Genomic DNA, 56,348 nt, shown 5'->3' on the forward strand with positions numbered 1-56,348 from the left:
CATCCCGCAGGGCGGCGAGCGAAATGCCGCCGTGCCGCTTGGCGAGCCGCTTGCCGTCGGAGCCGAACAGCAGCGGAACGTGGGCGAAGCGGGGCGGCCTCAGGCCGAGCGCCTCGTAGAGCCGCAACTGGCGCGGCGCGGAGTCGAGCAGGTCGGCGCCGCGCAGCACGTCGGTGATGCCCATCGCGGCGTCGTCGACGACGACCGCCAGCTGGTAGCTGATCATGCCGTCGGCCCGCTTGACGATGAAGTCGCCGCCCGCGCCCGGCGGGAACGCCTGCGGGCCCGCGACGGCGTCGTCGAAGCGGACGGGCGCCGCGCCGACGGCGAACCGGAGCGACGGCTCCTTGCGCAGCCGCCGCTCCGCGCGCTCCGCCGGCGTCAGCGCGCGGCAGGTGCCCGGGTAGGCCGCGCCTTCGCTGCCGAGCCCGTGCGGCGCGCTCGCGACGGCGGCCAGATCGGCCCGGCTGCAGAAGCAGCTGTACAGCCGGCCGGCGCGCTCCAGCGCGGCGAGCGCTTCCTCGTAGCGGTCCAACCGTTCGCTCTGCGTGTAGGGACCGTACGGGCCGCCGACGTCCGGCCCTTCGTCCCAGTCCAAGCCGAGCCAGCGCAGGTCCGCCAGCGCCTGCTCGGCCAGCTCCGCGCGGGAGCGGGCCGTGTCGACGTCCTCCGTGCGCATGAGGAACGTCCCGCCGGCGCTGCGCGTCTGCAGCCAGGCGAGCAGCGCGGTGCGGGCGTTGCCGACGTGCATGAGCCCCGAGGGCGTCGGGGCGAATCGTCCTCTCATCATGAGCGCGGCCTCCTTCGGATGCAAAAAATGAGCAGGGAGGCAAGCTCCTGCTCAGGTCGTTCGAACTATGAAATGGCGGAGCCGACGGGATTCGAACCCGCGGTCTCCTGCGTGACAGGCAGGCATGTTAGGCCTCTACACCACGGCTCCGCGCCGCAAGACAAGCAGTATCATATCATGGCGGCCGCGGAGGCGCAATAAAGTTTTCCAACTATCCAAATATAATGATACATTCTGTTTACTTCCTGCGATACGGTGGTAATAACTTTGTAGGACACCAGGCGCATACTCCGCTATCGATGATGGAACGACAAAACGACAATGGCGTCAAGATTCGATGCCGCCCTCCGGAAAGGAGTTGTTTTTCGCGAAGTCCACGGAGATTCGACCGTTCGAGCTGCTCGACGTGATCGACGAAATCAACGGCACCCGGCAGGAGCTGAACCGCATGGAACGTTCGTTCGCCGCCGTGAACGAGGACCTGCTTCGGCTGTCGGAAAAGCTCGATAAATTGATCGTGCGCTATTACGAGATCAAACGGGTCTTATAGCGCGTACTCGGCGCAATCACAAGAAAGGCAAGGGTTCCCGCGAGCGCGGGGGTCCTTGCCTTTCTGCCGTTTTCCGGTTTGCGCGTTAGTGCATCGATTGGTAGCCGTGCATCTGCTGCTGGTAGGGGGTCATGCCGAAGCTCTGAACCGGCTGCTGCAGGCTTTGGGAGCCCGGCTGCGTCATGGCGAGCTGCTCGGCCTGGCGGCAGAGCTCCGCTACGTGCTGGAGCTGCTGGATGGCCGTTTGATGGCCCTGCAGCGCGGTTTGGACGATTTGCGCGGCGCGCTGCTCGCGCTGCGCCAGCTGTTCGAGCTGCTGCGCGTTTTGCTGCTCCTGCTGCAGCAGCAGTTGATAGTTTTGGCTGGCTTGCTGGGTCTGGTTCACCAGCTGCTGGATGATTTGCTCGCACTGGTGCAGGGATTGGCTCCAAGACGCGTTCGTGAATTGCATGGATGAATTTTCCTCCTTTGATTTAACAACGGCCTTATTATGCCTGCCGGCGTTTCGGTTATTCGTCCGATCGAAGGATAAATAAACGGAACAATCGTTCCGAAAAAACCTTGCTTTTCGTTTCGCGTTGGGTTACGATACGAACCAGGGGATGATCAACGATGGCAAGAAACAAAACGTTCAACATCGACGACGCGATCGAGAAGGCGATGCGCGTCTTTCGCGAGAAAGGCTACGAAGGCGCGTCGATGCAGGATCTCGTGGACGCGACCGGCCTAAGCCGGAGCAGCATTTACGAAACGTTCGGCAGCAAGAAGGATCTGTATCTCGTGGCGCTGGACCGTTACGGGGACCAAGCGCAGGACCTGACCGGGATCCTTTACGGGAAAGGGACGGCGAAGGAGCTGCTGCTTGCGTTCTTCGACAGGCTCATCGCGCATAACATGCCGCAGAGCTGCCTCATGGTCAGCGCTTCGCTCGAAATGTGCGGCCATCCCGAAGTGAAGAGCCGGGTTCAAGCCGAAGCGGCGGGCAGCGAGCGGGCCTTCTATCAGCTGCTTGCGCGGGCGGCTTCCAACGGGGAATTGAAGGGCAGTCCGGATTTGCGCGCTTTGGCGCAATTTCTCGTCAACGCGCGGCACGGCATTACGGTGTCGGCCGTAACCTCGGATCGTCAAGCGCTGGATAATATCGTGGCGGTGACGCTGCATTTTCTGCGTTGATTTTTTTTGCGCTTTTCCGGAACGATCATTCCCTAAAATCGTTTCGCCGCCTTGGCCTTTATTTTTTTGTTTATTTCCGGAACGTTCATTCCCGATTTTGCGTAATGCGGAACAAGCGACGACAGGCTTTTTAGCGTGTTGCATCCGTCCACCATTCAACCATTCCACCTACAAGGAGAGATCGATAATGACGATGAAAACAAACGGTAAGTTTACGGGCAAGGTCGCTTTCGTGACGGGTGGTTCCCGCGGCATCGGGGAGGCCATCGCAAGACGGCTTGCGGAAGAAGGCGCGGCCGTCGCGTTTACGTATGCCAGCGCGCAAGAAAAAGCGGATCGCCTCGCGAAGGACATCGAAGCCGGCGGCGGCCGGGCGCTGGCTCTTCGCGCCGACGGAGCCGACGGCGAGGCGGTCAAGCGCGCCGTCGCCGAGGCGGCGGCGAAGCTCGGCCGCATCAACATCCTCGTCAACAACGCCGGCCTGCTCGACGTCAAGCCTTACGATGCCTTCACGCTCGACGAGTTCGACCGGATGGTCGCCGTGAACGTCCGCGCCGTCTTCGCCGCCGTGCAGGCCGCCGCGCCGGAGATGGGCGAGGGCGACCGCATCATCACGATCGGCAGCGTGAACGCGGATGCCAGCGGCTTCGCCGGCATGAGCCTGTACAGCATGACGAAGGCCGCCGTGGCGGGGATGACCCGCGGCTTGGCGCGCGACCTGAGCCCAAGGGGCATTACCGTCAACAACGTTCAGCCGGGACCGGTCGATACCGACATGAATCCGGCGGAAGGGCCGTTCGCGGATTTTCTGAGGACGCTGATGGCGGGCGGCCGTTACGGCAAGCCGGCGGAGATCGCCGCGTTCGTCGCGTATCTCGCGTCGCCGGAAGCCGGCTATATCACGGGCGCGTCGCTCGACATCAACGGCGGCTTCATGATTTAAGCCCCGGCGGAAGGACGCGGGCGGGGACGCGGCGCGCGGCTGCGCCGTCTCCGCCGCAGCGCGAAAAAGGGAAGCGCGCAGGCTCGAGCCTGCGCGCTTCCCTTTTCGTATCGCCATTCTTCGCTTCCGTTCCTATGTTTCCCGGTTCCGCCGCGACCGAACTTACAGTTGCACGACCAGCCGTTTGACTCCCGGCGCCGGCAGGATCCGGACGCCTTCCGCGCCGGCGTCGGCTTGCCCGCCTTCGACGGAAGCGACCGCTTCGACGCCGCGGAGGAGCAGGCTCCAGCCTTCGGCGCCGCCGTCGACGTCGAGCGCGATTGCCCCGCCGCGCCGCGAAGCCGTCGCGGTCAGGGCCGTTTCGCCCGTCACGTCCGGCACGACGGCCGAAGCGGACGCCCCGTCTTGAAGCGCGAACAGCTGCAGCGTCACGCCGGACGCGTAGTCGTAGTCCGGACGGCCGTCCTCGGCGCCGACCGGAATGAGCGAGTTTTCGCGCACGTAGAGCGGCAGGTTGAAGTAATCGAACGTTTCCTTGCGCCACGCGCCGCCCTCGATCCGCTCGCCGGTCAAGTAATGCGTCCACGTGCCCGCCGGCACGTAATAGACCGCTTCGCCTTCGGGGTTGAAGATCGGCGCGACGAGGAACGAATCGCCGAGCATGTATTGACGGTCGAGATAATCGCAAGCCGGGTCGCCGCCGAATTCCAGCACCATCGCGCGCATGACCGGCACGCCGAGCTTGTTCGCCTGCACCGACTGGCCGAACAGGTACGGCATCAGGCGCAGCTTGAGCTTCGTGAAGCGGCGGAGAACGTCGACCGCTTCCTCGTCGAACAGCCAAGGCACCCGGTACGACGTGCTGCCGTGCAGGCGGCTGTGGCTGGACAGCAGGCCGAAGGCGACCCAGCGCTTGTACAGGTCCGGCGTCGCGCTCGCTTCGAAGCCGCCGATGTCGTGGCTCCAGAAGCCGAAGCCGGACAAGCCGAGCGACAGGCCGCCGCGGAGGCTTTCCGCCATCGAATCGAACGTCGCTTCGCAGTCGCCGCCCCAGTGGACCGGGAATTGCTGGCCGCCGGCGGTCGCGGAGCGGGCGAACAGCGCGGCTTCGCCTTTGCCGCGTTTCTCTTCCAGCAGCTCGAAGACGACTTTGTTGTACAGGTGCGTGTAGTAGTTGTGCATCTGGTGCGGATCGGAGCCGTCATGGTAGACGACGTCGGTCGGGATGCGCTCGCCGAAGTCCGTCTTGAAGCTGTCGACGCCCATGTCCATCAGCGCGGCCAGCTTGCTCTTGTACCAGTCGCACGCCGCCGGGTTCGTGAAGTCGACGAGCCCCATGCCGTACTGCCACATGTCCCACTGCCAGACGCTGCCGTCGGCGCGCTTCACCAGGTAGCCGAGCGCCGCCGCTTCGTCGAACAGCGGGGAGCGCTGGGCGATGTAGCTGTTGATCCAGACGCAGATGTGCAGGCCTTTCGCTTTCAGGCGCTCCAGCATGCCGCGCGGATCCGGGAAGACGCGCTCGTCCCATTCGAAGTTGCACCATTCGTATTCCTTCATCCAGAAGCAGTCGAAATGGAACACCGCGAGCGGGATGTCGCGCTCGGCCATGCCGTCGACGAAGCTCGTGACCGTCGCTTCGTCGTAGTTGGTCGTGAACGACGTCGTCAGCCAGAGGCCGAACGACCAGGCCGGCGGCAGGGCGGGCTTGCCCGTCAGCGCGGTGTAGTTGGCCAGGACGTCCTTGAGCGTATCGCCGCCGATGACGAAGTATTCCAGCGATTCGCCGGCGACGCTGAACTGCGCCTTGGACACCTTCTCCGACGCGATCTCGTAGGAGACGAGCTCGGGATGGTTGACGAATACGCCGTAGCCGCGGTTCGTGACGTAGAACGGGACGTTCTTGTAGGCTTGCTCCGAAGCCGTGCCGCCGTCCTGGTTCCAGACGTCGACGGTCTGGCCGTTCTTCACGAACGGCGTGAACCGCTCGCCGAGGCCGTACACGGTTTCGCCGATCGCCAGGTCGAGCTGCTCGCGGAAGTGATGGCGGCCGTCGGCCGCCTGGACGAAGCCGGTGGCGCGGGAGCCGCCGCGGGTCAGCTTGCGCCCTTTATACGTATAGACGATATTGATCGGATGGGCCTTCGTGATCGTGACGGCCGCGTCGCCGCTCTTCAGCGTGACGGCGTCCGCCGCGTTCTCGATCTCGACGGGCACACGGTCCGGCGTCAGGAGCGGGAACGAAGCGGGACCTTGCCGGCGCGTTCCTTTATGATGGTAGAATTTCGCGCGGATGATATCCTTCATCGGGGACGAGAACTCCATCGTGATCAGGGGCGCGTTCAAGGTGTGGCCGCGGGTTTCCAAATGGCGGTGCGTCGCGTACACGGTGATGCCGTCGGTGCCGACGACGACGTCATGCACCTCGTACGGCGAAATGACCTCGTAGCCTTCGCGGGTCATCCAGTAGCCGTCGCTGAATTTCATCGTGATTCCATCCTCTCGTCTTATCGGATTGCTTGCGCTTGCTAACAGTATACTGATTGAAATGCCGCTTCTCTTGCAGTATTATGCTCTATATTAATACGATTCTGATCATGGGGCGGCGATGACATGGATAAGCGGCATTTACGGGAGGACCGCCGGCACGGGAGTCCCGAGGTTCCGGTCGGCGTGTACCGGATGGCGCGGGCGGCCGGCGAGCCGATTCTGGACGCGCATTGGCACGAGGAGGCGGAGTTTCTGGCGGTGGAGAGCGGGGAGGCGGTGTTCCAAATCGGCCTGACCGCGTATCATGCCGCCGCGGGCGACGTGCTGTACATTCCGGGCGGCGAGCTGCACGGCGGCTACGCGCGCGGCGGCGCGGCCTGCTCGTACGGGGCGGTCGTGTTCCGCCCGGACTGGCTGACGAGCCCCGGGGACGGCGCCGCGCAGCGGCTGCTCGAGCCGATCCGGGCCGGGCGCGGGCTGCCGGTGCCCTTCGCGGGCGCCGTGCCCGGTCTCGCGCCGGCGCTCTTCCGCCATCTCGGCCCGCTGCTCGACCTGGAGCACGCGGACGATCCCGCGAAGCCGCTGCGGCTGAAGGGCGGGCTGTACCAGCTCTTCGCCGAGTACGTATCCCGCGCCGCTTTCGTGGAGGGGCCGTCGCGCTCGCCGCTCGACGCGCAGACGCAGGAGCGGCTGAAGGCGGTGCTGACCTACGTCGACGCCCATTACGCCCGGAAGCTGACCGTGCGCGAGTTGGCCGCGGAGGCGGGGATGAGCGAAGGCCACTTCTCGCGCGTGTTCAAATCGTTCATGCGCCAGACGCCCGTCGAGTACGTCAACGCGCTGCGCATCCGGATCGCGGCGTCGCTGCTGGAGGACCGGAATATGTCCGTCAGCGAGGCGGCGCTCGAGGTCGGCTTCGACAACTTCAGCTACTTCTGCAACCGGTTCCGCGCTGTGTTCCGGTGCACGCCGTCCGAATACCGGCATCGCGAGCGGGGACGGGCGTGAGCGGACGGGCTGGAGCGTCTTCGGCGCTCGGGCATTTCGGCTGTCGGCGGAGGGCCGTTTCGTTCGAAAAGTACCGTCTAGTCCCTTCGTAGAAACGCGTGATGGGCGGCGCCGCGGCTCGACCTGCGGCCATGGGCATAGGCGGAGCGGCGCGCCTGCTTGCGCCGCAAGTCCCGGGGCGGCCGCGCGAGACTTGCCGAGACCCCCTCCCGACCCGGGAGCGGGGTCTTATTTTTGCGTTTCGCGTTTTCGCCGGCCGCTCCGCGGGGTAAAAGGGTATATTTGCGCGTGCGGGCAAGGCGGCTCCTTGCATTCGGATCGCCGCCGGCCGCACCGCCTACCACCGCACGGGGAGGGAACCCGAAATCGCGACTACGCTCTGGCAAATCCGCACCGGCATCCGAGACGCGGGGGAGTCGGCCTTCCGCGCGCTGAAAGCGCTTATCGCGCGCTATCCGGCCCTTCGCGCGGCGTACGCCCTGTACGCCTGGCTCTCGCTGGCGGCGCTCGTGCTCAGCCTCGTCTTCCTGAAGGAATCGCGGACGATGCTGGTGCAGTACTTATGGTCGTTCTACGTGGTCCTGCAGTTCTGGGCGCTGTGCCGCGGCAAGACGCTCACCTGGCGGCAAACCGCGCTCTTCGTCATGGCCGGCGCGCTCTTGGTCGTCCCGTTCACGGCGTTCACGGTGAACGCGGTCCACGCGCTGGCCGGCGGGCGGGCGCGCGACACCTGGTCGCAGGCCGTGCTGACGCCGATCGTCGAGGAGGCATGGAAGCTGCTGCCGCTCGGCGCGCTGCTCTTGTTCTCGCGGCGCGCGTCCGCGCTCGGCTTGTGCGATTACGCGCTCGCCGGCGCCGCTTCCGGCGCGGGCTTCCAGCTGGCCGAGGAGCTGTCGCGGCGCTGGACGAATGCCGGCAAGCTCTCCGATCTGTACGGCTACAGCTACACGATGCTCGGCGGGGAGACGATCCATTGGGACTTCTTCGCGCTGTTCCCGGGCCGCTTCGAGGAGAGCGTTCTCCCGTCGCTCATGACGGTCAGCCATCCCGTGCATACGGCGATGGTCGCCCTCGGCGTCGGCGCGGCCGTCCGGTTCGGGGCCAAACGGAGCCGGTGGCTCTGGCTGCTGCCGGTTCTGCTGCTGCTCTGGGCGATTCTCGACCATGCCGCCTACAACGGGCAGGGCAGCCTGCCGGATTGGGTCATGACCGTCCATGCGTGGACGGGCAGCGGCTACAAGACCCGGGCGGCGTTCCTGCTCTTGCTGGCCGCCGCCGTCTGTTACGACTATTGGACGCTCAATCTGGTTCGGCGCAAGCTGCCCCTGCTGCCGGGCGAGCTGCCCGTCCTCAATCCGTTCTCCGAGCTGTGGGGCATGGTCGAGGCTCTGTTCCGGGACCGCGGCTCGTTCGCGTACCGGATGGGCTTCTATCGGCAGCGGCGGGAGCTGGCTTACCTGCTGCTGTACGGCAACGCCGAGGCGCTCGGCCGGGAGGACGCCGTGCGCGAACGGACGAAGCGGCTGTACCGGGCCGCGGCGGGGCTCGGCGCCGTGCTGCTGGCGGCCGGCGCAGCAGCCGGCTTCGCCGCTTGGGCGCAGCTGCACGCCGCCGTTCCTTCGGCCGATGCCTGCTTCGCCTGCCTGTTCGATTCGCTTCAGAATTGGTGGGACCGGCTGAGCGGGCTGGAGAAAGGCGCCATCATCGTCGGGGCGCTGGCGCTCGGGCTGCTCTTCCTGGAGTTCTGGCCGGCGCTCGGCCTCGCGCTGACGATCCCCGGCGTCGCGGGCAGCGGACACGAAATCGCCGCCGACATCCGCGATCCGAAGCGGCTGCTGACCCCGGAGAACGCGATCGCCGCCGTCGCCGCGATCGTGCTCAGCCGGCTGCCGTTCGGCAGGGCGGCGGAATGGCTGGGGAAGAAGGCGCGCGGCCCGCTCGAGCGGCTGCTGAAGAAGCTCGGGCGGCTCGGCCGGAAGGAAGAGCCCGACATGCCGGGAGGCAAGCCGCCCCGGGAGGACGGCGGAGCGCATCCGGACCGCGGCGACGGGCCGGACGCCGGCAAGGAGAAGGACGGCGACCGGGACGGAGACGAGGGCGGCGATCGCGACGACGATGCCGCGCCGGCGGCAGGGAACGGCTACCGCGAGGTCGAAATTGTCGACCAGCGGGGCAATCCGATCGGGGAGTTCGACGAGATCGACGCGGAGCGCGGCATCTTCTACGAGGACAAGACGGCCCGCGGCCTCGATATCGTCAATCCGCGGACCGGCCTGCCGACGCAGACGCCGCAGGAGTTCGCCGACAAGCAAATTCTCGCGAAGACCCGCACCCGGATTCACAACCTTGCGGCCAAGGCGGCCGGAACCCGGGCGACGGCGCACGGCACGCCGGACGTGCCGTCGCTGGAGCGGATCCGGTCCATCAAGCATTTCGTCTTCCGGCTGGACGGCGACACGCCGGCGCTGCGAAGCGCGGTCGAGAACAGCCTGAACGCGCTCCGGGCCGAATTTCCGGATCATACGTTCCAAGTCTTATTTAGGGGGAAACCGTAATGTCGATCAGTGCTTTCATACCCGAGCCGGGCAGCGACGCCGAGCGGCTGTTCCACGTGCCGGTCGCGACCGAGGCATTCTTCGAGGATTGCTGGGAGCCCGCGGCGGAGGAGCTCGGGCTGCGGTGGGTGCCGCTCTTCGCGACCGGCGTCGAGCTGACGAAGGCGGACGTGCCCGAGGTGCTCGGCGAGCTCGGCCGCCTGCGGGCGTGGGCGGAGCGCGCGCTGGACGGCGATCGCCTGGCGCTGCTGCTGGCGCGCCTCGGCCGGCTGACGGAGGAGCTGCCCGGCGCGTTCGAGCGGGACGGAGCGGTCGTATATATCGGATGACCGCGCGTCCGCCGGCGTCCGGTCCGACGGGAAACGGAGAAGCGCGCATCCGCGCGAAGCCGCCTTCGCGAAGCCGCCTTTTTGCATAGAACGCCTCATGATAGGAATGCGAACAGCCGTCCCGCTTCGGGCGGCTTTTTGCCGTTCGGGCAGGAAGCCTGCGCCTGCGCGGAGCAGCTGCGTTTCCCGTCGGCCGATCGCGCCGGTACTTGCGATTGCCGCCGCCGCTGACGTATGCTTTTGGAAGCGAATCCCCGACCTCCTGCCGGAACCCGCCGCCGCATCGGGATCCGTCCCAAGCGCCGCAAGCGGAGTTTTGACCGGCCGCGAACGGGGTATCCTGAAGACGGGGCGGGCCGTCTGGAAGAAGCTAGCACCCGCGAAATCCTATTGAACGCCGGAGTGAAAAACCCATGGAATTATTCGAAATCGTCCTCGTCCTGCTGCTGATGCTCGCCGTCTCCCAGGTGGCGCAGCGGTCGCTGCCGTTCATTCCGCTGCCGATCATTCAGATCGGCCTCGGGGCGCTGGTGGTCTATCTGCCTTGGCATATCCACGTCTCCTTGGAGCCGGAGCTGTTCTTCCTGCTCTTCATCGCGCCGCTGCTGTTCAACGACGGCCGGCGGACGCCGCGGGACGAGCTGTGGGCGCTGAGGCTGCCGATCGTGCTCTTGGCCGTCGGCCTCGTGCTCCTGACCGTCGTCGCGGGCGGGTACTTTATCCACGCCCTGATTCCGGCCATCCCGCTGTCGGCGGCGTTCGCGCTGGCCGCGATCCTGTCCCCGACGGACGCGGTCGCCGTCTCCGCCATCGCCTCGCGGGTCAAGCTGCCGGCGAACATTCACCGGGTGCTCGAGGGCGAGTCGCTCATGAACGACGCTTCCGGCCTCGTCGCGTTCAAGTTCGCCATCGGCGCCGCGGTCACGGGCGTGTTTTCGATTTGGCAGGCGTCCTGGAGCTTCGTCGTCATCGCCGTCGGCGGACTGCTTGTCGGCGCCGTGCTGGCGCTCGTGATCATTTGGGGGCGCATGGCGCTGCGCCGGTTCGGCATCGAGGACGCGTCCGTGCACGTGCTCATCCAGATCGTCACGCCGTTCATCCTGTATTACGCGGCGGAGCATGTGGGCGTGTCCGGCATCTTGGCGGCCGTCGCCGGCGGCATTCTGCACGCGATCGAGCAGGACCGTTCCGGCTTCACGACGATCGAACAGAAATTCGTGTCGGAGATCACGTGGAACATCATTCTCTTCATCATGAACGGACTCGTCTTCGTGCTGCTCGGCTTGCAAATTCCGGCGATCGCGACCAGCATCTTCAGCAACCGGGCATACGACAATTTCAAAGTCGTCGGGTACGTGCTCGCCATTTACCTGCTGCTCATCGCGCTGCGCTTCGTCTGGCTGACCCTGTCGGAGCGGCTGACCAAGCCCGGCGCGAGCAGAAACTACGACTGGCGCGGGATCGGGCTGACGTCGCTGTCCGGCATCCGCGGCGCGATCACGCTTGCGGGCGCGTTTACGATTCCGTTCATGGTCGGCAGCGGCGAACCCTTCCCGCAGCGCGATCTCATGATCTTCCTCGCCGCCGGCGTCATTTTGGTCTCGCTCCTCATCGCGAGCGTCATGCTGCCGCTTCTGGCGGAATCGTCGCCGAAGAACGAAGCGTCGAACGCCCGCGAAAAGGAGCTCCGGGCGCAAATCGCCGCGATCAAGGCGGCCAACCAGGCCGTGCGCCTCGCCATCGACGACGACAATACCCATTCGGCGGCGATCGTGATCGCGGACAACGACCAGCGGCTGTCGGACGTCAAGCGGACCACGTACGAGATGCTGTCCCGCAAGGCGCGCTCGGAGGAGCTGTTCCTGCGCCAGCTCGGCATCGCCGAAGAGCGCCGGTGCGTGCATCTGCTGCGGGAGAAGGGGGAGATCGAGCCGGAGGAAGCGGTCGTGCTGCAAAATATTTTCCGCCGGATCGAGCTCGTCGTCTCGAACCGGTTCCATATTTTCTACCTGCTGCTGTACGCGCTCGTGAACAAGGTGCTGACGGCGGTCCAGCCTGCCAAGCGGCGCATGTACGACAGCCTGAAGGCGGCCGATCGCAAGTCGTTCATCCGGCTGCGCATCGCGACCGCGGCGTACGCGCTGGATAAGCTGCAGGTCAACGAGACGTGCGAGGATTCCACCGTCAACCGCGTGTGCGGCCATTACCGCCAAATGATCAACATGCTGAACAACAAGCTCGCCGCGCCGGAGCCGGCGGAGATCCACGAGGAGCAGGTACAGACGCTGCGGATGCTCTCGCTGCAGGCGGAGCGCGAGGCGCTGCAGGAGGAATACCGGCAGGGCAACATCGGCCGGCAGCAGCTGAGCAAGCTGCAATTCCAGATCAGCATGCACGAGGCGGAAGTGCTGGATACGAATTGGGGCAACTTCCTGCAGGCGTGAGCGCGCGTGCGGGTTGGAAGCGGGAAGCCGCTGCCGGAGCAGTCCGGGGGCGGGGTCCCGTTTTTTTTTTGCGGAGAGTCGGTCGTCGGAGTGGGCCGGGCGGCGAACGGGGGCAAAGGTGAGCAGGTGACCTGCATAGTGGGGGAAGCGAGCGGAAATAGGGCAAGAGGATGACTAGATAACCTGCGTGGTGGAGTGAGCACGCGGTTTTAGTGCAAGAAGGTGAGTAGATAACCTACATAGTGGGCGAAGCGGGCGGAAATAAGGCAAGAGGGTGATGCGGTTACCTTCCGCCGCTGCAGCCGTTGCCACCTTGTCCGGAAACGCGCATAATGGGCAGTACAGGCGGGACCGCGCAGGTCGCGCACGCGAACGCGCGCGCTTGAGAGCGCTTGCGCGAAATCTTCCCGCCAAAAGGAAGGGGAACGCATGGATACGATACGGGAAATGCCCCGGCCGGAGGACCGCGGCGTCGTCAGCGTCTTGGAGACGATCGACGCGGAGACCGGCGAACGGACGACGCTCGCCGAGTTCGACGAGCTGATCGAGGCGCCGAACTGGACGCGCGACGGCGCGCGGCTCATCTATAACAGCGGCGGCCTGCTTCACGCGTTCGACCTGGCGACGCGCGAGTCCTCCGCCATCGATTCCGGCTTCGCGAACCGCTGCAACAACGACCACGTGCTCTCGCCGGACAACGCGCGCGTCGCGGTCAGCCATCACACGCGGGAGGACGGCCAGTCGCGCATCTACGTCCTTCCGCTAGCCGGCGGGCGGCCGACGCTGATTACGCCGATGGCGCCGAGCTATCTGCACGGCTGGTCGCCGGACGGCAGCACGCTCGCGTATTGCGCCGAGCGGAACGGGCAATACGACATTTACGCCATTCCGGCGGAAGGCGGCGTCGAGACGCGGCTGACCGATACGCCGGGGCTGGACGACGGTCCGGAGTACTCCCCGGACGGGCGGCACATCTGGTTCAACTCGACGCGCAGCGGGCTGATGCAGGTGTGGCGCATGAACGCGGACGGCGGCGACCCGACGCAGATGACCTTCGACGAAAGCAACGCCTGGTTTCCGCACGCGTCGCCGGACGGACGCGCCGTCGCCTATCTCGTCTACCGCAAAGGCGACGTCGCGCCGAACGACCATCCGGCGAACAAGCAGGTCGAGCTCCGGCTTATGCCGAGCGAAGGCGGCGCGTTTCGGACGCTGGCGGCGCTCTTCGGCGGACAGGGGACGATCAACGTCAATTCATGGTCGCCGGACAGCCGGAAGCTCGCGTTCGTCAGCTATCGGCTGAAGGGATAGCGCCCGCGGCCGGGGCGATGAACGGCGCGCGCGGCCCGGCGCCGAGCCGGGCGCCGAGGTGTCGCTCCGTCCGGCGCCAAGCGGGCCGGCTTCGCTTTCAGGCATCGCCGCCTAGCCGCGGGGGCGCCTTTGCGGATTGCCGGGCGCCGCGCGCGCGGCAACGCGCTTCCCGGCACCAAGCCTCGAGCCCCAAGCGCCGCCACGCTGCCCGGCGCTAAGTCTCGCGCCCAAGCGCCGGCGCATCGCCCGGCGCGCTCGCCCGGCGCCCGGCGCCGCGCCGATGCTCGCTTCGGGCAGCCGCTTGCCCCGGCGCCAATCCGCCCCAAAACGCGGCCGTTTACGAAAACGTAAACGGCCGCGTTTTTTGCCGTTCCGTCCGCCGCGCCCCCCGGAGGCGCGGCGTTTCCGGCCCGAACGGCCGGCCCCGTGGGCCGGCGCGGCTTTTCACGGGCATTACACGAACTTAACAAACCTTAACCCGCGCTACATATCGACAAGATAAGCTTGAACTAGAACGATAAGGAGGGAGAGAAACAAGCATGGCGTTAACGTATGTCCATCAGGAATCGCGGCGGCGCGGGCAATTGAACCGGGAGCCGAACATCGACGAGACGGCGGTCGTGCAGCGCAGCCGGCTGGGCGAATGGACGGCCGTCGGCGCGAGAAGCCGCATCATGGAAAGCACGATGGACGACTACAGCTACTGCGTCGACGAAGCGATCATTCACTATGCCGCCATCGGAAAGTTCTGCAATATCGCTTCGCATGTCTGCAAAAATCCGGGCAATCATCCCATGTGGCGCGTCACCCTGCACCATGCGAACGTACCGCAGGGTCGCCTACGGCTTCGACGAGACGGACGACGCGGCGTTCTTCGACTGGCGGCGCGCGCATCCGGTTACCATCGGCCACGACGCATGGATCGGACATAAAGCGGCCGTTTTACATATATTCGAGGCCAATAAGCGCCCCTGTGTCCGCGAATCGCTGATAATCGATGAATTTGGCTGAATAGCGGCTCATGTGTCCGCTCAATCATCATTCAGCAGGGGTACCGCCTCGTACAAATCAGCATGAGGGTAACCGCGTCATCTCGCGCCGTCTTACGCGCGCCCCGGTTACCTTTTCGCCGCCTCGCCTCACCGCCGCATCCGCCGAATCTCCTCCATCAGGATCCGCACGCCGTCGTCGATCCGATCCTCGTCCACCCGCGTGATGCTCAGCTTCAGCCGGTTCGGCACGTGGGCGCCCGTCAAGTAATTCGTCGAGAAGTCCTGCAGCGCGAGCTGCCTTCGCTCCAGCCGGCTCAGCAGCGTCGGCATGCGGAGGCCGTCCGGCAGCATCAGATGCGTATGCACGCCGGCGCGGACGTGCGGATGGCGGACGTCGTCCATGTCGTTATAGGCGTCGAGCGCCCGGCTCAATCGCTCCATCCGCCGGGCGTAGGAGGCGACGATCTGCTGCCGGCGCCGTTCGAACATGCCGTTTTGCACGTAGAGTTGGAGCGCGGCCTGCGACAGCATGGAGCTGTCGATATCGGCGAGCCGCTTGTGCGCGCAGAACGCGTCCCGGAGCTCGGGCGGCAGGACGGCGGCGCCGAGCCGCAGGCCGGGGAACACGATTTTCGAGAAGCTCCGCAGATAGATCACGCGCGCGGAATTGTAGGCGTGAATCGGATCCGACTTCGCGTCGGTCACGAGGTCGACCAGGTAATCGTCCTCGGCCACGTAGACGCCGTACCGCTCGGCCAGCGCGGCGATGGCGCGCTTCGCGTCCTCCGTATACGAGGTGCCGAGCGGGTTGTGGAAACGGGGGATGGTGTAAAACAGCTTGACGTCTCCCGTCCGGAACAGCCGCTCCAGCTCGTCCAGATCGATGCCGCGTTCCGTCCGGGCGATGGCTTGCGCCGGGATGCCCAGCGTTTCCAGCAGCTGAATCATGTTATGGTACGTCGGCTGCTCGATCAGGACCGTCCGGCGGCCGCCCGGAAAGGGCATCGCCGCTAAGATGGACAGCGCCTGCTGCAGTCCGGACGTAATCACGAGCCGATCCGGCGACGCGAACACCTGGCTGCCGGCCAAATGCTTGACGAGCGCCTGGATGAGCGACGGCAGTCCTTGCGGCGTGCCGTAGGCGAACAGCTCGCTGCGGTACATGTCGATGGCTTTGTTCAGGCAGTGCTGGAAGTCGAGATACGGGAACAGCGCGGGATCCGGGGAGGGCGCCGAGAAATCCAGCAGGCCGCGGCCCGATTCGCGCCCGGCGTCCGGCCGCTTCACCACGGCGTAATAGCCGCTCTGGGGAACGGCGTACGCGAGATGGCGCTTCTCGAGCTCGGCGTATGCCCGGATGACCGTGCTTTTGCTGCAGCCGAACCGTTCGGCCGCCTCCCGGATGGACGGCAGCTTCTGACCGCCGCGGATCGTGCCGTCGGCCATCCGCGTTTCGAGGTCTTGCATGATTTTGGCGTACGTTCGCATGAGCATGCGCTCCTTTATGCAGATAGTGTACCGGTACAGTTCGGGTATTCTTGCCTTGAACGCGGCCGTGCCGTCCCCTACACTTGACGCATGGCCGGCCGGCTTTCACGAGGCGTTCGAGGGGGGAAAGGCATGAGCCGACAGCGATCGATCTATGCGATGGCTTTATTATACGCGCTGATTATCGGATTTTCATTTCTTTGGACGAAACGGGCGATCGCGTACGCGGATCCGATCGACACGATGGCGTTCCGGTTCGCGCTGTCGCTGCTCGCGATGGCGGTTCCCGTCCTGGCGGGCACGGTCAAGCTCGGCATGCGCGCCGCCGATTGGGCGCGGATCGTGCCGGTCGGGCTGTTGTACCCGACGCTGTTCTTCGGCTTTCAGGCGTACGGACTGACGTACGCGACCTCGTCGGAAGCGGGCATTATTCAAGCGTCGTCGCCGGTGTTCACGCTGATTTTGGCGGCGCTGCTGCTTCGGGAGCGCACGACCGCGGCGCAAAAGCTGGCCGTGCTGTGCTCCGTCGCCGGCGTCGTCTACATCCTCGCCATGGGCGGGGCGTCTGTCCGGGGCGTGAGCGCGGCCGGCGCGGGCTTGCTGCTCGCGTCGACCTTCGCGCTGTCGCTCTACGGCGTGCTGGTCCGCGGATTGCGCGGCCGATTCACGGCCTACCAGCTGAGCTTCGTCATGATGGCGTCGGGCTTCGTCTGCTTCGGCGCAGCGGCGGTCGTCCGGCACGCGTCGGCTGGGACGCTCGGCGGCATGTTCGGGCCGCTCGCGCACGGCGAATTCGTCGCCGCGCTGCTTTATATCTCGCTGCTGTCGTCGGTCGTCTCGTCGCTGCTGTCGAACCGGCTGCTGGCGCGGATCGAGGCGTACAAGATGAGCCTGTTCGTCAACCTCGGCACGCTCGTCTCGATCGCCGCCGGCGTCGCGATCGAGCACGACCGGCTCGGTTATTACCACGCGATCGGCGCGCTGCTGATCGTCGGCGGCACGTTCGGGGTTCACGTGCGGGCGGGAACGTCCCGTAAACCCGCTTCAACATCCAAGGAGGTCGATGTCACATGAAAATTCTCGTAGCGGGCGCAACCGGCGCGATCGGTCGCCAGCTCGTGCCGATGCTCGTCGCGGCCGGCCACGAAACGGTCGGGCTGATCCGCGATCCGAACGCCGCCTCGGCGCTGGCCGAGCAGGGAGCGGACGCCGTCGTCGCGGACGCGTTCGACCGCGACGCGCTGTTCCGGGCGGTGCGCGACGCGAAGCCGGATGCGATCATGCATCAGCTGACGGCGCTCGGGACGCGCGATTTCGCGGCCAACGCCCGCGTCCGCCGGGAAGGCACGCGCCATCTCGCGGACGCGGCGCTTGCCGCCGGCGTGCGGCGCATGGTCGTGCAGAGCATCTCGTGGGCGTACGCGCCGGGCGAAGGGCCGGCGGAGGAAGAGGAGCCGCTCGATCTGGATGCGCCGGAGCCGCGGCGGACGACGGTCGCCGGCATCGCGGCGATGGAACGCGCGGCCGCGGCGCTGCCGGAGGCGGTCATCCTCCGGTACGGGCTGTTTTACGGCCCGGGCACGTGGTACGCGCCGGACGGCCTGATGGCGGAGCAGGCGCGGCAAGGCGGGCTGAAGGCGACGGACGGCGTGAGCTCGTTCGTGCACGTCCGGGACGCCGCCCGCGCCGCCGTGCTGGCGCTGCATTGGCCGGCCGGCGCGTACAATATCGCCGACCGCGAGCCGGCGCCGGGCACGGCGTGGCTGCCGTTCTTCGCGGCGGCGGCGGAGGCGCCGGCGCCGGCGCACGAGCCGGGAAGCGCGCGCGGCGAGCGCGGCGCGTCGAACGCCAAGGCGCTGCGGCACGGCTGGGCGCCGCGGTTCGGATCGTGGCGCGAGGGGTTCGGGGCGCCGGACGCATGAGGCTGACAGCCGTCAAGCGCCGGCGCACCTCGGGCAGGGAGCCGCGCGAGGTGCTGAAAGCAAAAGTTGACGCGAGGCATTGACAAACCGTAACCGCGGTGGTAAATTGTGTTTAATTTCAAGTAAGTTGCTTGGAATAATAGGATAAAGGTCGACCGCACAGGTGGAGACTTTTCGGATGCGCCGCATCCGGGAAGTCTCCTTTTTGCGTCGATGCCCGATGTCGTCCGTACCGACGGAGACGTTCCCGAACCGGAGAATGTCTCCGTTTTCGTTTGTCGGGCCGACATCCGCGAAGAAAGGGGCTGGTCGGAATGAGCGGCGGAACGCTGCTGGACATCCGCAATTTGAACAAAACGTTCCACACGGGCAAGGGCGGCGTGGAGGCGATTCGCGGCTTGAACCTCCGCGTGCGGGAGGGCGAGTTCGTCACCGTCATCGGACCGAGCGGCTGCGGGAAGAGCACGCTGCTCAAGATCGTGGCGGGGCTCGATCCCGCCTACGACGGCAGCGTCGAGCTGGGCGGGACCCGAATCGCCAAGCCGGGCATCGACAGAGGATTCATCTTCCAGGAGCCGCGGCTGTTCCCCTGGCTGAACGTGGAGCGGAACATCGCGGCGGATCTGTCGCTTCGCGATCCCGCGGTCCGCGGCCGCGTCGGCGAGCTGATCGAGCTCGTTCGGCTGCAGGGGTTCGAGAAGGCGTACCCCCGCGAGCTGTCCGGGGGGATGGCGCAGCGGGTCGCGATCGCCCGGGCGCTGCTGCGCAGCCCGAGAATTCTGCTGCTCGACGAGCCGTTCGGCGCGCTCGACGCGTTCACGCGGTCGCACATGCAGGAGGTGCTGCTCGACATCTGGCAGCGGAATAGGACGACGATGATTTTCGTCACCCACGACATCGACGAGGCGGTCTATCTGGCGAACCGGATCGTGCTGCTGAAGCCGCGGCCCGGCGAAATCGCGGCGATCTTCCCGAACGGGCTGCCCTACCCGCGCAAGCAGGCGAGCGCTTCGTTCCAGGAGCTGCGGCTTGCCGTGCTGAGCGAGCTGTACGGCCGGATCGACCGGACCGAATTCGTCGACCGGGCCGGCGTCTGACCGAGAGGAGGAGCGTTCATGAGCGAATTATCCGAAAGCAAACCGGCCGTCCGCGGCACCGCTCGCGAGGGCTTGCCGCGCAGGCCGGCGGGGGCCGCGCTGGGGGCGATCGTGCCGATCCTCTTCCTGGCCGCGTGGCAGACGCTCGGCGACCGGGGCGCCATCTCGACGCTGCTGTTCCCGACGCCGCTCGCGATCGCGGACGCGCTGCTGTCGCTGATCCGCTCCGGCGAGCTGTGGGGCCATCTGCGAATCAGCCTCGCGCGCGCCGGGCTGGGCTTCCTGCTCGGCGGCGGGCCGGGGCTGCTGTTCGGCTTGCTGGTCGGGCTGTCGCGGAAGGCGGAGAAGGCGCTCGATCCGTCGTTCCAGATGATCCGGATGGTGCCGCATCTCGCCGTGGCCCCGTTGTTCGTCCTCTGGTTCGGGATCGGCGAGGAGTCGAAGGTGCTGCTCATCGCCAAAGGCGCGTTCTTCCCGCTCTACATCAACACGTACTTAGGCATCCGAAACGTGGACGACAAGCTGTTCGACGTGGCGCGGGTCCTCGGCTTCTCGCGCTTCAAGCGGACCGTCCGCCTCGTCATTCCCGCCGCGCTGCCGGGCATCCTGCTCGGCGTTCGGCTGTCGCTCGGCGTCGCGTGGCTCGGCCTCGTGGTAGCGGAGCTGATCGCGTCGACCTCCGGCATCGGCTACATGATGTCGGACGCGCGGCAGTTCGCGCAGACGCCGATCGTGTTCGTCGGCATTCTCACGTTCGCCGCCGTCGGCCTGCTGGCCGATCTGCTCGTCCGTCTGCTCGCGCGCCGGGCGCTGCGCTGGCAGGACGGCTACAAAGGTTGAAAGGAGCGAAAGCCATGAGCAAAAACCTCGAAGCGCTGCGGGCCAATCCCGCCGCAACGGCGCCGGCGAAGGACCAAGCGGCGAAGCGGCCCGCGGCGGCGAAACGGCGGGCCGTCCGCAGGCGGTCGTTCGACGACCTCGCGATCGGCGCCGCGCTGCCGGCCATCGTGCTTGCCGTTTGGCAGCTGGCGGGCAGCGCGGGCTGGATCGATCCGTTCTTCCTGCCGACGCCCGTCGCGATTCTGGACGCGTTCAAGGAGCTGGCGCTGCACGGCCGGCTCGGCCATCATTTCGGCGTCAGCGTGTGGCGGGCGTTGGCGGGGTTCCTGCTGGGCGGCGGGCTGGGCTTCGCCGTCGGCCTGCTCGCCGGCTTCTACCGGCGGGCCGAGCATCTCGTGGACCCGAGCATCCAGCTGCTCCGCATGGTGCCTCATCTGGCCCTCGCGCCGCTCGTCATTCTATGGTTCGGCTTCGGCGAGACGTCGAAGATCGTCATCATCGCGACCGGAGCCTTTTTCCCGATGTACCTGAACACGCTCGCGGGCATCCGCGGCGCGGACAACCGGCTGTTCGAGGTGGCGCGGGTGCTCGGGTTCGGACCGCGGACGACGGTGCTCCGGCTGGTCCTGCCGGCGGCGCTGCCGGGCATCCTGCTCGGCGTGCGGCTGTCGCTCGCGCTGTCGTGGCTGGGCCTCGTCGTCGCGGAGCTGCTGGGCTCGACATCCGGCATCGGGTTTCTGATCAACACGGCCAAGCAAAATTCCACCACGGACGAAATCTTCGTCGGCATCGCGATCTTCGCGGCCGTCGGCAAGGCGGCCGACTCGCTCGTCCGGCTGCTGGAGCGCAAGCGGCTGCATTGGCGGGACGGTTATCAAGGCTAAATCGGCGGCATGACGCCGCAATAAAATCGAAATTCGGGAGGTCATGAACATGGGAGTGGCGGAACAAACGCGACTGGATCTGGAAACGGACGTGCTGGTGATCGGCGGGGGACCGGCCGGCGCGTGGGCGGCCATCACGGCGGCGTCCTCGGGCGCGAAGGTCGTGCTGGCGGACAAAGGCTACTGCGGCACGAGCGGGGCGACGGCGCCGTCCGGCACCGGCGTCTGGTACGTCAAACCGGATGAGGAGCTGCGCCGGCAGGCGAAGGAAAGCCGCTTCACGCTCGGCGGCTTTCTGGCCGACAACCGCTGGATGGACCGGGTGCTCGACCGCACCTACGAGAACATGAACAAGCTCGGCGACTGGGGCTTCCCGTTCCCGCTCGACGACGGCGGCAACCCGTACCGCCGCGGGCTGCAGGGTCCGGAGTACATGAAGCTGATGCGCAAGCTCGTGAAACGCGCGGGCGTTCGCATCCTCGACCACAGTCCGGCGCTGGAGCTGCTGGCCGACGATCACGGCGTCGGCGGCGCCGCGGGCGTCCGCACGCAGACCGGCCAGGAATGGACGGCGCGCGCGGGAGCGGTCGTCATCGCGACCGGCGGCTGCGCGTTCCTGAGCAAGGCGCTCGGCTGCAACGTGCTGACGGGCGACGGGTATCTGTTCGCCGCCGAAGCGGGCGCGAGCTTGACGGGCATGGAATTCTCGAATGCTTACGCGATCGCGCCGACGTTCTCCTCGGTCACGAAGACGGCCTATTACAAATGGGCGAGCTTCTATTACGAGGACGGCACCGTCGTCGAAGGAGCGGGCTCGCAGCGCGGGCGCTCCGTCATCGCCCGGAACCTGATGGCGGGCCGCCAGGTGTACGCGTCGCTCGACCAGGCGCCGGAGGACATCCGGCCGCTGCTGCGGGTCGGCCAGACGAATTTCTTCCTGCCGTTCGACCGGATGGGCATCGACCCGTTCAAGGACCGGTTCCCCGTCACGCTGCGGCTGGAGGGCACCGTGCGCGGCACGGGCGGCATCCATATCGCGGACGAGAGCTGCGCGACCGCCGTTCCCGGCCTGTACGCCGCGGGCGACGCGGCGACGCGCCAGCTGATCTGCGGCGGCTTCACCGGCGGCGGCAGCCATAACGCGGCATGGGCGATGGCCTCGGGCACGTTCGCGGGCGAAGGCGCGGCCAGGCACGCGCTCGCGCTCGGCGAGAAGCGCGCCTCGCGGATCGTGAAGGGGCTGGCCTCCTCGGCCATCGCGGGCCGGCAGGGCAGCGTGACCGCGGCCAAGTCGGCGGACATCGTGCGGGCCGTGCAAGGCGAGGTCATGCCGTACGACCGCAACCTGTTCCGCACGGAGGCGGGGCTGCGCGGCTCGATCGAGCGGCTGGACGGCATCTGGCGCGAGCTCCGGGGCGGCTCGGCGGGCCGCACGGCCGAGGGCGTCAAGGCGCGCGAGGCCGCGGCGATGACGGCGACGGCGCGCTGGATGTACAACACGGCGCTGCGGCGCACCGAAACGCGCGGCATGCACAAGCGGGAGGACTTCCCGCAGCTGGACGCGGCGCAGCATTACCGGCTGCAAAGCGGCGGGCTGGACCGCGTGTGGGTCCGCGAGGAGCCGGTCGGGAAGGAGGCGGCGCTGCTGTGATCGAGATCGTCAGCGAAACGAGATGCATCGCCTGCAACCAGTGCGTGTCGGCCTGCCCGACGAACGTGTTCGACAAGACGGAGGACGGCATTCCCGTCATCGCCCGCAAGGACGACTGCCAAACCTGCTTCATGTGCGAGCTGTATTGCCCGGTCGACGCCTTGTACGTGGCCCCGGACGCGGAAGGCCCGACGGCCGTCGTCGAAGCGGAGCTCGAGCTCGCCGGCCAGCTCGGCGGCTATCGCGAGAAGGTCGGCTGGGGTCCGGGCCGGACGCCCGTGTCCAAGCACGCCTTCATGTACCAGCTCGCCGTCAAGACGAGCTTCTAGCACCGCTTAGCTACCGCAAGCCAAGCCATCGCTCATTCGGAGGAGAGTCCTTATGCGTACACCATCAGCGGTTTTATCCGGTTCCCGAAAGCTGTCCCTGCTCGTCGCCGCCTCGCTCGTGCTGCTGCTTGCCGCCTGCGGCAACGGCGGCGGCGGCGGTAAAGCCGGGGCGGACGGCGGGTCTTCCGCCGACGCCGGCAGCGGCGCTGCGGCGGATGCCGGCGGCGCGCCGAAAAGCAACATTCCCGATACGCTCAATTACGGCTACATCGGCCTGAACGACCTGAACCTGCCGACCGGCGCGGAAGGCTGGGGCTTCCATACCGGCCTCATTCAGGAGGAACTCAAGAAGTACGGCATTACGAAGGTCAACCTGATCGGCTTTCCGAACGGGCCGGACCAGACGGAATCGCTCATCAGCGGGCGGCTGGACTTCGGCAGCCTCGGCGACACGCCGGCGATCCTCGCCCGCTCGACCGGCGCGAAGACGCGCCTGATCACGCAGGCGTCGACGGACAGCATCGGCTACCTGATCGGCAAGAAGAACGGGCCGATGACCGTACAGGAGCTGGAGGGCAAGACGATCGCGATCCAGAAGGGCTCGTTCATGCACCGCTACGTCGTCGGGCTACTCGAACAGGCCGGCGTGAAACACTACAAGCTCGTCCATATGCTCCGCCCGGACGGGGAAGCGGCGCTGGCGCGCGGCGAGGTGGACGCGATGACCAACAGCGGCGTGAACGCGCTGAAGCAGCTCGAACAGGGGTACATCCACCTCGACGATGCCTCGACGCATCCGGACCTCGTCGGCACGAGCGCCACGGTCGTGTCGGAGGATTATTTGAAGAAATTCCCGGACTTCCCGAAGGTGTGGAACGAAATCCGGCTCAAGGCGCTGGCGGACCTGAAGCGGCACGAAGACGAGTATTACAAGCTCGCGGCGCAGATCCAGAAGACGACGCCGGAGCTGTTCAAGCAGGTTAGCCCGGTGTCCACGATCAAGGATACGCCGTTCACCGGCGACGGCATCCAATTGCTCGACGGGACCAAACACTTCCTCGTGCAGCAGAAGCTGGCGACGAAGGATTTCGACGTGAACGCCTGGATCCTGCGGGCCGATCGCTAAGGAGGGCGCGAGGATGGGAAAAGGGTTGCTCGAGGCGGTCAAGTTTCGCATTGATGGCGAGGACGGCCTACCGCTGCAAGGAGACGTAAGGACGATCGAAAACGGCGCGGCGAAGCCGATCCTGATTCTGGGCCACGGCTTCCGCGGCCATAAGGACTGGGGCTTTTGGCCGGACGTCGCGGGCCGGTTCGCGAAGCGCGGCTTCTACGTGGCGAGCTTCGATTTCGCGCGGATCGGCGCACGGGCGCTCGGCGAGGAGGCGGAGGCGCGGGCGAGCACGGTTGCCCGCGAGCTGGCGGATTGGGACGCGGTCGTTACGATGCTGCTGGAAGGCCGGCTTCCGTTGTCGAGCGTCGAGGCCGATCGCAGCCGCTTGGCCGTGCTCGGCCACAGCCGGGCCGGCGGCACGGCGATCCTGTTCGCCGCCGAGCACCCCGAGGTGCGCGCCGTCGCCGTCTGGAACGGCGGCGGTCCGGTCCGCCCGGCCGTCGCGGACGGGGGGCCGCCGTCGGCCAAGGAGCGGGCGATTCTGGACGATCTGGAACTCAATTCGCACCGCTATCAGGTCGTCCGCCGGTTCGGCCTGCTCAAGATCCCGGCGCTCGTCGTGCAAGGCGACCGCGATCACGAGCGGCTGCTGGCGCAGAACCGGGAGCTGCAGAAGGCGGCGCCCGCGCAGTCGTTCGTTCCGGTGATCGGCGGGGATCACGCCTTCGGGACGGCCGATCCGTACGCGGGCACGACGCCCGAGCTGGATCTCGCGTTCGAAGCGACGGACACGTTTTTGCGGCGGGCGTTCGCGCTCGAATGACTTTTGGGCGTCGCGAACGTGGATTATAATTGAGAGGCTTAGAGGCTTCGACATGGAGAGGAGCAAGAGAGAATGACAACCCCGATTACGTCCGATAGCCCGAACGGCGCCGCGCAAGGCGCCGCCGGTTCGTACAGCCCGGAGGTGGCCGCGAACCGGGTGCCGGACCATCCCGTCCATCCGCTTATTCTGAACCGCTGGTCGCCGCGCGCGTATAGGGACCGTCCGGTGTCGGACGAGACGCTGCACACGATCCTCGAGGCCGCCCGCTGGGCGCCGTCCTCGGGCAACGGGCAGCCGTGGCGCTTCTACGTCGCCCGCGCCGAGGCGGAGCACGAGGTGTTCCGCTCGTTCATTTTGCCGGGCAACCGGCTGTGGACCGACAAGGCGCCGGTGCTGCTGCTGCTCGCCTCCGACCGGCTCCGGGAGAACGGCAACCCGAACGGCGCGCACGCGTTCGACGCCGGCGCCGCCTGGGGCATCCTGGCGCTGCAGGCGAACCTGCTCGGCCTGTCGACCCGCGCCATCGGCGGGTTCGACGCGGCCAAAGCGCGCGAAGCGCTCCGCGCGCCGGAGCGGATCGCCCTGCACGCGGTCATCGCGCTCGGCTACCGCGGGGACGCGGCGTCGCTGGACGACACGCTGCGCGAACGCGAGGTGCCGAACGGCCGCAGGCCGCTCGCGGAATCGCTGCTGGCGATTCCGACGGAATGAACGGCTGGCGTTTGTTTTGCGCGCCTGCCTGGAAAAGACTGCCCCGAAAGTCGGGGCGGTCTTTTTATTTGGCGGAAAAAGGTGACGGGGGAACCTACATGGTGCGGGGATTGAGGTGTTTGGCTAGAAGAAGGTGATGGAGTAACCTACATGGAGCGGAGAACGAGGTGTTTTGGTAGAAGAAGGTGACGGGGAAACCTACATGGCATTCGGGGAGCCATTTCGCGCCGGCGCTTCCGCTCCGTCCGAAGCCGCCGCAGCCCGGCGCCGCGGCGGGGGCATACCGCCGCGCGGCCGCGGCAAAAAGACGCCGTCTCCGGCGTCTTTTCGCGATTTGCCTCGCCGGCCGGGCCGGCCGCCTGGCGGTTATTTCTTGCCGTTCGCTTTCAGCCACTCGTCCAGCTGCTTCTGCATTTCCGCCGTCTGCTTCTCGACGCCGGCTTTCTTGAGCGCCTCCTGGTACTTCGGGAGCACTTTGGCCGGGTCGACGGCGCCGGTGTTGAGCGCCCTGCCGTACTGCTCGCTGACGGCCGCGATATTGACGGATTCGGTCTTGTACGGCTCCGTGTTGAAGTTGAAGCCGCTCACCTCGGGGCGTTTGGCCGTTTCGTTCAGCTGCTTCGTCCGTTCCCACGTGTCCGGCGCCTGGCCTTCCTTCAGGTAGCCGATGAGCACGTTGCCGAACACCCAGCCTTGATCGCCCTTGTAGCCGCCGTCCTGGTTGATGCGGATCGTGTTGTCGCCGACGACGGTGTAGTGTTTGTCCTGGATGCCGAAGGCAATGAGGTTGAAGAGCGTCGGGTCGGTCGACGTCAGCTGCAGGAACTCCAGCGCTTTCTCCGGGTTCTTGGACGTGCGGCTGATGGCATTCATCGTGGGGCGGACGCCGGTGAATTCCGGCTCGGAGACGCGGACGTAGACGACGTCGTTGTTGCCGAACCGCTTCTTGTCGTCGATCTCGCCGCCCGGCTTCATCGTCGTGTTCCATTCGACGGCGACCTTGCCCGTGTTGAGCAGGGAGACGAGCTGGTCGTCCTTCATCGTCGCGGCGTCCTTGTAAACGTAGCCGGACGTGTACCAGCGGCGCATGGTGTCGAGGAACGTTTTGTACTCCGGCTTATCCACGGTGTCGACGATCTTGTAATCCGGGTCGCCGAGCTTGTAGCCCTGGGCGGCGTAGCCGTATTGGCGGCCGAAGTCGAACATGTTGCTCGTGGTCGCGATCGGAATGATGTCCGGCTCGTTGTCGTGGATCGTCTTCAGGACGGGCTCGATGTCCATTTGCGACTTGATGCCGTTCACGTCGATGTTGTATTTGTCGATGAACCGCTTCTGGATGGCGAAGCCTTCGGCCTTGGCCGCGATCTGCATGTTCGGCACGCCGTAAATCTTGCCGTCGACGCGGGTGTCGTCCCATGCCACCTGCGGGATCGCGTCCTTCAGGGCCGGCGTTTTGGCCAGCAGGTCGTCGAGCGGGAGGAGGGCGCCTTTGGCCACTTTATTGTCGTAATCGCCGCCGCCCCAGTTGGAGGTCCACAGAATGTCGAAGCTTTCGTTGGCGGCGAGCATCGTGTTGATTTTATCTTTGTAGCCGGCCTCCATGACCGGCTTCAGCTTGATCGTGGCGTTGATTTTCGGCTTGATGTACGCGTTGATCGCGTCTTCGACCGCCTGCTGGTCCGCGGGCATGTCGTAGACGATGTAATAGTACGTCAGCTCGGCGGGCGCCTCGTCGGTCTTGGCCGGCTCGTTCGCCGGTTCGTTCGTCGCGGTCTCGTCCGGCTTGTTCGCGTCGGCCGGGGCCTTATTGCCCGCGTTGCCTGCCGCCGCCGCGCCATCGTTATTGCCGTTGCCGCCGTTATTGCTGCCGCAAGCGCTTGCAAGCAGGAGAAGCATCAGGCTGGCCAGCATAAGCGGGATCATGGCTGGTTTCCACACTTTCATGGGATGGACCTCCTCGGTAAGGGTTGGTTGAAGCTATTTCAACCTAATGCCGGCTTCTCGATTACTTCCACGTAACCCCCCTTTTTTCCTATCGCCCGGCACTAGACTTGAAAACGCGCATGCGTGCGGCGTCAGCCCTTCAGCGAGCCGACGGTGAGCCCTTTGACGAAATACTTTTGGAAGAACGGGAAGATGCACACCATCGGGCCTCCGGCCAGGATCGCCATGGCCATCCGCGCGGACAGCGTCGGGAATTTGCTCGTGTCGAGGCCGAACTGGCTGATGAAATCGCTGTTGCTCGTCAGAAATTCCAGCTTCTGCATCATGCGGACGAGGAGCAGCTGAATCGGAATGAGCTTCTCGTTGTCGATGTAGAGCAGGGCCGGAAACCACGAATTCCAGAAGCCGAACGACAGGAACAGGCCGAGCGTCGCGAGCGCCGGAGTCGACAGGGGCAGGACGATGGTGAAGAAAATGCGGATTTCCCGCGCGCCGTCGATTTTGGCGGACTCGATGATTTCGAACGGCATTTTGGACAGGAAGCCCTTCATGACCATGATGTAGAACGGCGAGACGAGCGACGGCAGGATGAGGCACCAGATCGTGTTGTCGAGATGCAGGTATTGCTTGATCAAAATGTACGAAGGCACGAGCCCGCCGTTGAACAGCATCGTGAAGAAGACGAAGAACGACGCGGGCGTCCGGTAGCGGAAATCGCGGCGCGAGGTGACGTAGCCGAGCATGGCCGTGACGAGCAGCGACAGCACGGTGCCGATGACCGTGGTCAGGATGGTGACGCCGTAGGCGCGGAACAGCACGAGCGGCGCTTCGAAAATATACCGGTACGCTTTCGCCGTCACGTCTCGCGGGAAGAACTGGTAGCCGTGCTCGACGATCGACGTTTCCTCGGTGAACGAGATGGAGATGACGAGGACGAACGGCAGGATCATGGCGAGCGTGATGCAGACGAACAGCAGATGCGACAGCAGGTTGACGAGGGAAAACGGTGCTCTCCGCGCGCCGGTTGCCCGGACGTCGGCGGATTCCGCGGCGTCGGCGGCGAGCGCTTGCGGCGTCGTGTTCATGGGGCAGGAAGCTCCTTTCTAAAAAAGCGAATTCTCGTCGTTGATCTTGCGGACGACGAAGTTGGCGGCGACGACGAGCACGAGGCCGACGACGGATTGATACAGCCCGATGGCGGTCGACATGCCGATGTCGCCGTTGACCCGGAGCGCGCGGTAGACGTACGTGTCGATAATGTCGGTCGTCGGATACGTCATGCCGGCGTCGTTCGGGATGAAGTAATGCAAGCCGAAGTCGCCGACGAAAATATGCCCGATGCTCAGGATCAGCAGCACCGTGATCAGGGTGGAAAGCAGCGGCAGCGTGATCCGCGTGGCCATCTGCCAGCGGGACGCGCCGTCGATGCGCGCGGCCTCGTAGTACTCCTGGTTGATGCCCATGATGCCGGCGAAATAGACGAGCGTGGAGAACCCGACGTTCTTCCATAAGTAGGCGGAGATGAGGATGTACGGCCAGGGCGCGGTCTCGAGGTACCACATATGCGCGGGCAGCCCGAGCGTCTCCAGCGCTTTGTTCAGGAAGCCGTTCTGCGTGTCGAGCAGCGCGAGCGCCAGGTAGCTGACGACGACCCAGGAGAGGCAGTACGGGATGAACATCGCCGTCTGATGAATGCGAAGCCACCGCTTGCCCATCTCGTTCATCAGGATCGCGAGCAGCAGGGCGATGACCGTCGTCAGGATCATGTACGTCAGCCCGTACGCGACCGTGTTGCGGGTAATCAGCGTCGCCGTGTCCGAGACGAAGAAAAACTCGAAATTGCGGAAGCCGACCCACGGGCTCTTCCACAAGCCCAAGTCATAGCGGAAATCCTTGAACGCGAGAACGACGCCGAACATCGGCAGGTACGCGAAGACGAGGACGAGGAGCGCCCCGGGCAGCAGCAGGAGGAGCAGCTCCGAGTTCTTTTTCAGGTAGTGCCATTCCGATCGGGATTTGCGCGGTTTGATCATGCCATTGACCTCCGGGGAAATACTGGACGGTGTCCGTGGCCCCATCATGGCATCGGCGCGGCTGTGCCGGCAACTGTGCGAACGTTCACTTCGTTTGCGGGGAACTATGTTTTTTGCGATTGACTGTGGGGGAGGGAGCGGAGGGCGGCAATTGGGAAGGGAGCGGCTGTGGAGAAGGGCGGAGTGCTTATTTCGACTGGGCTTCCAGCTGCGGGGGAATTGGCGGATCGGCGGGAGTAGGAGAAAAGGGGTAGGAGAAGAGCGGCGCAGCTTCGTCTCGTCGCCGGTGCCACGGACAGTGGCTTTTATAACTAACTAGTATAGCGCACGGAGCTTCGGCCCTGGCTTTAGGGGCCGGCGGATTCCGAAACGGAACAATGCCGTGCCGCGCGCGTGGAGGCGGAGGGAGAGGAGGGTTGTCGCTGGCGTGTCGCTGGCGTGTCGGCATTCTTTCTACTAAACTTGCGCTTCGCTCTAAGCTTCCGCCGTAGCTTAGGCGTTCCGACTCTAGGCGAAACGGGGAATTGGCGCATACGGGACGAGGTGGCGAAAAAGCAAGCCGTCGCAAGAGCGGTACGAGGTGCGGTACATGGAGGGGAAAGCAGCAGTTTTGGTGAAAGAGCGGTACGTGGTACGGTACACGGCGGCAAAAGCTGCGATATTGGTGAAAGGGCGGTACGAGGTACGGTACATGGAGGGGAAAGCAGCGACTTGGGTGAAAGGGCGGTACGTGGTACCGTACATCGAGAGAAAAGCTGAGATTTGGATGAAAGAACGGTACGAGGTGCGGTACATGGCGGCCCCAGTAACCTACATGGTCCGAACAGTCGCGGAATCCGGGGCAAGAAGGTGACTCGGTAACCTACATGGTCCGAGTAGCCGCAGATGTGGGGCAAGAAGGTGACCCGGCAACCTACATGGACCGGCTAGCCGGGGAAACCGGTGCAAGTAGGTGACCCAGTCACCTACACGGCCCGGCCGGCGGCAAGCCGGCGCGCCGAAAGGCCGCCGCCAGCCGCACGCGAAGCCCCCGCATACGCGACAGCGCAGCCTTCACCATCCCGCCCCGCCGAAAAGGGTTCGCGCCGCCGCGCGCGAAGCCCCGCAACTCCACCCGCCCCCGCAACTCCGCCCCCCGCAAACTACCCGATATTGCTCTTCAACCGGTACTCCTTCGGCGTCACGCCGTACTTCTTCTTGAACAGCTTGAAGAAGGTGCTCTCGTTCACGTAGCCGACCAGCTCCATGATCTCCTTGATGCTGAAGCTCTTGGTCTCCAAATATTCGCGGGCCCGGGTCAGCCGGACTTCGTTCAAGTATTCGCCGACCGACACCAGTTCGCTCTGCTTGAAGATCCGGCCGACGTAGGCGGACGTCATTTTCAGCGTGGCGGAGATGCCCTGCAGGCTCAAATTCATGTCCGCGTACCGCGTCTCGATGATGTCCTTGATCGCCTCGATCAGCGCCCCGTTCGTATCCTGCTCCGCCCCGCGCCGCTTCTCGTGCAGCTCGCGGAGCGTCGCGCACACCAGCTCCGAAATGTCCGCCAACGTCTCTTGATCCAGCACCTGCCGGCTCAGCGTGCTGAGATCGATCGGCAGCGAAGCGATCCGGTTCTGGTTGATCTCCCGGATCGTCGTCTTGATGACGTCCACCACGTGCAGCACGCCGTGGACGATATGGTCGTAATGGCAGTCGCGCAGCGTCGCGAGCAGCTGCGCCGCGGAAGCCTCCATCGCCGCCAGGTCGTTCGTCCTGATCGCCTCGGTCAGCTTCTTCTCCGTCTCGGAGGAGACGGCGGACTCCGCGTGCGCGACGTTCGACCGCACGAGGTCCGGCGTGATGAGCGACTGCCGGCCGAACAGGATTTTGTACATCGCGTAATGCTGCGCGTCGGCGTATCGTTCCGCGATGGCTTCGTGGCTGCGGGAAATCATGCTGAACGAAAGCGAGAGCGACAGCTTGTAGTAGGCCAGCATAATGTCCTGCAGCCGGCGAAGCTGCTCCGGAAGCTCTGGCAGCTCCGAGCCGAGCGCCCCGCCGCTCAGCAGCAGGACGAGGTGATCGCCGCGCACGTCGACCGTCTCGCAGGAGATCGCGAACGGCGCCACTATTTCCCCGGCAATATTCGACGTGGCAAAGGCGTACAGCTTCCGCTCCGCTTCGGTCGTGCGGGAGAGAAGGGCGGTATAGTCGTCGATTTTGGCCACGACGACGAGATAGGGTCCGGCCGGGTCGACGCGAAGGCCGTATTTGGCGATGCAGCTCTCGAACTGGTGACGGCTGAACGAGCCGCTGCCGGTCAGCATGCTCCGCAGGTAGGAGTGGCGCACGATCTCCTGCTGCTTATCCTGCTCGTCGGTGACGACGCTCAGCTTCTCGGCCATCCGCCCGTAGGCGCTGCCGACGTACGCCAGCTCGTCGCGGATCGGCTCCGGCGCGTCCGGAACGACGCCGCCGTGGCGATTCACGCGGGAGAGAAGCGCTTCGATCGGCCGGTACAGCTTGTGCGCGAGCGCGAAGGAGCCGGCGATGCCGAGCACGAGGAAGACGGCGATGACGATCGCGAACGTTTCGCGCATTTGGGAGATGCCGCCGAGCACCGCGCCGTACGGCTGCACGCCGATCACCTTCCAGCCCGCCACGCCCATTTGCATATAGCTGACGATCGATTCGCCCTTGCCTTGGAACCGGTGCGAGAAGAAGCCGAAGCTTTCGTCGCGGCCGGACGCGTCGCTGCCGAGCGCGAGGCCGAGATCGTTCAGCTGCGGCAAGTTCTGCTCGTCGCCGGAGAGGATGAAGCGGCCGTCTTTGTCCATCAGGAAAATGCCGGATTCGTCCGGGGCGGCGAAGCCGTTGACGACCTTCAGGTTATCGAACACCCACTGCGGCTTGACGTTCAGCACGATCGCGCTCTCGTTGTCGTTCATGCTCGTGAACGATTCGTAGATGACGACGGAGAAGAAGTCGACCGCGTTGGGGCGGCCGCTGAAATTCATCGGGAGGAGCTGCAGCTGCGGCAGCTTCTCCGGCCGCTTGATCATGTCGACGAGCCGGCCGGTCATGTAGCTGTCCGCCATGCGGTCCGCGAGCGGCCCGAGCGCGTACGCTTTGCCGCTGTGCCCGTTATAGACGAGGATGGAATGCAGGAACGCCTGCGAATCCATCGCCTTGTTCAATTGGTTGATGGAGTAGATGACGTCGATGTCGTCCTGCGCCGAGGTGGACATGAGCGGAAAATAAAACCGCTCGTCGTTGTAGAGCGACAACGCCAAATTGTTGACGATCTCCTGCATGAAGGTGAGGTTGTGGTTGATCTGGCTCATGACCTTCCGGTTGGCGTCCTGCTGCATCTGCAGCACGCGATGCTCCGCGCCGTAATGGAGGACGGCCGAGGAAAGCGACAGCAGGAGGACCAGCAGCACCGTCATGGACAACAGCATCCGCAGCAGGTACCGTTTGGATTTGTAAAAATGCAGCATTTTCATATTCGGTCGCTCCTCCTAGCCTCGCTCGGCGATGGTTGATTTCAGCATGGCATAGGCGGCGAAGCTTTGCCACTGTGATTTTTGCGAATCCCTGCGCAGGAAATGCCGAAATTCACAGCCGCCGCCGCAGTCATGCCCAAACCGGGCAGTAGGCGAAGCCGCGGCCGAGGGGCATGCTCTTCTTAGCATGGAAGGGAGCTGACGAGCGTGGAAGAAGCCGTGACATTGACGATGGAATTTTATGTAAGCCAGAAGGATGCGGATGGTGCAAATGGTGCGGAGGCGGATCGGAGCGCCTCGGAACGGGACGGCTCGCATGAACGGCCGTGGAAGGATCTCGCGCAGGCGAGGGACGGCGTTCGCCGGGCAAGGGCAGCGGGCTTTGCCGGCCCGGTCACCGTGTGGATCGGAGACGGGCGGTACGGCCTGGACGAGCCGCTCCGTTTCGACGCGCGGGATTCCGGCTGCGGGGAGATGGCCCCGACGACGTACGCGGCCGAGCCCGGGGCCGGGCCGATCCTGACCGGAGGCCGGAGGCTGACCGCATGGGAGGCGGCCGGCGGAGGCGTATACCGGTGTTTCATCGGGCCGGAAACGCTGCGGGGCCGCGGCTACACGCTGTTCGAGAACGGCGTGCGCGCGGGCGAAGCGCGCAGCCCGAAGCAGGGCTACCACGCCGCGGCGGGGAAGGCGGACGGCGACGCCCGCATCGGCTTTCGGTTCGCGCAGGGCGACGTGCCCCGGATCGCGGACCCCGCGAACGGCGGGCTGAAGGTGTTCATCTGGCCGGGGGAGGGCGAATGGAACTGGTTCACGGAGACGAAGCCCGTCGCGTCCGTCGATTGGGACGCCGGGACGATCGCGTTTCGCGAGCCCGCGCCCTGGGGTATCGACCAAGGCTCGCGGTACCGGGTGCAGGGCGCGCGGGAGCTGCTGACGGAGCCGGGGGAATTTGTCCGCGACGAGCGCGAGGGCTGGCTGTATTACATGCCGAGGTCGCTCCCGATCGAGGAGCAGGAGATCGTCCTGCCGGTCGTGAAGCGGGTGCTCGACGTCGACGGCGGCGGTTCCGCCCCGGGCGGTCCGGCCGACGAGGGCATCGTGCGCGACCTGGCGTTCCGCGGGCTGACGGTCGAGCTGTCGGACTTCCTGCCCGCGTACCGGATGCCGGAAGCGAACCGGGAGCGGGAGGAAGCGCGCGAGGCGCTCGTGCGGATCGAGAACGCGGAGCGGGTCACGATCGCGGACTGCGTCCTTCGCCATGGGGGCGTGAACGGCGTGCTGCTGAACGGACATTGCCGGAACGCGCGGCTTTTGAACAACGTCGTCGAGCATGTCGGCCAGAACGGGATTTACGCCGTCGGCTTCGCGCCGGGCGAGGGCGCGTTCGGCAGCGCCGCGGAATCGGACGTCAACAACGGCCACGTCATCGCCGGCAACGCGATACGCGCCGGGGGCGAGCTGATCGGGCACGGCAGCGGCATCCAGCTGTACCAGAGCGGCGGCTGCGCGATCGAACGGAACGTTATCCGCGGCATGCCGCGCTACGGCATTTCGCTGAAGGGGCGGCGCTTCAAGGCGATGGAGCCTGCCTATTACGGGACGGAGGTCACGTGGGAAAACCATTGGGCGTTCCTCCATGCCCGAAACAACCTGATCGCGGGCAACGACATCTCGGACGTGATGACGGACAGCCAGGACGGCGGCATGTTCGAGGCATGGGGACCGGGACTCGGCAACCGGCTCGTCGGCAACCGGTTCCACGACAGCGGCATTCATTTCTCGGTCGGCTACGCGATCTATTTGGACGACGCCGCGGACGGCTTTCTCGTCTCCCGCAACGTGGTGCATGATTTGTACGGCGCGGGCAAGGGCTCGCTCTGGTTCGTCGTGTTCGCGAAGGGGATCGGCAACGTCGTGGAGAACAACCTGTTCGTCCGCAACGGGGCCAAGGCGGCGTTCGGCACGCAGGAGATGGCGGGCGAGCCGAACCGCGGGCTGACGGTCCGCCGCAATGCCGTCATCGATTCCGGCGAGCAGCTGTATCACTTCATTAATTGGACGGACGACCGGCTGAAGGAGGCGGACTTCAACCTGTTTTACCGCTCCGGCGGGGAGGCGCCGACGGTCACCGGCTTTCGCGGCGGGGATACGTACGGCAAGCAGCCTATTCCGTGGGAGGAATGGCGGGCGCTGCTCGGCGGGCGCTTCGACGCTCATACCGCGATCGCGCCGCCGCTGCTGGAGGAGCCGGAACGGGGACGCTTCCGGTTCCGGCCGGAGGCGCCGGTCTGGGCGCTCGGCTGGCGGCCGCTGGAGGCCGGCGGGGACGAGGATGGGAACGAGGCAGGCAATCCCTAATCGGCGATAGCAAAACGGCCGTTCGGGGGATGCCCGAACGGCCGTTGTCGCGCGATGGAAGCGGCGCAAGCGCCGAGGCGTTACTTCGCGAGCGCGGACAGCGCGGCGAAGTCCTCTTCGGAGAGCGCGACGCCGGCGGCGGCGATGTTCTCCTCGACGTGCGCCACGCTCGAGGTGCCCGGAATCGGCAGCATGGCCGGGGAGCGCTTGAGCAGCCAAGCCAGCGCGATCTGCGACGGCTGGGCGCCGTATTTTTTGGCGATGGCGTCCAGCGGACCGCCTTCCTTCGCCAGCGCGCCCGTGGCGAGCGGGAACCACGGAATGAACGCGATGCCGTTCGCTTCCGCGTAGTTCAGCACCTCTTCGGACTCGCGGTTCGAGAGGTTGTACAGATTTTGCACGGAGACGATCTTCGCGATGGCGCCGGCGGCCTTCAGCTCGTCCACGCCGACCTGGCTTAGCCCGATGTGGCGGATCTTGCCTTCCTGCTGCAGCAGGGCGAGCTCGCCGATCTGCTCTTCGAGCGGTACCTTGGGGTCGATCCGGTGCAGCTGCATGAGGTCGATGCGCTCCACGCCGAGGTGGCGCAGGCTGAGCTCCGTCTGCTGGCGCAAATATTCCGGCCGGCCGACCGGCTTCCAGGCGTTCGGGCCGGAGCGGGTAAAGCCCGCCTTGGTGGCGATGACGATGCCGTCCTTGTACGGATGCAGCGCCTTGCGGAGCAGCAAATCCGCGGTGAACGGCCCGTAAGCGTCGGCCGTGTCGATGAAATTGACGCCGAGCTCGGCGGCGCGGCGGAGAACGCGGACGGCTTCGTCCGGATCCTTGGGATCGCCCCATACCCCGGGGCCGGTCAGCTGCATCGTGCCGTAGCCGAGCCGGTTGACCGTAAGGTCTCCGCCGACGGCGTACGTGCCCGAAGCGGCTGCGTTAGACTGCGCGATGGACATAACGATAACCTCCTGTACGATGGAATCGAACGTTGAGACGATGGCTGCGACGACAGCGAAACGTTGGGAGCATTTGGCTTGCCCCGTCGCCAAGATTGTAGTGCAGCGGCCGTTCAAATGCAAATGCGCGCCGTTTTCGGTCCGGCGGCGGCAGCCGTCCGGCAAGGCACGCGGCACCGGGACGGACGTCCATGGACGAGCCCCGGGCGAAGCGGGCTTTCGTCCGGGAGCGGCAGCCGCATATGTTCCCAGCGGCGTACCGTCAAAACGCGAAAAACCCGGCGCGGGGCGCCGGGCTTCTCGCTGCGATGGCTGCTGCGAATGAAGGAACATTTGCGGCTCGGCTGGAGCGTTCGGTAGGACGATTAGGCGAGGTCGGGTTTAGCGTTTTTTGGAACGTTTTTTGGAGGACGATTTGGACGAAATCGTGGCGCGTTTGCCGCCGCGAACCATGACGTCCTTCTCGGTGAACACGTAGGATTTGTGATAAACCGGGCAGCAGTGATGTTGCTTGACGACCTCTACCTGTTGGATGACGTTGACCAGTTGAGGGTGGTAGTAGTTTTCGTACAGCGTGACCGGCGGATCGAAAACGGATTGCGTCGGGCAGTCGGGGCAGAAATTGGCATCGGCGGCGCCCATGACGTTGGTCGGGTTATATGGGTTCATATAGCTCATCTCGTTTCATCTCCTTTCTCTCGCTCGATTCCCTATATCCTATGTCGCGGGAAAGGAAGTTGTCTGTATGTTCGCCATGGAAGGACAATGGCCTTCGGGGACGGATGCCGGGCCATGACGCCGGCCGGGAATCGGCGCGCGCGACGCGCGGACATCGCCCCCGGCCGCGCCGTTCCGGCCCGCTTCGCCGCGGTCAGCCCCGCATGGCGCGCCGCCATTCGCTCGGGGCCAGGCCGTATCTACGCTTGAAGGAACGGCTGAAATAATGGATGCTTTGGAAGCCGCAAGCCAGCGAGACGCGCAGCACGGTCATGTCCGAACGGAGCAGGTAATCCGCGGCGGCGGAGAGCCGCAGCTCGTTCAGGTAGCCGAACGGCGTCTTGCCGGTATGCTTCTTGAACAGCCGCACGAGATAAGAAGGATTGTAGTGCGTGTAATCCGCGAGGGTCTGCAGCGTGATCGGCTGCGGAAACATCGATTCCAGGAAACGCAGCGCCTCCGTCGCGAGCAGCTCCCCCGAAGAGCGGGCCGGCGCCGGCCGCGAGGCGGCGGCGAGGCTGCCGGCGAGGACGAGCAGCTTGGTCAGATCGGCCAGCACGGCTTCCGGGAACCGGTCCCACCGAAGCGAAGCCTCCGAACGCAGGAGCAAGCCGGTCGCGTCGAAGGCGGCGCGCAGCGCGGGATACGGCTCCGCCGTCCAATCGATGCCGCCCTGCAGCGCGTTCCAGCGGAAGATGACGTCCGCGGACGGAAGCGGGTCGCCGTCGCCGGCATGAAATTCCGCGTACCAATACCGGAGCGTCCGCGAACGCTGCACGAGCTGATGCGGCGTATTCGGCATGAGGATGAACAGGGCCGTGCCGCTTGCGTTGTACGTGACGCCGGACCATTCGAGCTCCGCTTCGCCTTCGAGGATGCAGAGCAGCTCCCAATACGGATGGACCCCGCCGGCGCGTTCGCCGGCCTTGCCCGCATTGTCCGCGAAGCCGTGATTTCTGAGCCGCATGACCGTGCCTCCCGTCCGAAAGTCAATGATGTGCAAATGATACTACGCCAAGCCGGCGGCGTATACGGCGAATTTGCGCACGGTCTCCTTAGAAGGGCAATCACGTGCAAAGACGCGAGGCATTGAGAGCGCTTATCCTTGAGGTAACGCCGCCGGTGCGATCCGGCGTACAAGAAGGAGATGACGGGACATGAAAGCATTGCAAATTACCGGCGCGGGCGCCTACGACATCGTCGACCTGCCGCTGCCGGAGCTCAAGGACGACCAAGTGCTGGTCCGCATCACGCTCGTATCGACCTGCCCCCGCTGGGACATGAGCATGCTTGGCGGCTACGACATGTTCGCGGCGGACCGTGCGCCGAACTATCCGCTGGAGCCGGGCTTTCCGGGCCACGAGGCCGTCGGGGTCGTCGAGGCGGTCGGCGCGAGCGTGCGCGGCTTCGATCCGGGCGACCGCGTCGCGGCGCTGGAGCATCTGTCTCCCGGACAGGGCGCGTACGCGCAATATATGGCCTATCGGGAGGGCGATTTGCTGAAGCTGCCGGACCATATCTCCGACAAGAAGGCGGTGTCGGCGGAGCTGCTGAAATGCGTCCTGTACGGACTGGATCAGTTCGGGGAGCTGCGGGGCAAACGGATGCTGATCGCCGGACTCGGCCCGGCCGGGCTGCTGGCGATGCAGCTGGCGGCGCTCTGGGGCGCGAAGGCGACGGCCGTCGACGTGAACGCCGCGCGCGTGGAAGCGGCGCGTTCCCTTGGCGCCGGAGAGGCGCTGCTCGCGGACGAATTGGGAGACCGGACGTTCGAGCTCGGCTACGACTGCGTCGGCGCGGCGGCGTCCGTACAGAACGTCCTTGACCGGACGGACGAGCACATCGTCGTCTTCGGCGTGCTGAAAGGGAGCTTGACCTATGCCGACCGGCTGTGGTTCAAAGGCGTGAAGCTGGAGTCGTACCGCTATCGCCGGGCGGACGACCGGATTCGCCGGCTGCTGCTGGACGCGCTCGGCCGCCCGTCGTTCAATACGGAGATCCTGCAGACGAAGCAGCTTTCGTTCCGGAACTACGCCGAAGCGGTCGCGCTGCTGAAGGCGCAGCAGGCGGTCAAAATCTGCTTCGATCCGCAGGAGGCGTTCTGATGCGGCGCGGGGCGCGGGCAGAAGCGAAGGGAGCGTGCGGCGGATGAAAGCGGAAGCGGTCGTGTTCGAAGACCGGTCGCGCGCGGCGTTCCGGGAGGTGGAGGTGCCCGAGCCGGGCGAACGGGACGTCGTCATCGAGGTCGCGCATTCGTGGATCAGCATCGGGACGGAGTCGTCGTTCTTCCGCGGCGAGCGGATCTCCGGCGAGGTGCCTTATAGGCCCGGGGATCCATGGCCGTTCCCGCACGTCGCGGGCTACCAGAAGGTCGGAACGGCGGTGCGGGTCGGCGGCGCCGTGACGCATGTCCGGCCGGGCGACCGCGTGTTCGCGACGGTCAGCCGGATCGGCGGCCTGTTCTTCGACTTCGGCGGCCACGTCAACCCGGCGGTGACCGACGGGAGCCAGGTATGGAAGCTGCCGGACGCGGACGTGCCGGACGTCGCCTACTCCGGCGCGGTGCTGGCGCAGGTCGGCTATAACTGCGGCAGCCGTCCGCCGGTGGAGCGGGGCGACATCGCCGTCGTCGTCGGGGACGGGCTCGTCGGGCATTGGGCCGCGCAGACGCTGCATCGGCGCGGCGCCGACGTTCGCATGCTCGGCCGCCGGCCCGAGCGGCTGCGCCTGGCCGAGGAGGTCGGATACGCCGCCGCGCTGAACGGCAGGCTCCTCGATCCCGCCGCCGAACTGGCGCGGGCCGGCGACATCGCCGTCGTCGTCGACACGGTCGGCAGCCTCGAGACGTTCCGGCGGCTGCAGCCGCTCCTGCGGCGCGACGGCCATCTCGTCTCGGCGGGCTTTCTCGGCGAGGACGGGGCGATCGACATCCAGACGCTGCGGGCGCAGGAAATCACGCTGCATACGCCGTCGGGCTGGACGCAGCCGCGCATGGACGCGACGATCCGCGGCATCGCCGAAGGCTGGCTTCGGACGGAGCCGCTCATCACGCACCGCTTCCCGGCGCGCGACGCGGTCCGGGCGTGGGAGCTGATCGCCGCGCCGGGCAGTCCGTGCCTGGGCGTCGTGCTGGATTGGCGCGCGTGAGCGGGACGCCGATAACCGATCGATCGAGCGGCTCGATGGACCGATAGAAAAACCCGATTAGACGCCGGCGCCGCCGCCGTGTACTATAACCATAAAACCCGATGAGATTTGTAGGTTTTATCGTCGGCCGACCGAACGAACGGAGGCCGGGTCCAGCCAAGCGCGCGTCGCTTGAACGGTTCCGGCTTTTTTTGGCTTTCCGGCTTTCGGCCGGCCGATCTCATCAGCAAAGCGAGGTGGAGGGAGATGGCGGAGTTCAAGCGCAACCGCATTCCGAAGGAACGGCGGGAGCAGGCGTTCCGGGAAGCGGTCGATTTCGAGGCGTTCGTGCGGGAGGCGAAGGCCAACCGCGATACGCTGCAAGCCAATTACGAGTCCTTCGCGCTGAGCGGGGAGGACCTGGCGTTCTTCGCGTCGCTCCAGGAACCGGTCGACGTGCTGGCGCTGGCGCACGACTGGTGCGGCGACGCGGCGGCCAATCTGCCGCTGTTCGCGCGCATCGATCGGGAGACGGGGAAGCTCCGGCTGCGCGTCCTGCCGCGCGATCCCGACAACCGGGACATCGCCGACCGGTTCCCGGCCATGGACGGGCAAAGCCGGATTCCGACCTACGTGTTCGTCAGCCCGGCCGGCGAGGAGCTGGGCAGCTTCGTCGAACGGCCGGAGGATATTACGGTGCTGCTCAAGGTGTGGCAGGAGCAGTTCTGGGTGTCCCATCCGGAGCTCTCCGGCCGGGGCAAGCCGATCGGCGAGCTGGAGGAGGGCGTCCGCGCGCAGCTGCTGGCGGAGCTGAAGGAGCGCCGCGCGAAGGTGCAAAGCCTGGAGAAGTCCGCAATCGTCGGCGAACTTCGCGGCATCTTGGCTCGATTCGCGGAACGCGCGGTTTGACGGCCCCGGCCGGCTGGCATACCGCAACGTCGCTGATGGCTTGTCCGGCGCCTTTCCAAGGGGGCTCGCGACGCGATAGCCACGGCATGGGACGCGATCGAACAACGAAGAAAGGGGTGGAAGCAACATGAGCGAACGAATCCGATTGGCGACGGAGGCGGACGCGGAGCGGCTGCAGGCGATTATTTACGGGGCGTACGCGACGATCCGCGAGCTCGAACTGCATTGGCCCGCGGCCAACGCGGACATCGCGCTGATTCAGGCGAACGTCCGCGCCAGCGACTGCTACGTGCTCGAGGAGGACGGGGACATCGTCGCGACGGTGACGCATTCCAAAGCGGGCGAGCTGAAGGGGCTGAGCGAACTGCCGTTTTTGAAATGGTTCGCGGTCGATCCCGCCCGTCAGGGGCGGGGCTACGGCGGGCGGCTGCTGGATTGGGCGGAGCGGAAGGTCGCGGAGAGCGAGAACGCTCCCGCCGTCCTGCTGGCGACGGCCGAGAAGCATCCGTGGCTGCTGCCGATGTACGAGCGCAGGGGCTACGAGCGGTTCCATGCCTTCGACCCCGGCAACGGCGACGGCATGATGCATCTGCTGCGCAAGCCGGTCGAAGCGGGCCGCGCGGCCGCGCGGGAGACCGCGACTTAGATGGCGGCGCGGACATAGAGGGGCGGTCGGCGAGAGAATCGGGTTTTCGCCGGTCCTCGAAGCTGCCGTGCATGCAATCGTAAAGGGTCCGGGAAGGACGATGGAGGATGCCCGACGGGGCGTCCTTTTTGACGTTCCTGGAATCTTGGCCCGATGCCGGCGGGCCAGAGCGCCTGGCCGAGCCCGCGTGCAGCCCGGCATGTTCAACGCAGCCATATTCTGGGTATAATAGAGAGACGTTTCATGAACGGATCTGAAAGGGGGAGGACGCATGCTGCAGCGATTGGGCCGGATCGCGTTGGCCGCGTCGGTATTGTTCGCGGGGCTCGGGTTCGACGACCGGCGCATCGGCGTGGCGTCCTCCGAGCAGACGCTGGCGCAGCTGGGCGACGCGATCTTCGCGCAGCTCGAGGAGCGCAAGACCGACATCGCCTTCGCGTACGCCGGCGACCGGGAGGAGCTGTCCGCGCGCATCGCGACGCTGCTGAAGGAGACGCTTGCGCGGGACGATTATTTGGCGTACAACGTGGATGCCTATCTCTATACGATCCGCAAATGGGGCGCGACGGCCAACGTCAGCGTGAAGGTCACGTACCGCGAAACCGCCGCCGAGACGGCGTTGGTGGACGAGCGGATCCGCGGCGTGCTGCCCGCGATTCTGAAGGATGCCGCCGGCGACCGGGAGCGCGTCCGCGCGATTCACGACTGGATCGTGACGCATGTCGCGTACGACACGTCGCTGCGGCGCTATACCGCGTACGACGCGCTCGAGACCGGCAGCGCGGTGTGCCAGGGCTACTCGCTGCTGGCGTACCGCATGCTGAAGCTCGCCGGCATCGAGACGCGGATCGCGGAAGGCCGCGTGGACTCCGGCAGCCACGTGTGGAATCTCGTCAAGGCGGACGGCCGGTGGTACCATATGGACGCGACATGGGACGACCCCGTGCCGGACCGGCCGGGCCGGGCGAGCCATGCCTACTTCCTGAAGTCGGACGCGGTCATGAGCAAGGACCATGCGTGGACGAAAACGTATCCGCCCGCGGGGTGAGGCGGCGGGCGGCGAGCCGGCAGCCGCTCCGCGGCGCCGCGGCCGCCGCAGCCGCCCGGTCGGGCCGGCGTCAGCTTCCGTTGCAACGGCTGCGCCATCCGGTCGCGCCGGCGCCGGCTCCCGCCGGAACTCCTCGGCTCGCGCATGGCCGTTACCCGCTGCGCCCGCCGGCCCGGCCCGCGCAGGCCGATTCAGAGCCGGCCGGACTCGCCCGGGACCTCCGCCGGGTCGGCGGCCGCGCGCCGGAATTCGCCCGGCGTCATCCCGAACCGCCGCCGGAACAGCGTGCGGAAATGCTTCCCGTCCGCGAAGCCGCATTCCAGCGCCGCGTCGCGGACGGACAGGTCGCCGACGCGGAGCAGGCGGCCGCTCCGTTCCAGCCGGTACGCGTTCACGAAGCCGGCGAAGCTGTCGTTCGCGTGGCTTCGGAACAGCCGGCTTAGCGTGCTGCGGCTGATGCCGAGCTTCGCGGCGGCGTCGTCGAGCGTGATTTTGTCGCGGTGATGCAGGTGGACGTATTCGACGGCCTCCTGCAGCAGCCGCGTTTTTTTGCGGCTTCCGTAGTCCAGGTCCGCGCGCTGCTCGATCTGCCGCCCGAGCTCGGCCAATAGCGCGAGCATGTAGCCTCGGAGCTTGGTCAGATAAGCCGGTTTCTTTTCCTCGTATTCCCGCAGCATGGCTTGCATGAGATAATCCGTTTCCATGCCGTCCCCGGAGAAATATTTGCGGCTCGACAGCAGGGAACGCACGTCGTAATCGACGAACGCGGGCAGGAACATGCAGTCGATCCATTCGAAATACGGCGTGATCGGCTCGAACGCATGCGTATCGCCGGCTTGGATGACGAACGCGTCGCCCGCCCCGGCCCGGAACGTCTTGTCGTTCACGCGATGGACCGCCTTTCCCGAACGGACGTACAGCAGCTCCACGAAATCGTGCCCGTGCGCGCCGACGGACCGGTACAGCCCGTTATGCAGCAGATGCACGCGGATTCCCTCGTCCGGCCGGATCAGCTGCGCGTGCGTGAATTTTCGCTTTTCCGTCATCTCTCCAACCCTCCCCGCAAACTGAACCGATTCTCCCCTTGATTGATTCGAAAATCCCGCTTTCCTTCCTTGTATCTTTCTATAATGGGAATGTCAAGCGTTTTCATTTTGGATACGGAAGGAAGAGGTGCGAGATGGAACATCAGCATGCCTGGACGGCGCGATGGATTCGCCCGGACGCCGGGTCCGCCCCCGCGACGGAGCGGATGCAGCACAGAACGCTGTACCGCAAAACGTTCGACGTCGCCGATCCCGCCGCGAGCGAGCTTCTGGCGGAGGTGACCGCCGACAGCAAATACCGCCTGTACGTCAACGGAACCTTCGTGCTCCGCGGCCCTTGCAAAGGCGACAATTGGCGCCATTATTACGATACGGTCGATCTGACGCCGTATTTGCGCGAAGGGCGCAACGCGATCGCGGTCGAAGTCGTGCATTATCCGAGCCTCCTGACGGGCGGCGGCTCCGACGGCGGCCCGCTGTCGGAATGGCGCGCGGACGCCGGCGGCCTCTGGCTGCAGGGCGCGCTGAAGGACAAGCACGGCTCGGCGGCGGAGACGCTGGATACGGACGGTACGTGGAAGCTGCTGCCGTGCGACGCGGTCCAGATCGGCCAGGAGACGAAGACGCTGTTCGTCGGCGGGACGGAGGACGTGCGCGGCGACCGGATTCCGGCCGGCTGGCGGGAAGCCGGGTTCGACGATTCCGCCTGGGGCGTCTGCGCGCGGCCGCTCGAGCCGCTGGACCGCTTCTGGGGCCAGTTGATGCCGTGGCAGCTGACGCCGCGGCCGATTCCGCCGCTGCGGGAGAGCGAGCAGGAATTCCCGCGGCTCATGCGCGCCGAAGGCATCGCGGCCGCGGAGAAAAGCCCGGCCGGCGCGCTGTTCCCGCTCACCGTCCTGCCGGGCGAGACCGTCGCGCTGGAGCTGGACGCGGGCCGGCTGACGACGGGGTACGTCCAGCTGGCGGTGCACGGCGGGCAAGGCGGCCAGATCGACCTGCTGTACGCGGAGGCGTACGAATACGCGCAGCCCGAGCTGCACGGCGGCGTCCGGAAAGCCGTCCGCGACGACATGGCCGGCAAGACGCTGGTCGGCAACGACGACCGGTTCTTCCCGGCGGGCTGGGGCAGCGCCGGCGGGCCGGAGACGTACGAGCCGATGGGCCGGCGGGCGTTCCGCTTCGTCCGCGTCGTCATCCGGGCCGGCAACGGGCCGCTGACCGTGGCTCGGCTCGGCTGGCGCGCGACGGGCTTTCCGCTGGAGGAGCTCGGCGCCGTGCGCAGCTCGGATCCGCTGACGGACGACATGTGGCGGATCAGTTTGAACACGCTTCGCGGCTGCATGTAGGACACGTACGAGGACACGCCGTACTACGAGCAGATGCAGTACATTATGGACGCGAAGTCGCAGGCGCTGTTCACGTACGCGGTCAGCGGGGACGACCGGCTGGCGCGCAAGACGATCGACGATTTTCACGGCTCGCTCATGCCGTCGGGCATGCTGCAGAGCCGCTATCCGTCCGTGTCGCGGCAGGTGATTCCGGGGTTCGCGCTGTTTTGGGTGCAAATGGTGCACGATCATTACGCGCATTTCGGCGACGGGCAGCTCGTCCGCCGGTACTTGCCGACGATCGACGCCGTGCTCGGCTGGTTCGACCGGCTGGTCGGGGACGACGGTCTCGTCGGGTACATTCCCGAGCCGTACTGGGCGCTCGTCGACTGGGTAACGGCGTGGCACGACAACGCCGGCGCGCCGCCGGCGCGGCATAACGGGGCGCTCACCGTGTACAACGCCATGTACGCCCTGTCGCTCCTGCAAGGCGCCGAGCTGAACGAAGCGGCGGGCCGCAAGGACACGGCGGCGGAATACCGCGAGCGGGCGCTCGCGGTCAACGCGGCGATTCACGGCGCCTGCTACGACGCGGAAGCGGAGCTGTACCGCGACGGGCCGGACGTGCCGATGTTCAGCCAGCACGCGCAGATCTGGGCCGTGCTCTCCGGCGCGGTCGAAGGCGGGGAGGCGCGCGGCCTGCTGGAGCGGACGCTGGCGCGCGCGGATTTGCCGGCGACGTCGTTCTCCATGAGCCATTATACGTTCCGCGCGCTGGCGAAAACGGGTCTTTACGGCCGGACCGAGCAGCTGTGGAAGCCGTGGAAGGACCAGATCGCGCTCGGGCTGACGGCGTGGGTCGAGGACCCGGTCCATCAACGGAGCGACTGCCATGCCTGGAGCGCGCTGCCGCTGCACGAATACGCAGCCGAGACGCTGGGCGTCCAGCCGGAACGGCCGGGCTTCGCGGCGATCCGCATCGCGCCGAAGCCGGCGGGCCAGGAATGGGCCGAAGGCATCGTGCCGACGCGCCAAGGCAGCGTGCGGGTCCGCTGGGAGATCCAGGACGGCCGCTTCACGCTGCAGGCGAACGTGCCCGAGGGCGTGCCGGCGGTCGTCGTGCTGCCGGACGGCTCCCGGCACGAAGTCGCGCATGCCGACATCGCGCTGTCGTGCCCGCTCCCCGCGGGAGTCGGGAAGTAGGGCGGTTTCGCCGGGAATGCGCCGGCACCGCGCGTTATGCGTAATGAAAAACCTTGGCTTCCGCTTCGGCGGGGGCCAAGGCTTTTGGCGTTGACGCTTAGCGAGGCGCCGATTGGAACGCCTAGTGAAATGTCTAGCGTCTAGCAAGCATTTAGTGAAGCGCTAGTGAAGCACTAGTAACGCGCCTAATAGAGGCACCTTGTCCCTTGCGCTTGTCAAGAGATTGTCGGTGAGTAAAGGAGTAGTAGGATGCAAGAAAGCGACGAGGTAACCTGCATAGCCGAGAATGCAGTTGGATTTGGAGCAAGAGGGGGATGGGATAACCTACATGGTCGAAAAAGCCGTCGGATTCGGAGCAAGAAGGTAATACAGCAGCCTTCATAGGTTGGAAACGAGGCGAGCGGCGCGGTCGTCCCGCCGGCTCGCGCCGTCGGCTTGACCGCGCGCTGCGCCATGCCGATGGCATAGCCCGCAATCAAGCTCGCGACCGCGGTCGCCTGCATACGGGTTCCCGCGAAAGAGAACCCCTAGCGCACACGCCTCCCAACCATTCCCGCTTAAGCCTGCCCGCCCTCGCGGCTGCGCGTCATCTGCTGCCAGACGGAGCCGGCGGCTTCCTCGCCCCGCTGGATGCGCTCGAGCGCGATGCGCGCCTGCAGGCTGACCTCGTACTCCGGGTCGCCCGCCGCCTGCTCGAGCGCCTCGACGGCGTTGTCGTCGCCCGCCTCGTAGAGGAAGCGCGCGGCGCGCCAGCGGACCAGCTTGTTGCGGTCGCCGAGCGCTTCGATCATCGGGCCGACCGCGGCGGGGTCGCCGAGATCGGACAGCGTGTCGCCGGCGGTCCGGCGAACGGACGCCGACGCGTCCTTCAGCGCCGCGAAGAGCAGCGGCATCGCCTCCGGCAGCCGCAGCTCGCCGAGGTAGACGACGGCCAGCCGCCGGATGGAGGCGTTGTCGTCGGCGATCGCCTTCGCGAGCGACGGCAGCATCGCCGCCTCCGGCGCCGTGCGGTCGAGCGCCTCGTAGCGGACCGACCAGTCCGGGTCCGCCATCCGCTCCGCGAGCGCCTCCGCGCTCAGCGGCGCGGGCCGCACGGCCGGCGCGGCCGCGGCTTCGCCCTCGCCCGCGGCGCCGAGCGCGAGCGCCGCCTCGACGAGGGCGTCCAGCCGCTCCGCCGGGTACGCGGCTTCCAGCTCGCGGACGAGCTCCGCCGCGATTTCCTCGGGCTCGCCGTAGCGGACCCCGAGCTCCTCGAGCTTCCGCTCGCGGATCATCGACGCGGCGGCCGCGCGGGTCACCGCGTCCGTGAAGGCCGCCGGCATGGCGGCGCGGGTCTCGCCGCCAGGCGTGCGCACGCGCACCTGGATCGGGATCCCCCGGTACAGCTGCACGAACGCGTGCGCCTCGCCGAAAGCTTCGGCCGCGCCGGGCCCGCCGGGGCTGCCGGCGCCGGCGTCCTCCCCGCTCTGCAGCAGCTGCCGCGCCGCGGACAGGATGCGCTCCCAGTCCGCCCCCGGCTTCCGGTCGAGCGCGATGAAATCCGCCGTGCGGAACACGCCTCGCACGCCGTCGATGCCGAGCAGGCCGCGCAGCGGCTCCGGCGCGCCGGCCGCGTCGGCGGGGGCATAGTTCAGGCGCACGCCGGGCGCGAGCTTCTCGTCGACGTTCAGCTTCATCGAATTGGGGCTTGGCGTCGGTTCGATGCCAATCAGTTTCATCGTGATCAACCTCCGTTTTTCGCGCGGCCTCCGAACGCCGCGCGTGCTTGTCCTCTCAGTGTAAACCACCGGGCGGCCAATCTCAATCCGGCCCGCCGTCCGTTCATCTTTCCGCCATAAGCCGTCCCCGGTCCGCGAATTCCGTCCGTCCATGTTTGATTAATCCCATTAAGCTTGGTATCTTGGAAAGAGCAGCATTAGAGCGGTCCGGTGCGGGTCTAACCCTCATTCGCAACAGCGCGCCAAGCGGCCAGCACATGATTGAATACGGGAGAGATGCGAGACATGCGCTACACCAACTTGAACCCCGACGCCGTGCCGAAAACGTTCCGGGAAGTCCGGCAATGGCGCAGGGAACGCGCCGGTCGGATGAAGCGGAAGGACTACTCCTTCAAGGTGCCGGCCGTCGCGCCCGACCTGACCTTCCTGCATGCCAATACGACCGAGCCGGCGCTGACGTGGATCGGCCACTCGACGTTCCTGATCCAGCTGGCGGGGCTGAACATCGTCACGGATCCCGTCTGGGCCGAGCAGCTGGCCATCCACAAGCGGCTGGTGCCGCCGGGCGTCGCCATCGCCGACATGCCCCCGATCGACGTCATCCTGATCTCGCATTCGCATTACGACCACCTGAACATCGCCTCGCTGAAGCAGCTGAAGGGCAGCAAGACGCTCATCGTGCCCGTCGGCCTCGCCGACAAGCTGCGGCGCAAAGGCTTCTCGTCCATCATCGAGCTGGACTGGTGGCAGTCGGCCTCCCTCCGCGGCGTCCGGTTTCATTTCGTGCCGGCGCAGCATTGGACGCGGCGCACGTTGACCGACACGAATTCGTCCCGCTGGGGCGGCTTCGTGATGGAGCGCCGGAACGCGCCGACCGTCTACTTCGCGGGCGACAGCGGCTACTTCGACGGCTTCAAGGAAATCGGCCGCCGCTTCCCCGATATCGACGTGGCGCTCATGCCGATCGGCGCGTACGATCCCGAATGGTTCATGGGGCCGCAGCACGTCACGCCGGAAGAGGCGCTGCAGGCGTTCCGCGACGCCGGCGCGCGCCGGTTCGTGCCGATGCACTACGGCTCCTACAAGCTCGCGGACGATACGCCGCGCGAAGCGCTCGACCGGCTGGAGGCGGAAATCCGCCGGCTGCGGCTCGAGGAAGGCGCGGTCCGGATTTTGCCGCACGGCGAAACCTGGCGTTTATAGCAGAAAGACAGCATCGCATGACGTTTCTGTGCTATAATGGAGTGATGCGTAACATTCATTAGCGAAGGACGGGATACCTGAACATGATCAGTACGAGCGGCATCACGCTTCGATACGGCAAGCGTGCGCTATTTGAAGATGTCAATATTAAATTCACGCCGGGCAACTGCTACGGTCTCATCGGCGCGAACGGCGCGGGCAAATCGACGTTCCTGAAGATTCTGTCCGGCGAAGTCGAGCAAACGAACGGCGAGGTCCACATCACGCCGGGCGAGCGCCTCGCGGTACTGAAGCAGAACCATTACGAGTACGACGAGTTCGCCGTGCTCGAGACGGTCATCATGGGCCATAAGAAGCTGTACGAAGTCATGAAGGAGAAGGACGCGATCTACGCCAAGGCGGAGTTCACCGACGAGGACGGCATGCGCGCGGGCGAGCTGGAAGCGGAATTCGCGGAAATGAACGGCTGGGAAGCGGAGTCCGAAGCGGCCGGCATGCTGAACGGCCTCGGCATTCCGCCGGAAATGCACGACCGGAAGATGGCGGAGCTGTCCGGCAACGAGAAGGTCCGCGTCCTGCTGGCGCAGGCGCTGTTCGGCAACCCGCAGATCCTCCTGCTCGACGAGCCTACCAACCATCTCGACATGCAGTCGATCGAATGGCTCGAGAACTTCCTGGCCGGCTACGAAGGCACCGTTATCGTCGTATCCCATGACCGTCACTTCCTGAACCAGGTGTGCACGCATATCGCGGATATCGACTTCGGCAAAATCCAGATGTACGTCGGCAACTACGACTTCTGGTACGAGTCGAGCCAGCTGGCGCTCACGCTCATGCGCGACGCCAACAAGAAGAAGGAAGACAAGATCAAGGAGCTGCAGGCGTTCATCCAGCGCTTCAGCGCCAACAAATCGAAGTCCAAGCAAGCGACGTCCCGGAAGAAGCTGCTCGATAAAATCTCGCTCGACGACATTCGTCCGTCCAGCCGCAAATATCCGTTCATCCACTTCAAGCCGGAGCGCGAGGCGGGCAAGCAATTGCTGCTGACCGAAGGCTTGACGAAAGCGATCGACGGCGCGACGATCATCGACAACCTGACCCTCGCGGTCAACAAAGGCGACAAAATCGCCCTCGTCGGCCCGAACACGCTGCCGAAGACCGTGCTCATGCAGCTGCTGATGGGCGAGCTGGAAGCCGATGCCGGCACCTACTCGTGGGGCGTGACGACGACGCAGGCCTACTTCCCGAAGGATAACTCAGCTTACTTCGACGGCGTCGAATTGAACCTTGTCGACTGGCTGCGCCAGTATTCCAAGGATCAGGACGAGAGCTTCATCCGCGGCTTCCTCGGCCGCATGCTGTTCTCCGGCGACGAAGCGCTGAAGAAGGCGAGCGTGCTCTCCGGCGGCGAGAAGGTGCGCTGCATGCTCTCCAAAATGATGCTGTCCGGCTCCAACGTGCTGCTCATGGACGAACCGACCAACCACTTGGACCTGGAATCCATCACGGCGCTCAACAACGGACTGATCGATTTCGACGGCACGCTGATCTTCACGTCGCATGACCATCAGTTCGTGCAGACGATCGCGAACCGCATCATCGAGATCACGCCGAACGGCATCATCGACCGGATGATGTCGTACGACGAATACCTGGAGAACGCCGAGATCAAGGCGCTCCGCGAACGCCTGTATCCGGCCGAATAAGCCGCGTACAGCCGGCTTGCAGACGGACCGTACTCCCCGCGAGTACGGTCTTTTTGGTGTTCTCGCGCCCTTGGCGGGCACATACGATAGGAGTAAGGCGGAGGTCTCGAACGACCCGCGCCGCGCCGCCCGAATGGGGCGTGATTCGCTAGGCCGGTTATGGTAAAATAAGCGAAAGCGACAAAGCTAGACGAATTATTAAAGGAGTCGATGGAATATGTCCTTTTTCGATAAAGTCAAGCAGGGAGCATCGGACGCGGCCAAGCGGGCGCAGCAAACCGTCGAAATCACGAAGCTGAAGGCGCAAATCTCCGGCAAGGAGAAAGACATCGAGAAGCTGTGCCTGCAGATCGGGGAAACCGTCTACCGCGGCCATCAGGCCGGCGACATCGCCGCGACCGAGGCGGAAGTGACGGATTTATGCCGTCAGGCGGATGAGCTGCACACGGAGATCAAGGTGATCGAAGAGCGGATCAAGTGGACGCGCAACGAGAAGACGTGCGCGTGCGGCAAGGTGGTCACGCTGGATACGAAATTCTGCCCGGACTGCGGCACGCAGCTCGCGACCGAGGAACCGAAGGCCGAGACGACCGTCGGCGAGATCGTCGTCATCTGCAACCAGTGCCACGCGGAGAACGAGCTGAACGCCAAGTTCTGCGTCACTTGCGGGACGGGACTGAACAATGGGACGCCGGAGCATACGTTTTAGCCGAAACGACGGTTGGACGGTGACGGGCATGCGAGCGGCATCCGAAAGCAAGCTTGGCAAGCGATCGCGCGGGCCGGGGTTGCTTTTTTTGCGTCCGGTTCAGGCGGGCGGAAGCGGCGGCATGTACATGATGCCTCCAAGGCATGGCGGTTATATGGCGATTCGGTGTCGATAGTCACCGCGCGCCGGAAACGTGCGCTTCACGAACGAAATATAGGCAAAAGCTGGTTCGCGATGGTGCTTGAACGGGTAAAACCGGGATATATATAGGAATGGGATCGCTAAAATTCGAATTTTGGGAGGCGGTTACATTGCTGGTACCCGTAGAATCCAAGCAAATTGCGTTCTGCTCGTACAATGAGGCGGAGTCGTCCTTGTACTTGTACTACCACACGGGCGACGTGGCTATTTTCTCTTCGATCGGCAAGCAGGATTACCAGACCGTAATCGATTCCCCGAACCGATACGACACGCTGATGAACCTGATGAAGAAAGGGCAGGCGGAAGAGCAGATGCACGCCATGTTTCCGGAACAGGGGTAAGCGCGCCGCGTAATTGGCATTATTTACATGGATCCGTTTCGGACGGACGGGACGTAGGGCTTTAGATGCGGAGTGGGACCGGATGTTAAGATTCCGTGGAGCGGTTCGAAGCAAGCGAATACGGCAGTTCGGCAGGAAGGCGTCCCGGGAAGGGGCGTCTTTTTTGATGGGTGCTTTGCCAAATCATGGTTCCTCCAGCCTACGGCCGTTTTCGACAAATGAGACGGGCGGACGATATGGTGCTTAAGGGGGGTTCCGTACAATGGAACATGCAGGCAACAAGCCGGCCATCCATTTGACTGAATCAGAGAGGGAGAGCATTCATGAAAAAGAGTACCGCGGCATTATTGACCTTCGTCCTGGGGGCCTCCTTAATGCTGCCGGCGGCGGCGTCCGCGGCTTCCGCCGCATCGCCGACCGTCGGGGAAATCCAATCCAGCGTCAGCTTCCGCACCCAGCCTTCCACGTCGTCCGACGTCACCCGGTATTTGAAGCAAGGCGAGCAGGTCGTCATTCTCGAGGAAGTGAACGCGTACTGGTACAAGGTGCAGGACGTGAACGGCGCCGTCGGTTACATCTCCTCGAACGAGAAATACGTCGAGATCGTGGCGAAGGGCGGCGATTCCGGCACCGCGGCGAGGACGGGGACGATCGTCGCGTCGGTATCGTTCCGCACGGGCCCGTCGACGGACGCGCCGCGCATCCGCTACCTGGCCAAGGGCGAGAAGGTGACGATCACGGGGCAGCCGAACAGCTACTGGTACGCGGTGACGGCGGCGGACGGCACGAAGGGTTACGTCAGCTCGGACGACAAATACATTGCGGTGACCGGCTCGCTGCCGGGCAACAATCCGTCGGACGGCAATCCGAATAACGGCGGCGGTTCGGGCAATCACGACGCGCTCGTCGAACGCGTCATCGCCGCGGGCATGAAATATTTGGGCACGCCGTACGAATTCGGCTCCGACCGCGACACGACGACGACGTTCGACTGCTCCGACTTCGTGCGCCAAGCGTTCCGCGAAGGCGCGAACCTCCTTCTCCCGGTCGATTCGCGCAAGCAGGGCGACTATGTCCGCGGCCACGGCCGCGTCGTTACGGACTGGCATCAGCTGAAGCGCGGCGACATCATGTTCTTCATGGAATACAAGGGCACGAAGGCGTCCGCGTATGCCGGCGTCGACAAGTCGGACGAGACGATTACCCACTGCGGCATTTACCTCGGCAACGGACAGATCCTGCACACGTATTCCGTCGAATCCGGCGGCGTCCGCACGAGCGTCATTTCGGGCACGCACTGGGAGTACCGCTTCCTGTTCGGCGGCAGCGTCGTGTAAGCGGCCCGGCCGTTCATGATCCGTCCTCATAAGCCGGACGAGCCCGCGGGGCTTGTCCGGCTTTTGCGTTGGCGGAGACGGGCGGGCGGAGTACCGGCCCCTCCGGGGAACCGCGGCAATCATCCCGGCGCCGCTCGGGGTCGGAAGGGCAAAAAAAAAGCCGTCACTGCATGAGCTGCAGGACGACGCGGGAGCATTCCATCGGGTTGTAGTGCTGATTGCGTTTGTTCAATAAATCGGTGCGGTGCTTGACGGACGAGTACGGCTCTTGAATGAGCTCGAACCACTTGTCGATCGTCTCGGTGGATTCCAGCATTTCGCCGAATCCGCTCGCCACGAAGTATTCGCAGTTGACTTCCTCCTGGCCGGGAATCGGCTCGTAGAAGAGCATCGGAATGCCCTTGCTGAGTCCCTCCGTGCAGGTCATGCCGCCGGGCTTCGTGATGAGCAGGTCGGACACGTCCATCAGCTTGTTGATTTCCTTCGTGAATCCGAGCACTTTGATGTTGGGGTGCTGGAAGAGCGGATCCGCCAGCATGCGCTCGCGCGCCTTGTCGTTGTTGCCGACGCAGTAGATGAGCTGCACGCGGTCCCGCCAGCGCGTCATGTAGCTGAGCAGGTCGTCGCTGTACATAATGCCCCAGCCGCCGCCCATAATAAGAACCGTCGGCAGCGGCTTCAGATCGAACTGCGCCTGCAGCTCCGATTTGTCGTGCGTCTGCCAGAAGTTCGGATGGACGGGAATGCCGGTGACCTGAATCCGGCTCGCGGAGATGCCGCGGTCCGTCAGCTTCTTTTTGACCTCGTTCGTCGACACGAGATACTTGTTCACCTCGGAGCTCGTCCACGTGCCGTGCGCGTCGTAGTCCGTGATCAGCGTGTAGAGCGGCGTCCGCAAGCCGAGCCGCTTCAGGCGGGAGACGACGGCGTTCGGAACGGGATGCGTGCAGACGATCAGATCGGGCTTCAGCTGCGCGATCACCTGCGACGTATGGGTATAGAACAACCGGTGCAGCGCCAGCTGGGTGAAGCGGTTGAGCGATTTCTTATATTGGCGGCGATACACCATCCCGAGCAGCTTCGGCTGCTTCGTGACGGTTTTGCGATAGGCGGACACGATCAGCGGACCGAGCACCGGGTTCAAAAAATTGCCCAGCTCGATCACGCGCGTCTGTATGGAGGAATCGAGCGAGCGCAGCCCGACGGCCAGCGCGTAAGCGGCCTGGGTATGCCCGGAGCCGAAACCCTCGGAGAGCAGCAACACTCGTTTTTTATGCATCATCTCACCTGCTTCTCGTACCTGATGAAAGAAAACTAATTTCTCTCTTTACCATATTACGACGGGCGGACGGCCAGCACAAGGACGGAATTGAGACTTGCGTATGATTGCGGCGTTAATTTATCCTAAAAGCGGATGAAAATGCAGCAGGTTAATGAAGACGGGAGAGATCGGACATGGCCGAGCAAGAGAAACGAATGCCGGAGATCGGCTCGATTGTAGCGTTTGCGAATAAAACGGGGCGTTATGCGGGCGAAGTGATGGAAACGAACGGATCCAGGGTGCTGGTCAAGACGCTTGCGGTCTTGAAGCATCCCGAGCAGGGCGACCTGCATCATCCGTACGACCCCGACGTGCCGATGTTCCACGAGCGCCGGGCGATGAGCTACACCGAGAAGACGTACGTGCCGCTGGGGGACATCGGGCCGTTCCGCGGCGAGGTGCCGGATTACAAAGCCTCGCTCATGGACGCGCTGCGGGCCGAGATCGAAGGGCTCGACCGGCTGCGCCGCTGGACGGAGCGGGGAATGGACAACTTGCGGCAGCTGGAGAAGGAGTATTAAGCGACCGCGAAGGAAGCGCGCCGCGGCGGCGTATTGCGCCAAGCGGAAGAGGGAGCGGCAAGGGAGCCGCTCCTCGCGCGCACAAAAATGACCAATTGACCATATTGTGATTTCGGTCAGTCGGTGTTATGATGGCGATACGAAGCTGGAGAAACAATAAAGAGGAAGCGGCAAAGAAGAGCAATTAAGATGGAGCAATAAAGAAGAAGCAATAAAGAAGGAGCAATAAAGAAGAAGCAATCCGATAAGGAAGAAATAATATCGATAGGAGGTCGCGGCTCATGGCGGCAACCAGGAAGCCGGTGGATCGGCGGGCGCAGATCGTGGACGCGGCGGCGAAGTCGTTCGCCATGTTCGGCTACAAGGCGACGACGATGGAGCAGGTATCCAAGATCGCCGCGGTCGGCAAAGGAACCATCTACACGTTCTTCGCCACGAAGGAAGAGCTGTTCGGCGAGATCATCGCCCAGCTTGCCAAGGAGCTGCGGGGGCTGGCGGACCGGACGATCGACCGCGACCGGAATTTCTTCGATAACCTGTCGACGGTGCTGCACGAGCTGCTCCTGTTCCGCGAGAAGCACGAGCTGATCGTGAAGCTGTCGCAGGAAGTGCGCGACATCGGCACGCCGATGGCGAAGGAAGGCATCGCCGAGCTGGAGCAGGCCATCGTCGCCTGCATTCAAGGGGAAGTGGAGCACGCGATCGGCAAGGGCGAGCTGCGCGGCGCCGATCCGCGGCTGACCGCGTTCGTGATGCTGCGGCTGTACGTGGCGCTGAGCACCGAATGGGGCCGGCAGCACGAGCCGCTGACGCGGGACCAGATCGCCGATTATTTCGGCGCCCTGATGCGGGACGGGATGGCTCTGCGCTAAAGCCCGGCTCGGGCGTAGGACGCAGGCCGGGAAGCTGCAAGGTTGGGCCTCGATGCGGGCGGGATCAAAAAAAAAGCGGCAGCCGCTGCTTCTTTTTTTGAGATAAAATGACCAAAAGTACGAAATGGTCAGTCATTCAGTTCAAGAGAAAGAGTGGAGGCGCGACATCATGC

Annotated in this window: 50 protein-coding genes, 1 tRNA gene and 1 pseudogene (2 of these 52 cut by a window edge); 37 read left to right on the top strand and 15 right to left on the bottom strand. The window is 65.2% G+C overall.

From position 1 onward, the window contains the following. Positions 1-790 carry the 5' portion of a tRNA glutamyl-Q(34) synthetase GluQRS gene (gene gluQRS / locus BMZ79_RS11975; protein ID WP_090640357.1) on the bottom strand. Its footprint begins 173 nt before the window's first position, so 790 of the gene's 963 nt are visible here — the first part of the coding sequence; its start codon is at positions 788-790; its stop codon lies off the left edge, out of view. 73 nt (positions 791-863) lie between these two features. Then, positions 864-940, bottom strand: a tRNA-Asp gene (locus BMZ79_RS11980). A 208-nt stretch (positions 941-1,148) separates the two neighbouring features. Between BMZ79_RS11980 and BMZ79_RS11985 the strand changes: the two genes are divergently transcribed. After that, entirely contained in the window at positions 1,149-1,340 is a 192-nt protein-coding gene (locus tag BMZ79_RS11985) for an aspartyl-phosphate phosphatase Spo0E family protein (RefSeq protein ID WP_218154688.1), read from the top strand. A gap of 85 nt (positions 1,341-1,425) precedes the next feature. Here the strand turns inward: BMZ79_RS11985 and BMZ79_RS11990 are convergent, their stop codons facing one another. Beyond that, positions 1,426-1,791, bottom strand: a complete 366-nt coding sequence (locus tag BMZ79_RS11990) for a hypothetical protein (protein ID WP_256252695.1) — start codon at positions 1,789-1,791, stop codon at positions 1,426-1,428. A gap of 161 nt (positions 1,792-1,952) precedes the next feature. Here BMZ79_RS11990 and BMZ79_RS11995 point away from each other — a divergent pair, with 161 nt between their 5' ends. Together BMZ79_RS11995 and BMZ79_RS12000 are read left to right on the top strand one after the other, a co-directional pair. Continuing rightward, positions 1,953-2,513 carry a TetR/AcrR family transcriptional regulator gene (locus BMZ79_RS11995; protein ID WP_090640362.1) on the top strand — a complete coding sequence of 187 codons (561 nt, stop codon included), beginning with the start codon at positions 1,953-1,955 and terminating at the stop codon, positions 2,511-2,513. A gap of 187 nt (positions 2,514-2,700) precedes the next feature. Then, the gene (locus BMZ79_RS12000) at positions 2,701-3,456 is read left to right on the top strand and encodes a 3-oxoacyl-ACP reductase family protein (protein WP_090640365.1); all 756 of its coding nucleotides are present in this window, start codon (positions 2,701-2,703) and stop codon (positions 3,454-3,456) included. A gap of 162 nt (positions 3,457-3,618) precedes the next feature. On the opposite strand, the gene yicI is transcribed toward BMZ79_RS12000, so the two are convergent. After that, positions 3,619-5,943: an alpha-xylosidase gene (gene yicI, locus BMZ79_RS12005; protein WP_090640368.1), complete on the bottom strand. Its 2,325-nt coding sequence runs from the start codon at positions 5,941-5,943 to the stop codon at positions 3,619-3,621. Positions 5,944-6,069: 126 nt separating this feature from the next. Between yicI and BMZ79_RS12010 the strand changes: the two genes are divergently transcribed. From BMZ79_RS12010 to BMZ79_RS12035, 6 genes are all read left to right on the top strand, one after another. Beyond that, complete coding sequence (locus BMZ79_RS12010) at positions 6,070-6,954, top strand: AraC family transcriptional regulator (protein ID WP_090640371.1); 885 nt, start codon at positions 6,070-6,072, stop codon at positions 6,952-6,954. A 509-nt stretch (positions 6,955-7,463) separates the two neighbouring features. After that, on the top strand, positions 7,464-9,509 hold the full coding sequence (locus BMZ79_RS12015; protein WP_256252697.1) for a PrsW family glutamic-type intramembrane protease: 2,046 nt from the start codon (positions 7,464-7,466) through the stop codon (positions 9,507-9,509). Continuing rightward, positions 9,509-9,838 (top strand): hypothetical protein, encoded by a 330-nt coding sequence (locus BMZ79_RS12020; RefSeq protein ID WP_090640376.1) that lies wholly within the window; start codon positions 9,509-9,511, stop codon positions 9,836-9,838. Before BMZ79_RS12015 ends, BMZ79_RS12020 begins: the two co-directional genes overlap by 1 nt. A gap of 413 nt (positions 9,839-10,251) precedes the next feature. Beyond that, positions 10,252-12,282, top strand: coding sequence for a Na+/H+ antiporter (locus BMZ79_RS12025; RefSeq protein WP_090640378.1), 2,031 nt, complete (start codon positions 10,252-10,254; stop codon positions 12,280-12,282). Between the two features lie 429 nt (positions 12,283-12,711). After that, the gene (locus BMZ79_RS12030; protein ID WP_090640380.1) at positions 12,712-13,593 is read left to right on the top strand and encodes a TolB family protein; all 882 of its coding nucleotides are present in this window, start codon (positions 12,712-12,714) and stop codon (positions 13,591-13,593) included. Between the two features lie 539 nt (positions 13,594-14,132). Continuing rightward, a complete protein-coding gene (locus BMZ79_RS12035) occupies positions 14,133-14,525 on the top strand; it encodes an LbetaH domain-containing protein (RefSeq protein WP_090640382.1) in 393 nt (130 codons plus the stop codon). Positions 14,526-14,732: 207 nt separating this feature from the next. Here BMZ79_RS12035 and BMZ79_RS12040 read toward each other — a convergent pair whose 3' ends face one another. Then, complete coding sequence (locus BMZ79_RS12040; protein WP_090640385.1) at positions 14,733-16,073, bottom strand: aminotransferase-like domain-containing protein; 1,341 nt, start codon at positions 16,071-16,073, stop codon at positions 14,733-14,735. 132 nt (positions 16,074-16,205) lie between these two features. Between BMZ79_RS12040 and BMZ79_RS12045 the strand changes: the two genes are divergently transcribed. From BMZ79_RS12045 to BMZ79_RS12090, 10 genes are all read left to right on the top strand, one after another. Continuing rightward, a complete protein-coding gene (locus tag BMZ79_RS12045) occupies positions 16,206-17,147 on the top strand; it encodes a DMT family transporter (protein ID WP_177222115.1) in 942 nt (313 codons plus the stop codon). Continuing rightward, positions 17,144-17,995, top strand: a complete 852-nt coding sequence (locus BMZ79_RS12050) for an NAD-dependent epimerase/dehydratase family protein (protein ID WP_090640390.1) — start codon at positions 17,144-17,146, stop codon at positions 17,993-17,995. The genes BMZ79_RS12045 and BMZ79_RS12050 overlap by 4 nt, the downstream gene beginning before the upstream one ends. Positions 17,996-18,309: 314 nt before the next feature. Continuing rightward, on the top strand, positions 18,310-19,092 hold the full coding sequence (locus BMZ79_RS12055) for an ABC transporter ATP-binding protein (protein ID WP_090640393.1): 783 nt from the start codon (positions 18,310-18,312) through the stop codon (positions 19,090-19,092). An 18-nt stretch (positions 19,093-19,110) separates the two neighbouring features. Further along, positions 19,111-19,932 (top strand): ABC transporter permease, encoded by an 822-nt coding sequence (locus BMZ79_RS12060; RefSeq protein WP_090640395.1) that lies wholly within the window; start codon positions 19,111-19,113, stop codon positions 19,930-19,932. A gap of 14 nt (positions 19,933-19,946) precedes the next feature. After that, positions 19,947-20,816, top strand: coding sequence for an ABC transporter permease (locus BMZ79_RS12065; RefSeq protein WP_090640398.1), 870 nt, complete (start codon positions 19,947-19,949; stop codon positions 20,814-20,816). 43 nt (positions 20,817-20,859) lie between these two features. After that, positions 20,860-22,467 carry an FAD-dependent oxidoreductase gene (locus BMZ79_RS12070; RefSeq protein ID WP_090640400.1) on the top strand — a complete coding sequence of 536 codons (1,608 nt, stop codon included), beginning with the start codon at positions 20,860-20,862 and terminating at the stop codon, positions 22,465-22,467. After that, a complete protein-coding gene (locus BMZ79_RS12075; RefSeq protein WP_090640403.1) occupies positions 22,464-22,796 on the top strand; it encodes a 4Fe-4S dicluster domain-containing protein in 333 nt (110 codons plus the stop codon). Before BMZ79_RS12070 ends, BMZ79_RS12075 begins: the two co-directional genes overlap by 4 nt. Positions 22,797-22,848: 52 nt before the next feature. Beyond that, positions 22,849-23,922 (top strand): ABC transporter substrate-binding protein, encoded by a 1,074-nt coding sequence (locus BMZ79_RS12080; RefSeq protein WP_090640405.1) that lies wholly within the window; start codon positions 22,849-22,851, stop codon positions 23,920-23,922. 13 nt (positions 23,923-23,935) lie between these two features. Next, a complete protein-coding gene (locus tag BMZ79_RS12085; protein ID WP_090640408.1) occupies positions 23,936-24,733 on the top strand; it encodes an alpha/beta hydrolase in 798 nt (265 codons plus the stop codon). A gap of 72 nt (positions 24,734-24,805) precedes the next feature. Next, entirely contained in the window at positions 24,806-25,447 is a 642-nt protein-coding gene (locus BMZ79_RS12090; RefSeq protein ID WP_090640411.1) for a nitroreductase family protein, read from the top strand. A 366-nt stretch (positions 25,448-25,813) separates the two neighbouring features. Here BMZ79_RS12090 and BMZ79_RS12095 read toward each other — a convergent pair whose 3' ends face one another. The 3 genes from BMZ79_RS12095 to BMZ79_RS12105 form a co-directional block, all read right to left on the bottom strand. Next, positions 25,814-27,391, bottom strand: coding sequence for an ABC transporter substrate-binding protein (locus tag BMZ79_RS12095; protein WP_090640413.1), 1,578 nt, complete (start codon positions 27,389-27,391; stop codon positions 25,814-25,816). A 131-nt stretch (positions 27,392-27,522) separates the two neighbouring features. Further along, entirely contained in the window at positions 27,523-28,476 is a 954-nt protein-coding gene (locus BMZ79_RS12100; RefSeq protein ID WP_090640415.1) for a carbohydrate ABC transporter permease, read from the bottom strand. A gap of 18 nt (positions 28,477-28,494) precedes the next feature. Next, complete coding sequence (locus BMZ79_RS12105; RefSeq protein WP_090640417.1) at positions 28,495-29,424, bottom strand: ABC transporter permease; 930 nt, start codon at positions 29,422-29,424, stop codon at positions 28,495-28,497. Between the two features lie 589 nt (positions 29,425-30,013). Here BMZ79_RS12105 and BMZ79_RS12110 point away from each other — a divergent pair. Continuing rightward, entirely contained in the window at positions 30,014-30,277 is a 264-nt protein-coding gene (locus BMZ79_RS12110; RefSeq protein ID WP_090640420.1) for a hypothetical protein, read from the top strand. A gap of 289 nt (positions 30,278-30,566) precedes the next feature. On the opposite strand, the gene BMZ79_RS12120 is transcribed toward BMZ79_RS12110, so the two are convergent. Beyond that, on the bottom strand, positions 30,567-32,912 hold the full coding sequence (locus BMZ79_RS12120) for a helix-turn-helix domain-containing protein (protein ID WP_090640425.1): 2,346 nt from the start codon (positions 32,910-32,912) through the stop codon (positions 30,567-30,569). A 207-nt stretch (positions 32,913-33,119) separates the two neighbouring features. Between BMZ79_RS12120 and BMZ79_RS12125 the strand changes: the two genes are divergently transcribed. Beyond that, positions 33,120-35,273, top strand: coding sequence for a right-handed parallel beta-helix repeat-containing protein (locus BMZ79_RS12125; RefSeq protein WP_090640428.1), 2,154 nt, complete (start codon positions 33,120-33,122; stop codon positions 35,271-35,273). Between the two features lie 80 nt (positions 35,274-35,353). Here BMZ79_RS12125 and BMZ79_RS12130 read toward each other — a convergent pair whose 3' ends face one another. The 3 genes from BMZ79_RS12130 to BMZ79_RS12140 form a co-directional block, all read right to left on the bottom strand. After that, positions 35,354-36,223, bottom strand: a complete 870-nt coding sequence (locus BMZ79_RS12130) for an aldo/keto reductase (protein WP_090640430.1) — start codon at positions 36,221-36,223, stop codon at positions 35,354-35,356. A 381-nt stretch (positions 36,224-36,604) separates the two neighbouring features. Continuing rightward, positions 36,605-36,901 carry a hypothetical protein gene (locus BMZ79_RS12135; protein WP_090640433.1) on the bottom strand — a complete coding sequence of 99 codons (297 nt, stop codon included), beginning with the start codon at positions 36,899-36,901 and terminating at the stop codon, positions 36,605-36,607. A 193-nt stretch (positions 36,902-37,094) separates the two neighbouring features. Beyond that, positions 37,095-37,907, bottom strand: coding sequence for a helix-turn-helix transcriptional regulator (locus BMZ79_RS12140; protein ID WP_090640436.1), 813 nt, complete (start codon positions 37,905-37,907; stop codon positions 37,095-37,097). A 190-nt stretch (positions 37,908-38,097) separates the two neighbouring features. On the opposite strand from BMZ79_RS12140, the gene BMZ79_RS12145 reads away from it, so the two are divergent. The 5 genes from BMZ79_RS12145 (at position 38,098) to BMZ79_RS12165 (ending at position 42,669) form a co-directional block, all read left to right on the top strand. Beyond that, positions 38,098-39,045 (top strand): zinc-dependent alcohol dehydrogenase, encoded by a 948-nt coding sequence (locus tag BMZ79_RS12145; RefSeq protein ID WP_090640439.1) that lies wholly within the window; start codon positions 38,098-38,100, stop codon positions 39,043-39,045. A 43-nt stretch (positions 39,046-39,088) separates the two neighbouring features. Beyond that, positions 39,089-40,087 (top strand): zinc-binding dehydrogenase, encoded by a 999-nt coding sequence (locus tag BMZ79_RS12150; RefSeq protein WP_090640442.1) that lies wholly within the window; start codon positions 39,089-39,091, stop codon positions 40,085-40,087. Positions 40,088-40,333: 246 nt separating this feature from the next. After that, the gene (locus BMZ79_RS12155) at positions 40,334-40,975 is read left to right on the top strand and encodes a thioredoxin family protein (RefSeq protein WP_143088941.1); all 642 of its coding nucleotides are present in this window, start codon (positions 40,334-40,336) and stop codon (positions 40,973-40,975) included. A gap of 127 nt (positions 40,976-41,102) precedes the next feature. Beyond that, positions 41,103-41,621: a GNAT family N-acetyltransferase gene (locus BMZ79_RS12160; RefSeq protein WP_090640447.1), complete on the top strand. Its 519-nt coding sequence runs from the start codon at positions 41,103-41,105 to the stop codon at positions 41,619-41,621. Between the two features lie 271 nt (positions 41,622-41,892). Continuing rightward, positions 41,893-42,669, top strand: coding sequence for a transglutaminase domain-containing protein (locus tag BMZ79_RS12165; protein ID WP_090640449.1), 777 nt, complete (start codon positions 41,893-41,895; stop codon positions 42,667-42,669). Positions 42,670-42,860: 191 nt separating this feature from the next. Here the strand turns inward: BMZ79_RS12165 and BMZ79_RS12170 are convergent, their stop codons facing one another. Continuing rightward, a complete protein-coding gene (locus tag BMZ79_RS12170; RefSeq protein ID WP_090640452.1) occupies positions 42,861-43,715 on the bottom strand; it encodes a helix-turn-helix transcriptional regulator in 855 nt (284 codons plus the stop codon). 134 nt (positions 43,716-43,849) lie between these two features. Here BMZ79_RS12170 and BMZ79_RS12175 point away from each other — a divergent pair, with 134 nt between their 5' ends. The 3 genes and pseudogenes from BMZ79_RS12175 (at position 43,850) to BMZ79_RS35095 (ending at position 46,246) form a co-directional block, all read left to right on the top strand. Next, complete coding sequence (locus tag BMZ79_RS12175; RefSeq protein ID WP_090640455.1) at positions 43,850-45,061, top strand: alpha-L-rhamnosidase N-terminal domain-containing protein; 1,212 nt, start codon at positions 43,850-43,852, stop codon at positions 45,059-45,061. Between the two features lie 15 nt (positions 45,062-45,076). Beyond that, positions 45,077-45,736: pseudogene (locus BMZ79_RS35090) on the top strand (hypothetical protein); the annotation flags it as partial. Positions 45,737-45,793: 57 nt separating this feature from the next. Continuing rightward, positions 45,794-46,246 carry an alpha-L-rhamnosidase C-terminal domain-containing protein gene (locus BMZ79_RS35095; protein ID WP_256252729.1) on the top strand — a complete coding sequence of 151 codons (453 nt, stop codon included), beginning with the start codon at positions 45,794-45,796 and terminating at the stop codon, positions 46,244-46,246. Between the two features lie 557 nt (positions 46,247-46,803). On the opposite strand, the gene BMZ79_RS12185 is transcribed toward BMZ79_RS35095, so the two are convergent. Further along, positions 46,804-47,964: a virulence factor gene (locus tag BMZ79_RS12185; protein WP_090640460.1), complete on the bottom strand. Its 1,161-nt coding sequence runs from the start codon at positions 47,962-47,964 to the stop codon at positions 46,804-46,806. 276 nt (positions 47,965-48,240) lie between these two features. On the opposite strand from BMZ79_RS12185, the gene BMZ79_RS12190 reads away from it, so the two are divergent. From BMZ79_RS12190 to BMZ79_RS12210, 5 genes are all read left to right on the top strand, one after another. Further along, on the top strand, positions 48,241-49,167 hold the full coding sequence (locus tag BMZ79_RS12190) for an MBL fold metallo-hydrolase (RefSeq protein ID WP_090640462.1): 927 nt from the start codon (positions 48,241-48,243) through the stop codon (positions 49,165-49,167). Positions 49,168-49,250: 83 nt separating this feature from the next. Further along, positions 49,251-50,873, top strand: a complete 1,623-nt coding sequence (locus BMZ79_RS12195; protein ID WP_090640465.1) for an ABC-F family ATP-binding cassette domain-containing protein — start codon at positions 49,251-49,253, stop codon at positions 50,871-50,873. Between the two features lie 217 nt (positions 50,874-51,090). Continuing rightward, entirely contained in the window at positions 51,091-51,582 is a 492-nt protein-coding gene (locus BMZ79_RS12200; RefSeq protein WP_090640468.1) for a zinc ribbon domain-containing protein, read from the top strand. 311 nt (positions 51,583-51,893) lie between these two features. Beyond that, positions 51,894-52,124, top strand: coding sequence for a hypothetical protein (locus BMZ79_RS12205; protein WP_143088942.1), 231 nt, complete (start codon positions 51,894-51,896; stop codon positions 52,122-52,124). Positions 52,125-52,447: 323 nt separating this feature from the next. After that, a complete protein-coding gene (locus tag BMZ79_RS12210; protein ID WP_090640473.1) occupies positions 52,448-53,461 on the top strand; it encodes a C40 family peptidase in 1,014 nt (337 codons plus the stop codon). Between the two features lie 163 nt (positions 53,462-53,624). On the opposite strand, the gene BMZ79_RS12215 is transcribed toward BMZ79_RS12210, so the two are convergent. Further along, on the bottom strand, positions 53,625-54,740 hold the full coding sequence (locus BMZ79_RS12215) for an MGDG synthase family glycosyltransferase (protein WP_090640987.1): 1,116 nt from the start codon (positions 54,738-54,740) through the stop codon (positions 53,625-53,627). Between the two features lie 176 nt (positions 54,741-54,916). Between BMZ79_RS12215 and kapB the strand changes: the two genes are divergently transcribed. From kapB to BMZ79_RS12230, 3 genes are all read left to right on the top strand, one after another. Beyond that, on the top strand, positions 54,917-55,303 hold the full coding sequence (gene kapB / locus BMZ79_RS12220) for a sporulation phosphorelay system protein KapB (protein WP_090640475.1): 387 nt from the start codon (positions 54,917-54,919) through the stop codon (positions 55,301-55,303). A 281-nt stretch (positions 55,304-55,584) separates the two neighbouring features. Then, positions 55,585-56,175 carry a TetR/AcrR family transcriptional regulator gene (locus tag BMZ79_RS12225; RefSeq protein ID WP_090640477.1) on the top strand — a complete coding sequence of 197 codons (591 nt, stop codon included), beginning with the start codon at positions 55,585-55,587 and terminating at the stop codon, positions 56,173-56,175. 169 nt (positions 56,176-56,344) lie between these two features. Further along, positions 56,345-56,348, top strand: the 5' end (the start) of a protein-coding gene (locus tag BMZ79_RS12230; protein WP_177222117.1) for a YhgE/Pip family protein. Its footprint extends 2,018 nt past the window's final position; the window shows 4 of its 2,022 coding nt (coding positions 1-4); its start codon is at positions 56,345-56,347; the stop codon falls past the right edge of the window.

The organism is Paenibacillus sp. UNC496MF (genome assembly GCF_900113915.1).
In the GTDB taxonomy this organism is placed as follows: Bacteria; Bacillota; Bacilli; order Paenibacillales; family Paenibacillaceae; genus Paenibacillus_Z; species Paenibacillus_Z artemisiicola.

Coding starts and splice junctions, on each gene's coding strand:
- BMZ79_RS12190 (WP_090640462.1), top strand. CDS start 48,241: ATGCGAGACATGCGCTACACCAACTTGAACCCCGACGCCGTGCCGAAA.
- BMZ79_RS12050 (WP_090640390.1), top strand. CDS start 17,144: ATGAAAATTCTCGTAGCGGGCGCAACCGGCGCGATCGGTCGCCAGCTC.
- BMZ79_RS35095 (WP_256252729.1), top strand. CDS start 45,794: ATGAGCCATTATACGTTCCGCGCGCTGGCGAAAACGGGTCTTTACGGC.
- BMZ79_RS12080 (WP_090640405.1), top strand. CDS start 22,849: ATGCGTACACCATCAGCGGTTTTATCCGGTTCCCGAAAGCTGTCCCTG.
- BMZ79_RS12165 (WP_090640449.1), top strand. CDS start 41,893: ATGCTGCAGCGATTGGGCCGGATCGCGTTGGCCGCGTCGGTATTGTTC.
- yicI (WP_090640368.1), bottom strand. CDS start 5,943: ATGAAATTCAGCGACGGCTACTGGATGACCCGCGAAGGCTACGAGGTC.
- BMZ79_RS12035 (WP_090640382.1), top strand. CDS start 14,133: ATGGCGTTAACGTATGTCCATCAGGAATCGCGGCGGCGCGGGCAATTG.
- BMZ79_RS12140 (WP_090640436.1), bottom strand. CDS start 37,907: ATGCGGCTCAGAAATCACGGCTTCGCGGACAATGCGGGCAAGGCCGGC.
- BMZ79_RS12120 (WP_090640425.1), bottom strand. CDS start 32,912: ATGAAAATGCTGCATTTTTACAAATCCAAACGGTACCTGCTGCGGATG.
- BMZ79_RS12160 (WP_090640447.1), top strand. CDS start 41,103: ATGAGCGAACGAATCCGATTGGCGACGGAGGCGGACGCGGAGCGGCTG.
- BMZ79_RS12020 (WP_090640376.1), top strand. CDS start 9,509: ATGTCGATCAGTGCTTTCATACCCGAGCCGGGCAGCGACGCCGAGCGG.
- BMZ79_RS12110 (WP_090640420.1), top strand. CDS start 30,014: ATGGAGGGGAAAGCAGCAGTTTTGGTGAAAGAGCGGTACGTGGTACGG.
- BMZ79_RS12085 (WP_090640408.1), top strand. CDS start 23,936: ATGGGAAAAGGGTTGCTCGAGGCGGTCAAGTTTCGCATTGATGGCGAG.
- BMZ79_RS11990 (WP_256252695.1), bottom strand. CDS start 1,791: ATGCAATTCACGAACGCGTCTTGGAGCCAATCCCTGCACCAGTGCGAG.
- kapB (WP_090640475.1), top strand. CDS start 54,917: ATGGCCGAGCAAGAGAAACGAATGCCGGAGATCGGCTCGATTGTAGCG.
- BMZ79_RS12200 (WP_090640468.1), top strand. CDS start 51,091: ATGTCCTTTTTCGATAAAGTCAAGCAGGGAGCATCGGACGCGGCCAAG.
- BMZ79_RS12135 (WP_090640433.1), bottom strand. CDS start 36,901: ATGAGCTATATGAACCCATATAACCCGACCAACGTCATGGGCGCCGCC.
- BMZ79_RS12090 (WP_090640411.1), top strand. CDS start 24,806: ATGACAACCCCGATTACGTCCGATAGCCCGAACGGCGCCGCGCAAGGC.
- BMZ79_RS12000 (WP_090640365.1), top strand. CDS start 2,701: ATGACGATGAAAACAAACGGTAAGTTTACGGGCAAGGTCGCTTTCGTG.
- BMZ79_RS12040 (WP_090640385.1), bottom strand. CDS start 16,073: ATGCGAACGTACGCCAAAATCATGCAAGACCTCGAAACGCGGATGGCC.
- BMZ79_RS12060 (WP_090640395.1), top strand. CDS start 19,111: ATGAGCGAATTATCCGAAAGCAAACCGGCCGTCCGCGGCACCGCTCGC.
- BMZ79_RS11995 (WP_090640362.1), top strand. CDS start 1,953: ATGGCAAGAAACAAAACGTTCAACATCGACGACGCGATCGAGAAGGCG.
- BMZ79_RS12030 (WP_090640380.1), top strand. CDS start 12,712: ATGGATACGATACGGGAAATGCCCCGGCCGGAGGACCGCGGCGTCGTC.
- BMZ79_RS12175 (WP_090640455.1), top strand. CDS start 43,850: ATGGAACATCAGCATGCCTGGACGGCGCGATGGATTCGCCCGGACGCC.
- BMZ79_RS12210 (WP_090640473.1), top strand. CDS start 52,448: ATGAAAAAGAGTACCGCGGCATTATTGACCTTCGTCCTGGGGGCCTCC.
- BMZ79_RS12225 (WP_090640477.1), top strand. CDS start 55,585: ATGGCGGCAACCAGGAAGCCGGTGGATCGGCGGGCGCAGATCGTGGAC.
- BMZ79_RS12195 (WP_090640465.1), top strand. CDS start 49,251: ATGATCAGTACGAGCGGCATCACGCTTCGATACGGCAAGCGTGCGCTA.
- BMZ79_RS12185 (WP_090640460.1), bottom strand. CDS start 47,964: ATGAAACTGATTGGCATCGAACCGACGCCAAGCCCCAATTCGATGAAG.
- BMZ79_RS12045 (WP_177222115.1), top strand. CDS start 16,206: ATGAGCCGACAGCGATCGATCTATGCGATGGCTTTATTATACGCGCTG.
- BMZ79_RS12095 (WP_090640413.1), bottom strand. CDS start 27,391: ATGAAAGTGTGGAAACCAGCCATGATCCCGCTTATGCTGGCCAGCCTG.
- BMZ79_RS12170 (WP_090640452.1), bottom strand. CDS start 43,715: ATGACGGAAAAGCGAAAATTCACGCACGCGCAGCTGATCCGGCCGGAC.
- BMZ79_RS12150 (WP_090640442.1), top strand. CDS start 39,089: ATGAAAGCGGAAGCGGTCGTGTTCGAAGACCGGTCGCGCGCGGCGTTC.
- BMZ79_RS12130 (WP_090640430.1), bottom strand. CDS start 36,223: ATGTCCATCGCGCAGTCTAACGCAGCCGCTTCGGGCACGTACGCCGTC.
- BMZ79_RS12010 (WP_090640371.1), top strand. CDS start 6,070: ATGGATAAGCGGCATTTACGGGAGGACCGCCGGCACGGGAGTCCCGAG.
- BMZ79_RS12155 (WP_143088941.1), top strand. CDS start 40,334: ATGGCGGAGTTCAAGCGCAACCGCATTCCGAAGGAACGGCGGGAGCAG.
- BMZ79_RS12145 (WP_090640439.1), top strand. CDS start 38,098: ATGAAAGCATTGCAAATTACCGGCGCGGGCGCCTACGACATCGTCGAC.
- BMZ79_RS12215 (WP_090640987.1), bottom strand. CDS start 54,740: ATGCATAAAAAACGAGTGTTGCTGCTCTCCGAGGGTTTCGGCTCCGGG.
- BMZ79_RS12065 (WP_090640398.1), top strand. CDS start 19,947: ATGAGCAAAAACCTCGAAGCGCTGCGGGCCAATCCCGCCGCAACGGCG.
- BMZ79_RS12025 (WP_090640378.1), top strand. CDS start 10,252: ATGGAATTATTCGAAATCGTCCTCGTCCTGCTGCTGATGCTCGCCGTC.
- BMZ79_RS12105 (WP_090640417.1), bottom strand. CDS start 29,424: ATGATCAAACCGCGCAAATCCCGATCGGAATGGCACTACCTGAAAAAG.
- BMZ79_RS12100 (WP_090640415.1), bottom strand. CDS start 28,476: ATGAACACGACGCCGCAAGCGCTCGCCGCCGACGCCGCGGAATCCGCC.
- BMZ79_RS12070 (WP_090640400.1), top strand. CDS start 20,860: ATGAACATGGGAGTGGCGGAACAAACGCGACTGGATCTGGAAACGGAC.
- BMZ79_RS12055 (WP_090640393.1), top strand. CDS start 18,310: ATGAGCGGCGGAACGCTGCTGGACATCCGCAATTTGAACAAAACGTTC.